At 61.0% G+C, this 46916-nt stretch carries 46 protein-coding genes and 5 pseudogenes (1 of these 51 only partly in view); 28 read left to right on the top strand and 23 right to left on the bottom strand.

Annotation, left to right across the window (positions count from 1 at the left end):
- Positions 1 to 173: 173 nt before the first annotated feature.
- Positions 174 to 893 (bottom strand): hypothetical protein, encoded by a 720-nt coding sequence (locus tag IVA81_RS36935; RefSeq protein WP_247327373.1) that lies wholly within the window; start codon positions 891 to 893, stop codon positions 174 to 176.
- A 93-nt stretch (positions 894 to 986) separates the two neighbouring features.
- A complete protein-coding gene (locus tag IVA81_RS36930) occupies positions 987 to 1961 on the bottom strand; it encodes a zinc-dependent alcohol dehydrogenase family protein (RefSeq protein ID WP_247327371.1) in 975 nt (324 codons plus the stop codon).
- 101 nt (positions 1962 to 2062) lie between these two features.
- Here IVA81_RS36930 and IVA81_RS36925 point away from each other — a divergent pair, with 101 nt between their 5' ends.
- Both IVA81_RS36925 and IVA81_RS36920 read left to right on the top strand, forming a co-directional pair.
- On the top strand, positions 2063 to 2536 hold the full coding sequence (locus IVA81_RS36925) for a helix-turn-helix domain-containing protein (protein ID WP_247327368.1): 474 nt from the start codon (positions 2063 to 2065) through the stop codon (positions 2534 to 2536).
- A gap of 624 nt (positions 2537 to 3160) precedes the next feature.
- A complete protein-coding gene (locus tag IVA81_RS36920) occupies positions 3161 to 3352 on the top strand; it encodes a hypothetical protein (RefSeq protein ID WP_247327366.1) in 192 nt (63 codons plus the stop codon).
- A gap of 907 nt (positions 3353 to 4259) precedes the next feature.
- Here the strand turns inward: IVA81_RS36920 and IVA81_RS36915 are convergent.
- Both IVA81_RS36915 and aceE read right to left on the bottom strand, forming a co-directional pair.
- On the bottom strand, positions 4260 to 4481 hold the full coding sequence (locus IVA81_RS36915; protein ID WP_247327364.1) for a hypothetical protein: 222 nt from the start codon (positions 4479 to 4481) through the stop codon (positions 4260 to 4262).
- A 20-nt stretch (positions 4482 to 4501) separates the two neighbouring features.
- Positions 4502 to 5830, bottom strand: a pseudogene (gene aceE / locus IVA81_RS36910) (pyruvate dehydrogenase (acetyl-transferring), homodimeric type); the annotation flags it as partial.
- Between the two features lie 564 nt (positions 5831 to 6394).
- Between aceE and lipA the strand changes: the two are divergent.
- Positions 6395 to 7363 (top strand): lipoyl synthase, encoded by a 969-nt coding sequence (gene lipA / locus IVA81_RS36905; protein WP_247327363.1) that lies wholly within the window; start codon positions 6395 to 6397, stop codon positions 7361 to 7363.
- A gap of 627 nt (positions 7364 to 7990) precedes the next feature.
- Positions 7991 to 9307 carry an integrase family protein gene (locus IVA81_RS36900; protein ID WP_346659433.1) on the top strand — a complete coding sequence of 439 codons (1317 nt, stop codon included), beginning with the start codon at positions 7991 to 7993 and terminating at the stop codon, positions 9305 to 9307.
- 144 nt (positions 9308 to 9451) lie between these two features.
- Here IVA81_RS36900 and IVA81_RS36895 read toward each other — a convergent pair whose 3' ends face one another.
- A complete protein-coding gene (locus IVA81_RS36895; RefSeq protein ID WP_247327362.1) occupies positions 9452 to 11542 on the bottom strand; it encodes an adenylate/guanylate cyclase domain-containing protein in 2091 nt (696 codons plus the stop codon).
- Between the two features lie 297 nt (positions 11543 to 11839).
- Here IVA81_RS36895 and IVA81_RS36890 point away from each other — a divergent pair, with 297 nt between their 5' ends.
- The 5 genes and pseudogenes from IVA81_RS36890 (at position 11840) to IVA81_RS36870 (ending at position 15503) form a co-directional block, all read left to right on the top strand.
- Positions 11840 to 12145, top strand: a complete 306-nt coding sequence (locus IVA81_RS36890; protein ID WP_071911278.1) for a DUF2282 domain-containing protein — start codon at positions 11840 to 11842, stop codon at positions 12143 to 12145.
- 41 nt (positions 12146 to 12186) lie between these two features.
- Positions 12187 to 13092: pseudogene (locus IVA81_RS36885) on the top strand (DUF692 domain-containing protein).
- Entirely contained in the window at positions 13082 to 13864 is a 783-nt protein-coding gene (locus IVA81_RS36880; protein WP_247327361.1) for a DNA-binding domain-containing protein, read from the top strand. The pseudogene IVA81_RS36885 and the gene IVA81_RS36880 overlap by 11 nt, the downstream one beginning before the upstream one ends.
- Positions 13861 to 14373: a DoxX family protein gene (locus tag IVA81_RS36875; protein WP_247327360.1), complete on the top strand. Its 513-nt coding sequence runs from the start codon at positions 13861 to 13863 to the stop codon at positions 14371 to 14373. The genes IVA81_RS36880 and IVA81_RS36875 overlap by 4 nt, the downstream gene beginning before the upstream one ends.
- 71 nt (positions 14374 to 14444) lie before the next feature.
- Positions 14445 to 15503: pseudogene (locus IVA81_RS36870) on the top strand (methyltransferase domain-containing protein).
- A gap of 6 nt (positions 15504 to 15509) precedes the next feature.
- On the opposite strand, the gene IVA81_RS36865 reads toward IVA81_RS36870, so the two are convergent.
- The 3 genes from IVA81_RS36865 to IVA81_RS36855 form a co-directional block, all read right to left on the bottom strand.
- Positions 15510 to 15794: a DUF2798 domain-containing protein gene (locus IVA81_RS36865; protein ID WP_247327359.1), complete on the bottom strand. Its 285-nt coding sequence runs from the start codon at positions 15792 to 15794 to the stop codon at positions 15510 to 15512.
- Between the two features lie 88 nt (positions 15795 to 15882).
- A complete protein-coding gene (locus IVA81_RS36860) occupies positions 15883 to 17034 on the bottom strand; it encodes a patatin-like phospholipase family protein (RefSeq protein WP_247327358.1) in 1152 nt (383 codons plus the stop codon).
- Positions 17035 to 17104: 70 nt separating this feature from the next.
- Positions 17105 to 17929: a 3-hydroxybutyrate dehydrogenase gene (locus IVA81_RS36855; RefSeq protein WP_247327356.1), complete on the bottom strand. Its 825-nt coding sequence runs from the start codon at positions 17927 to 17929 to the stop codon at positions 17105 to 17107.
- 191 nt (positions 17930 to 18120) lie between these two features.
- On the opposite strand from IVA81_RS36855, the gene IVA81_RS36850 reads away from it, so the two are divergent.
- Both IVA81_RS36850 and nhaA read left to right on the top strand, forming a co-directional pair.
- Positions 18121 to 19008 (top strand): LysR family transcriptional regulator, encoded by an 888-nt coding sequence (locus IVA81_RS36850; protein WP_247327354.1) that lies wholly within the window; start codon positions 18121 to 18123, stop codon positions 19006 to 19008.
- 148 nt (positions 19009 to 19156) lie between these two features.
- Positions 19157 to 20498: pseudogene (gene nhaA, locus IVA81_RS40790) on the top strand (Na+/H+ antiporter NhaA).
- Between the two features lie 377 nt (positions 20499 to 20875).
- Here the strand turns inward: nhaA and IVA81_RS36835 are convergent.
- Positions 20876 to 21592 carry a peroxiredoxin-like family protein gene (locus IVA81_RS36835; RefSeq protein ID WP_247327351.1) on the bottom strand — a complete coding sequence of 239 codons (717 nt, stop codon included), beginning with the start codon at positions 21590 to 21592 and terminating at the stop codon, positions 20876 to 20878.
- 272 nt (positions 21593 to 21864) lie between these two features.
- Between IVA81_RS36835 and IVA81_RS36830 the strand changes: the two genes are divergently transcribed.
- From IVA81_RS36830 to IVA81_RS36800, 7 genes are all read left to right on the top strand, one after another.
- Positions 21865 to 22080, top strand: a complete 216-nt coding sequence (locus tag IVA81_RS36830; protein ID WP_247327349.1) for a hypothetical protein — start codon at positions 21865 to 21867, stop codon at positions 22078 to 22080.
- A 285-nt stretch (positions 22081 to 22365) separates the two neighbouring features.
- Positions 22366 to 22773: an FAD-dependent oxidoreductase gene (locus IVA81_RS40430; protein WP_253075493.1), complete on the top strand. Its 408-nt coding sequence runs from the start codon at positions 22366 to 22368 to the stop codon at positions 22771 to 22773.
- On the top strand, positions 22731 to 23105 hold the full coding sequence (locus IVA81_RS40425) for an FAD-dependent oxidoreductase (protein WP_346659434.1): 375 nt from the start codon (positions 22731 to 22733) through the stop codon (positions 23103 to 23105). The genes IVA81_RS40430 and IVA81_RS40425 overlap by 43 nt, the downstream gene beginning before the upstream one ends.
- 29 nt (positions 23106 to 23134) lie before the next feature.
- On the top strand, positions 23135 to 23710 hold the full coding sequence (locus IVA81_RS40785; protein WP_247327347.1) for a hypothetical protein: 576 nt from the start codon (positions 23135 to 23137) through the stop codon (positions 23708 to 23710).
- Between the two features lie 112 nt (positions 23711 to 23822).
- On the top strand, positions 23823 to 24305 hold the full coding sequence (locus tag IVA81_RS36810; protein ID WP_247327345.1) for a cupin domain-containing protein: 483 nt from the start codon (positions 23823 to 23825) through the stop codon (positions 24303 to 24305).
- Between the two features lie 114 nt (positions 24306 to 24419).
- Positions 24420 to 25622 carry an MFS transporter gene (locus IVA81_RS36805; protein ID WP_247327343.1) on the top strand — a complete coding sequence of 401 codons (1203 nt, stop codon included), beginning with the start codon at positions 24420 to 24422 and terminating at the stop codon, positions 25620 to 25622.
- 500 nt (positions 25623 to 26122) lie between these two features.
- The gene (locus IVA81_RS36800; RefSeq protein ID WP_247327340.1) at positions 26123 to 27478 is read left to right on the top strand and encodes an integrase family protein; all 1356 of its coding nucleotides are present in this window, start codon (positions 26123 to 26125) and stop codon (positions 27476 to 27478) included.
- 335 nt (positions 27479 to 27813) lie between these two features.
- On the opposite strand, the gene IVA81_RS36795 is transcribed toward IVA81_RS36800, so the two are convergent.
- Together IVA81_RS36795 and IVA81_RS36790 are read right to left on the bottom strand one after the other, a co-directional pair.
- The gene (locus tag IVA81_RS36795; RefSeq protein WP_247327338.1) at positions 27814 to 28266 is read right to left on the bottom strand and encodes a hypothetical protein; all 453 of its coding nucleotides are present in this window, start codon (positions 28264 to 28266) and stop codon (positions 27814 to 27816) included.
- 16 nt (positions 28267 to 28282) lie between these two features.
- Positions 28283 to 28483: a hypothetical protein gene (locus IVA81_RS36790; protein WP_247327336.1), complete on the bottom strand. Its 201-nt coding sequence runs from the start codon at positions 28481 to 28483 to the stop codon at positions 28283 to 28285.
- Positions 28484 to 28909: 426 nt separating this feature from the next.
- Here IVA81_RS36790 and IVA81_RS36785 point away from each other — a divergent pair, with 426 nt between their 5' ends.
- The 6 genes from IVA81_RS36785 to IVA81_RS36760 all read left to right on the top strand — a co-directional run bounded on the left by IVA81_RS36785 (position 28910) and on the right by IVA81_RS36760 (position 34683).
- Positions 28910 to 29401 carry a (2Fe-2S)-binding protein gene (locus tag IVA81_RS36785; RefSeq protein ID WP_247327334.1) on the top strand — a complete coding sequence of 164 codons (492 nt, stop codon included), beginning with the start codon at positions 28910 to 28912 and terminating at the stop codon, positions 29399 to 29401.
- On the top strand, positions 29398 to 30414 hold the full coding sequence (locus IVA81_RS36780) for a xanthine dehydrogenase family protein subunit M (RefSeq protein ID WP_247327332.1): 1017 nt from the start codon (positions 29398 to 29400) through the stop codon (positions 30412 to 30414). The genes IVA81_RS36785 and IVA81_RS36780 overlap by 4 nt, the downstream gene beginning before the upstream one ends.
- A gap of 7 nt (positions 30415 to 30421) precedes the next feature.
- Entirely contained in the window at positions 30422 to 32629 is a 2208-nt protein-coding gene (locus tag IVA81_RS36775; protein WP_247327329.1) for a xanthine dehydrogenase family protein molybdopterin-binding subunit, read from the top strand.
- 625 nt (positions 32630 to 33254) lie between these two features.
- A complete protein-coding gene (locus tag IVA81_RS36770; protein WP_247327327.1) occupies positions 33255 to 33710 on the top strand; it encodes an Hsp20 family protein in 456 nt (151 codons plus the stop codon).
- A gap of 81 nt (positions 33711 to 33791) precedes the next feature.
- Complete coding sequence (locus tag IVA81_RS36765; protein ID WP_247327324.1) at positions 33792 to 34283, top strand: Hsp20/alpha crystallin family protein; 492 nt, start codon at positions 33792 to 33794, stop codon at positions 34281 to 34283.
- A gap of 79 nt (positions 34284 to 34362) precedes the next feature.
- Positions 34363 to 34683, top strand: coding sequence for a hypothetical protein (locus IVA81_RS36760; protein WP_247327319.1), 321 nt, complete (start codon positions 34363 to 34365; stop codon positions 34681 to 34683).
- Positions 34684 to 35013: 330 nt separating this feature from the next.
- On the opposite strand, the gene IVA81_RS36750 is transcribed toward IVA81_RS36760, so the two are convergent.
- Both IVA81_RS36750 and IVA81_RS36745 read right to left on the bottom strand, forming a co-directional pair.
- Positions 35014 to 35247: a hypothetical protein gene (locus IVA81_RS36750; RefSeq protein WP_247327314.1), complete on the bottom strand. Its 234-nt coding sequence runs from the start codon at positions 35245 to 35247 to the stop codon at positions 35014 to 35016.
- A 10-nt stretch (positions 35248 to 35257) separates the two neighbouring features.
- Positions 35258 to 35560: a plasmid stabilization protein gene (locus tag IVA81_RS36745; RefSeq protein WP_247327310.1), complete on the bottom strand. Its 303-nt coding sequence runs from the start codon at positions 35558 to 35560 to the stop codon at positions 35258 to 35260.
- A gap of 506 nt (positions 35561 to 36066) precedes the next feature.
- Between IVA81_RS36745 and IVA81_RS36740 the strand changes: the two genes are divergently transcribed.
- Entirely contained in the window at positions 36067 to 36228 is a 162-nt protein-coding gene (locus tag IVA81_RS36740; RefSeq protein WP_212472953.1) for a DUF2934 domain-containing protein, read from the top strand.
- A 154-nt stretch (positions 36229 to 36382) separates the two neighbouring features.
- Here the strand turns inward: IVA81_RS36740 and IVA81_RS36735 are convergent, their stop codons facing one another.
- Positions 36383 to 36790, bottom strand: a complete 408-nt coding sequence (locus IVA81_RS36735) for a hypothetical protein (RefSeq protein ID WP_247327307.1) — start codon at positions 36788 to 36790, stop codon at positions 36383 to 36385.
- 23 nt (positions 36791 to 36813) lie between these two features.
- On the opposite strand from IVA81_RS36735, the gene IVA81_RS36730 reads away from it, so the two are divergent.
- Together IVA81_RS36730 and IVA81_RS36725 are read left to right on the top strand one after the other, a co-directional pair.
- Entirely contained in the window at positions 36814 to 37035 is a 222-nt protein-coding gene (locus tag IVA81_RS36730) for a hypothetical protein (RefSeq protein ID WP_247327303.1), read from the top strand.
- 54 nt (positions 37036 to 37089) lie between these two features.
- Positions 37090 to 37470: a hypothetical protein gene (locus tag IVA81_RS36725; protein ID WP_247327300.1), complete on the top strand. Its 381-nt coding sequence runs from the start codon at positions 37090 to 37092 to the stop codon at positions 37468 to 37470.
- 639 nt (positions 37471 to 38109) lie between these two features.
- On the opposite strand, the gene IVA81_RS36720 is transcribed toward IVA81_RS36725, so the two are convergent.
- The 3 genes from IVA81_RS36720 to IVA81_RS36710 form a co-directional block, all read right to left on the bottom strand.
- Positions 38110 to 38490 carry a PRC-barrel domain-containing protein gene (locus IVA81_RS36720; RefSeq protein WP_247327298.1) on the bottom strand — a complete coding sequence of 127 codons (381 nt, stop codon included), beginning with the start codon at positions 38488 to 38490 and terminating at the stop codon, positions 38110 to 38112.
- Positions 38491 to 38862: 372 nt separating this feature from the next.
- Positions 38863 to 39720, bottom strand: a complete 858-nt coding sequence (locus IVA81_RS36715; protein ID WP_247327296.1) for an SDR family oxidoreductase — start codon at positions 39718 to 39720, stop codon at positions 38863 to 38865.
- A gap of 239 nt (positions 39721 to 39959) precedes the next feature.
- Positions 39960 to 41030 carry an ROK family protein gene (locus IVA81_RS36710; protein WP_247327294.1) on the bottom strand — a complete coding sequence of 357 codons (1071 nt, stop codon included), beginning with the start codon at positions 41028 to 41030 and terminating at the stop codon, positions 39960 to 39962.
- Positions 41031 to 41318: 288 nt separating this feature from the next.
- On the opposite strand from IVA81_RS36710, the gene IVA81_RS36705 reads away from it, so the two are divergent.
- Entirely contained in the window at positions 41319 to 41834 is a 516-nt protein-coding gene (locus IVA81_RS36705; protein WP_247327292.1) for a ferritin-like domain-containing protein, read from the top strand.
- 20 nt (positions 41835 to 41854) lie between these two features.
- Here the strand turns inward: IVA81_RS36705 and IVA81_RS36700 are convergent.
- The 6 genes and pseudogenes from IVA81_RS36700 to IVA81_RS36675 all read right to left on the bottom strand — a co-directional run.
- Positions 41855 to 42335: pseudogene (locus tag IVA81_RS36700) on the bottom strand (hypothetical protein).
- Positions 42332 to 42679, bottom strand: a complete 348-nt coding sequence (locus IVA81_RS36695; protein WP_247327290.1) for a DUF3147 family protein — start codon at positions 42677 to 42679, stop codon at positions 42332 to 42334. Before IVA81_RS36695 ends, IVA81_RS36700 begins: the two are co-directional and overlap by 4 nt.
- A complete protein-coding gene (locus IVA81_RS36690) occupies positions 42676 to 43281 on the bottom strand; it encodes a cupin domain-containing protein (protein ID WP_247327288.1) in 606 nt (201 codons plus the stop codon). Before IVA81_RS36690 ends, IVA81_RS36695 begins: the two co-directional genes overlap by 4 nt.
- Positions 43268 to 43912: a phosphatase PAP2 family protein gene (locus tag IVA81_RS36685; RefSeq protein WP_247327286.1), complete on the bottom strand. Its 645-nt coding sequence runs from the start codon at positions 43910 to 43912 to the stop codon at positions 43268 to 43270. Before IVA81_RS36685 ends, IVA81_RS36690 begins: the two co-directional genes overlap by 14 nt.
- A gap of 203 nt (positions 43913 to 44115) precedes the next feature.
- Positions 44116 to 45660: an FAD-dependent oxidoreductase gene (locus IVA81_RS36680; RefSeq protein WP_247327285.1), complete on the bottom strand. Its 1545-nt coding sequence runs from the start codon at positions 45658 to 45660 to the stop codon at positions 44116 to 44118.
- Between the two features lie 304 nt (positions 45661 to 45964).
- Positions 45965 to 46916, bottom strand: the 3' portion of a protein-coding gene (locus IVA81_RS36675; RefSeq protein WP_247327388.1) for a peptidoglycan-binding domain-containing protein. 674 nt of this gene lie beyond the right edge of the window; the window shows 952 of its 1626 coding nt (coding positions 675-1626); its start codon lies off the right edge, out of view; it ends in the stop codon at positions 45965 to 45967.

Below are 46916 nucleotides of genomic sequence, written 5' to 3'. Positions count from 1 at the left end.
ATGGACCAAGTCAGCCGATCAGATTTTGGCTTCCGTCAAACGCTTCTGCCACAAAGCTCAACAGACTTTATGTGGCGAACTTTAGATTCACGTGACTAGCTAAGACAGGCCGCTGTTGCTTAACAATGACGATATCCTTTGCTTGCGTGCTCCTGTCGTCTCAATGCTTTTTCTTACGTCAAAGTAATTGTAGAGATATCAATACCGACGAGGACAGGTTCAGTATTTAAAGTTCCGTCCGGGTTTCTCCTGAACGCGCGCCGTTTGGTTGGCATCATTATCCCTTGAATGTTCTTGTACTCGGACATGTAGTGCGCGGCTGGAGCGCCACCGGCCACAAACGTGGTATAATCCAAACGAGCGATGAGTCCGTTTTCATCGACGTGGAATATCTGTTCCGGAGAGTGGGTTCCAACCTTTTCGGGAAAAGTGATCTTCAGCCGCCGACGTACCGTGCCTTGATCGGACACAGGATCTATTTCCTCCGCTTTGGCACTCTCAGTGACAAACATAAATGGAGTATTCAGATAATTCCAAAGTGCATACCCGGAAAAGTAAGCCAGATGCAGCCTATCCCACGTAGTTTGAAGGGTGTGTCCTTCAAACGCCTTTCTTGGATGTACACGCTCCTCAATAAGCTTCCCGTCGATTGTCTCTAGCCGAACACGATCCGGCTCGTAGATGCTTTGCACGCCTTCTTCGGTAAAATGCGTATAGCAAGCTCGCTGTTCTTTCGTTTGCACCTTCAATTGAACATTTTTGAAGACACCGTCCCATCCCTTTCTTTTCCAGTGCTCACCATGCATCGAAAGGTTGACATCGATCGCGATGAATTTTCGCCATCGTTCAAGAGTTCCGTGAGACTCGAGCACCAGATCTAAAAGTGCAGTCATGCTTCCTCCGGTTCGCCCTATGGCTTTCCATATCGGACTGGTTGCGGTTTCAGGCGGCCCTAGAGTTCAGGGCGCCTGACCGTTGATTATCCATTAGTTGGGTTTCAGAAGGACTTTCCCGCCTTTTTGCACATGCGCAATAGCCTGAGTTGCCTGCTCGAGCGAATAAACGCCGGCGACCGGAACGTGCAGTTTGCCTTCGGTGATCAGTCGCTCGGCTGTCCGCGTATGAGCCGCAAGCTTTTCGTGTGCATCTCGAAAGCGCGGATAGAACAGCCAAAACCCTTCCAGCGTCACCTGCTTGAAAATGATGTTCAGGGGACTCACGGCCGCGGGCTTTCCGCTGACGCCGCCATAGGCGACCATCTTGGCGTTCGACGTTAGGCAAGACGCAACCCAGTGCGCGGAGTCGCCACCCACGCCGTCAAGTCCCAGCTTGATTTTAGCCTTCCCGGTAGCCGCTGCGACTTGCTTCACGACGTCGGGTCCATCGACAAGGACGACGTCAGCTCCGGCTGACTTCAGCTCATCCACAAGTTCGGGTCTGCGCACGAGGCTTACCGAGCGCAGTCCGAACTCCCGTGCAAACGCAATGACGCTGCGTCCCACACCGGAATTGCCGGCGTTCTGGATGACCCAGTCGTCCTTGCCGAGTTCGACATACTCGGTTAAGAGCAATGCCGCTGTCAGCGGATTGATCCGAAGCATTGACAGCTGTTGGGGATCGGCTTGCGCAGACAAGACGATGAGATCGGCGGCCGCGACCGTTATGGCCTGCCTCCACACGGGAAGTCCGATCGGAATGGCGACACGATCGCCAGTCTTTACGCTTTTGACCGAGGCTCCAACGGCGACAACGCGTCCAATAGCTTCGTTCCCAAGCGGCGCCGGCGGCTGTGGCCTGATCCCATACATGCCACGGATCATCAGAAGTTCAGCGGGACCGATCGGTGAGTATTCGACTTCGACCGTGGCTTCATTTGCTGCCGGCGGTGGGGGTGGATCGCCTTCTACAACTTCAACCACCTCAGTGGGATTGCCAAACTTAGTCATTTGCAAAAACTTCATTGTCCCTCCGCGAGAATCTTATCGGTTCGCTGACCGCTCGACACTAAACCATGCTAAGTTCGTATAATGAACTTTAATCAACGTCAACCTGTGTATGAACAATGAACTCAGAAAAAGCGCATTCGCCCGAACTGGATCTTCGCTGGATTTTCGAGCAAAAGAACAACTGCTCCATCAAGCGAACGCTCGACATTGTTGGTGAAACCTGGACCTTATTGATCTTGCGCGAGGCCTCATGGGGCGTTCGCCGATTCCAGGACTTTCATAAGTTTCTGGGCGCGCCAAGGGCGGTGCTGTCCGATCGCCTAGAGAAGCTTGTTGAGCACGGCATCTTTGAAAAAACACCTTACAAGGAGGCGGGCGCGCGAAAGCGATACCAATACGAGCCCACTAAGGCCGGCATCAAATTGTTCACGGTGCTGATGGCATTGAACCAGTGGGGAGATGAGCATCTCGGCAAGGGATCTTCCCGCATGATCGACAAAGCGACTAAGGAAGAAGTGTTTCTGAAGGTCGTCAGTAAAAATGGCGACCATGTCCCAGTAGAGCAGGTGCGACCTGTAGTGCGGAGGTAATCACACGTGCTGTGAATCGAATTAGTATCGGCTGCTGCGAACGCGAGCAACGTCCAGACACAACGGATCATAGCTACCCTTGACGAGCTTCTCCTCGTGCTGTCAGAGTGACCCACGACGATGCTGTAAGCCGCAGCTTGTTGGCGGGTCGATGCCCTCCTTTCAGTACCCAGTATAGTGGCAGACGCGGCGTGAATTTACCGTCCGTGTTCGATTTCTGCGCTAAAACCGGAATCATCGTTATCTTCCGCGTCATCTCCCGTTTGACCTGCAACCTGCAGACGGTGTGACCAATGTGCAACGAGCGTTTAGCTTCACCACGGCTATGTCGGCCACCGAACAATCAGGGCTCACGAGGTACGCGGTACGATCCGAGCGGCCAAATACTGAGGGCCTGCGGATGAACTTTTCAAGCTCGAAAGATCAGACCTTATTGTCTCTCTGGGAAAGTGTGCGGCGGCAAGTGTTGGCTGATCGCGCGAATGACGGCCGCTCCCGCATTGTTGGTGACAATTTTCGTGACTATGCTGAGTTGCTCCGTTCGGAAATGGATCGGCGGGCGCTCAAGTATACCTCCATCAATTCAACTGAATGAATAGAGGATGCTGCCGGGGGCAATCTAAGATGAGAGACATGCATGAGCAGTTGGAGAAGCTCCGCAACGATGCCGCCGATTGCAAATCGATCAGCGATCTAGTCACCGATCCGCGAAAACGAGAGTTGTTCGCGAGGCTTGCCGATCATCTGAGCGTGTTGGCTACAGAGGTAGAGCGTGCCATTGGTCCGACAGTGTCTAGCACCCAACCGGAGCGATAAAGGTGCGCTGGCATCCATGATCGAGGATGCAATGGGCGGAAAGGGGCACATCGCGACCGGGGGCCTATGGCTCGCGTCGCAACTATATTCCTTGAGGCACGCCGTTCGTACCGGCGGCCTCCCGCACGCGGGTGTGATGAGCATGCAGGGACCCGAGTGAAGTAGTTCTCAATCGGTAGGTAACGAAAGGGATAGCCTGCGCGCTTCAACTGGAGGAAGCGCCATGCAGGTTAATTGGACAACCTCTCGAATGCTCGTTCTGGCGGCCGTTCTTCTGCTCGAAGCTGGTACCACTATTGCACTCGGCACTCCTCGCGCACTCTTTGAACCAATGCTGGGACCCGATTGGCAATGCAACCGAACCGTGCTGGTCGTGACGACTTTGTTCTCACTCGATCCCTTAAATGGCTAATCGAATCTTGAGCAAGCGGTGATCAACCGCACTAGCCCGGACGAAGCCGCACGCGGGAACTTCTCTCTCCCGAGCGACGACTACCGCGTAGGCGCCACCCGATCGGCCCCGGAAAACTGTTGGCGATGCTCAAGGCGCGCTTCTCGTCCTTTTCAAGAGCTAACTTTTGAGCAAAGCATGACGTCCCCCTGGGCCAAGCCACCCAATGGGACGAAACACCACCCGGTTCCTAGCCGCCCGTGTTCGTCGATCTCGTTGACGTTGAGACGTTCCTCGGCGAATGCGTAGCGCGTTCCGGTATCGCACCCTATGACGTCGAAGTATCCCTTTGTGTCGAATTCGACCCTTTGCTGAGGCGAAAGCCAATACCGCAGAAGCCGCATTGACCGTGCATGTAGGGTTTTCTCGTCCTTAGCTGCTTGGTACAGCTCGGTAACCGCCAGGCCTCGAAGGCTCCAGCGGCCGAGAGGACCATATTTGTTCTTCACCTGATGATCACCCGCCAACAAGGCGCGGGAAGAACAATGTTTCTTCGGCGGCCGGATCGAAGGAGGTGATCTTGACTACCTCACCTGGCCCCTTCCGGACCGTTGCGGTGTATCCTTTGCCGGTAAATTCCGAAAACAGCCTCTCCGCTTCTGCCAAGGCGTCTGCACTAGAATTATCGAAGAAGTGCCGGCTGTCGCCGCTGTGATCCATCACGATTAGCGTTGCCATGCTGAGACTCCTGATTGCTCTTCCGCCGGACGGATGAAGGGCACCTTGGCCAGCTCATCGTCGCTGACCGGCACCTGGAAGCGGTCGCGGAATCCGCGCAGCGCGTCCTGCGTCATCTTCTTGGCCTGATGCGCGATCATCTGGCCTTCGCCGGACTCGCCCATGCCGTAGCCTTTGACGGTCTTGGGCAGAATGACGGTCGGCTGTCCCTTGTGGTTCACCGCCGCGGTATAGGCCGCGAACACCTTCTCCGGATCGTGACCGCCCCGCGCAAGTTTCCAGATCTCGTCGTCGCTCATGTCGGCGACGAGTTGCTTCAGCTCGTCGTACTTGCCGAAGAAATGCTCGCGGATATAAGCGCCGCTCTTGCTCTTGAAATCCTGGTACTCGCCGTCGACGCATTCCTCCATGCGCTTCAGCAGCAACCCGCTCTTGTCGTTCGCCAACAGCCGATCCCAGCCCGATCCCCACAGCACCTTGATGACGTTCCAGCCGGCGCCGCGGAAAACGCTTTCGAGCTCCTGAACGATCTTGCCGTTGCCGCGCACCGGTCCGTCGAGCCGCTGCAGGTTGCAGTTGATGACGAAGATCAGATTGTCGAGGTTCTCGCGGCCGGCCAGCGAGATCGCGCCGAGCGACTCCGGCTCGTCGGTTTCGCCGTCACCCATGAAGGCCCAGACCTTGCGGTTCGCGGTCTCAGCCAGCTTGTGGTTCTCCAGATATTTCAGGAACCGGGCCTGATAGATCGCCATCAGCGGTCCCAGCCCCATCGACACCGTCGGGAACTGCCAGAAATCGGGCATCAGCCAGGGATGCGGATAGCTCGACAGACCCTTGCCACCGGTCTCCTGCCGGAAGCCGAGCAGCTGATCCTCGCTCAATCGCCCTTCGAGAAATGCGCGCGCATAGATGCCGGGCGAACAGTGTCCCTGGACGAAGATCAGATCGCCGCCGTGTTTTTCCGTCGGCGCATGCCAGAAATGCCCGAAGCCGATGTCATAGAGCGTGGCGGCGGATTGGAAGCTCGCGATGTGTCCACCGAGCTCCGAGCTTTCCTTGTTGGCGCGCAGAACGATGGCGAGAGCATTCCACCGGATGATGGACCGCAGCTTGTGCTCGATGGCGCGATCGCCCGGCAGAGCCGGCTGCTGATCCAGCGGAATCGTGTTGCAATAGGGCGTCGTCAGCGTCTGCTGAATAGCGAGGCCGCCACCGCGCGCGGCGGCAATGACGGCGTTGACGACGAATTCGGCGCGCTCGCTGCCGCGGTGACCTCGGATCGCCAACAGGGCATCGAGCCACTCCCGGGTCTCCTGCGGATCCAAATCGTGCGCGTCCGCGACTGTCATTACTCTCTCCCTTGCATGCCAAGCAGAAGTCAGGCGTCATCGTTCATTGCACCGCCTCGGGGTGGAGGCGCGCGATGCCACGCAGGCGATATGCCCGTCGCTCTAGGTTAAAGATGGAGTGTTGGCTGGCATTTGAACGTTCCCCTCGCCGTGCTTGTTTCAGATCTGCTTATTCTTTTGCAGCCGTCTAAGCAGCATTCGTGCCAGACCTCGAAGAGGCCTCGCGATCGCGCACATGCCCTTCATTTTGCTCAGAATTGTCGGTCAGCCGCCCGACCGCGCCGATATGATCGGCCGGCATTCGTCTGAAGCTCCGGAAAACGGGCTGCTGGTTCCGCCCGAAAGATCGGACCCGTCGAGCCGTCCAACAAATGCGGGCGTTGCCGGTATGAGCGGACGCGAGCCATGGGGCGGGACAACAGCCGGCGCGTGGGTGCATGACGATTTGACTAACGCGGCACGAACAAAGAATGTCTGCGGCCGGACAGTCTTTGCGTTTTCGCGCACGTCAATTCGCCAGCGATGAATACTCCGCGCCTTCTTGCGCAACACGAGGTTGCCCAGATGACCGTCGTACTCGATCTCCTCAACAAGGACCCGCGCGCGAAGCTGCGACCGGACGCGCCACGCCATCCCGAGAAGGTGAACCGCCCGGAGACGCCCCTGCAGAGCAAGCCGGCGTGGATCCGCGTGAAGGCGCCGGGTTCAGACGCCTGGGCCGAGACCAGACGCATCGTGCGCGAGAACAAGCTCGTCACCGTGTGCGAGGAAGCGTCCTGCCCCAATATCGGCGAGTGCTGGTCGAAGAAGCATGCGACCTTCATGATCATGGGCGATACTTGCACGCGCGCCTGCGCGTTCTGCAATGTGCGCACCGGCCTGCCCGGCCCGCTCGAGGCCGATGAACCCGCCAAGGTCGCCGAAGCCGTTGCCAAGCTTGGGCTCGAGCACGTCGTCGTCACGTCGGTCGATCGCGACGATCTTGCCGATGGCGGGGCGGCACACTTCGCTGCGACCATCGCCGCGATCCGCGCGGCGAGCCCGGCGACGTCGATCGAGATCCTGACGCCGGATTTTCTGCGCAAGCACGGCGCGCTCAAGACGGTCGTGGCGGCGAAGCCGGACGTGTTTAATCACAATCTGGAAACGGTCCCGTCAAGATATCTGGCGGTGCGCCCTGGAGCGCGCTACTTCCACTCGGTCCGACTGCTGCAACGCGTGAAGGAGCTCGATCCGCAGATCTTCACCAAGTCCGGCATCATGGTTGGCCTCGGTGAGATCAGGAACGAGGTGCTGCAATTGATGGACGATTTGCGCTCCGCAGACGTCGACTTCCTGACCATCGGCCAGTATCTGCAACCCACGCGAAAGCATCACCCCGTGGTCAGCTTTGTGACGCCCGACGAATTCGATGCCTATGAGAAGACCGCCTATGCCAAGGGCTTTTTGCTCGTATCTGCCTCGCCGTTGACGCGCTCTTCCCATCACGCCGGCGATCATTTCCGCAAACTGCGCGCGCGCAGGCGCGACTAAGGGCCGACGCGCGGCTACCCCACTTGCGGCGACTGCGCAATCGCGGGAGTCAAATCCTCGATAACTGATCATTCCGCGCCGAACAGATGACCACCGCCCGCAAGCATTGTCCCGCCTCCTGCCCTCCGAAACTCAGATCGTGCCATGCGCCACGGGCCTGCTCACGTCACCTGTGCTGAGATTTCGTTTGATCTCCCGATGCACACGTTGTGCACACGCCGCCTTCTATCCAATTGAAGAATTTGAACTCTCGCTCCAATCCATCATTGGAGAAAATCGCATTCGCCGGTTGCGGCACCCGCGAGCCGTCTTGACAGCAACTTTGCAGCGAGGTTCCGCCACAGCAAAATCACCGCTTGAAAATCAGATGCTCAAACGATTTCTCTGGCTAAGGCATTGATTTGGTGGGCGCACCAGGGCTCGAACCTGGGACCCGCTGATTAAGAGTTCAAGATCATCCCTTCGCTGCAATTTCCAAACGCACGCCGCGCTACGACGAGTCTTCGGAAGCCCCTTTGTTTGTGGGTTTTCCTCGCATAGTTTCGCGCTCCGTCGAACTCAAACCTTCCAACTGCTCAATCCGCCAACACCGTTTGAAAACCGTTTTGGCGGCCGTGGACTCTCGTCATGACCGATATTCGAATTTCTCTCACTGACAAGGTAATCGCTCAACTGCCCGCTCCGAAGGAAGGCTGGTACCTAGCGCGTGATACAGAATTGAAGGGCTTTTTCGTAGTCATTGGAAAGCGAAGGAGGACTTTTACCGTCCAAGGGGACCTCAGGCGGGGCGGCAAGCGGGCTTCATCCATTAGGGTTTCCATCGGCGACGCCGGCGAGATGTCGACCCGAGCTGCGCGCGCCACCGCCAAGGAGTATTTGGCCCAGATCAGCCGGGGACGGCACCCGAAGGACGAGAAACAAGCCGAAAGAGTGCATGCCGTTCCGGCGATGACAACTGGTGGAACAGTCGCGAGCATCACTCTCAGGCAGGCCTGGGAACGTTACCTCGAGGCGCATCTGATCCGGAAGAACCGCAGTGAAACGACCATCGAGGGCTATCGTGATCACATCGAACGAATTTTTGCGGAATGGCTCGACGCCACCCTCGATGAGCTCGCAACCGACCCGGCTCGGGTGGCCAAGAAGCACGATGAAGTCACAAGGGAGAACGGTCCGTACATGGCCAATGGCAGCATGCGGACCCTGCGGGCCATCTACAATCATGCTCGGAAGACGAATAGGTCCCTGCCGTCAGATAATCCAGCCGATGCGATCGACTGGAATGTCGAGGAGCGCCGCAATACCGGCATGGGATCGGCTGACTTGAAGGGCTGGTTTGCGCAGCTCGCCGCTTTCGACAATCCGATCCGCAGAGAGTTCCACCTCTTCACTCTCCTATGCGGTTCGAGGCCTACTGCTCTCCAGGAGGCCAAGCCGGAACACATCGACTTTCGGCGCCGCACGCTGCACATCGCGAAACCGAAGGGTGGCAAGAAGAAGGCCTTCGATATTCCGTTGTCGCGACAGATGATCCTTTGCCTCGTCCGCGCAATCCGATTTGGTCGGCACATGTATCCTCCAAGCACAAGAGTGGGTGTTTCCTGCCGACAGCGCGTCGGGGCATTTGGCGGAAACAAAAGAGGACCGGGAAATGCTATCGAAGTGGGGCAACGACCTCCGTCAGACCTTCCGTACGCTCGCAACCGCAGCCGGCGTATCCGAAGTCGACGCCAAGCTCTTGATGAACCACGCCATTCCCGGGGTAAACGCGGGCTACATTACGCGGCACAAGCTTCTCGAAGATCATCTGCGCAGCCAGCAGCAGGCGATCAGCAGCGCGGTATTTGCCGCGTTGAGCACATCCATCGCCCGAAATCATGCGCTGCAGGGTTGGCTCGGGAGAGGCGCGTACCGGCGCGCGATCCAGAACGTCACTTCCGCTGACAAGCAGGGAGGCGAACGGTTGCGCAAATTGAGTAAAGGTCAATCTGAGGCTCGGCTCATTGAACAAATCGGAGACAAAGAATCGATCCAGTCCTAGCGCTCCTAACCCAACTTGCACACTTCATCTCGAGAGCGCCGTTAGCACTATTTTGACTTCAAGACTGCAACGGGGCGCCACTCGTTGGGTGTTTGACCTTGCAACTCCCGGCAGCGCTCTAGTAGCACGTTGGCCGGCTGATCTTGTGGCCGCTCTCGCAGCACAGCCTCGAACTCAACTATGGCGCCGATCGGGTCCCGATCTCGATATTTCGCAAGCCCTTGCTCATAGCGCACTACCCAAGACGGGCAGTGCCTTGCGTCATGCTTCTCGGCAAGATCGATCAGTTCGTATGTCGAAAGCCCCTCTTCCCGTCCATAGACTGCGATCCGGTCAACCTCACGGGTGATGATCGTGCCCCGCGCCAAGTGGTAGGTCTCTTCACCGATAAGGACCTGCGTCCCATAGATCTTGTTGGCGCTTTCAAGGCGGCTCGCGACATTCACGGCGTCGCCGATTACGGTGTAGTTCAAGCGCAGTTCCGAGCCGATATTGCCGACCAGCATTTGGCCGGAATTGATGCCGATCCGGATATGGAGAGGGCGGCCGAGATCGTCGGAGAGGCCGGACTCCTCGATGGCCTTGCAGCAGGCGAGCGCCGCACGGCAACATAACAGCGCATGATCCGTTTGAGGTTGTGGTGCTCCCCAAAACGCCATGACCGCATCGCCGATGAACTTATCGATGGTGCCGCCGTTAGCGACGATGACTTCCGAAGCGACGTCCAGATAGCGCGACAGGAGCGGTACGACGCGATCACCCATGCGTTCGGAGAGACCGGTGAAGCCGGCGATGTCGATGAACATCACGCTTAGCTCCTGAACGGCTCCCCCGGGTTTTGCCTCCACGCCCTGACGCAGAAGCGCGCGGACGAGGTCAGCCGGGATGAATTTTCGGAAGGCCGAAAGGCCGGCGGCCATCTCGGCGATCGCGCCCGACAGGCTCGCGATCTCCTTAAGCCGCGAGGGATGGCGGCGCACCAGCTCCAGCGCAAAAGTTTCGACATGACGGATCTCGCCGACGACGCGGGACAGCGGTGCTGCGATCACGGTACGCGCGAGCAAGGCCGAGGCCAAAGCCGCGAGCACCGCACCAACGGCGAGGCCCAGGATCAGGCGTCGCAGCGTGGTCTCGACCGGGCCTAGAAACTCAGCCTCGGGAATGACGGTTGCAAGCCGCCAGCCGGGAAACGGCAGCGGCGTGAGCGCAACCTCATAGGCCTCGCCGCCGGAAGTGAGCCGGCTGCGCCAAGCGTCCTTGTCGGCACCGGCTTTGGCCAGCGCCGTCTGCGCCAATGGCAACAATTTCTGCTCGCCGCGCGCGGCATGTAGTTCATCGGCCTCCTTGTCGGGTGCGGCGACGAGCTCCCCGCTTCCGTCGAAGATGAAGGCAGTTCCGGTTCGTCCGACCTCGAGCTGTGCAAGGAAGCGTGCAAGACGGGTGTATTCGATCATGATAGCCAGGACCCCCTGGCGCTCCTGATAGACGTCGATCGGACCCGCAAAGGCGATCGACGGGCGTTCCCCGGTCGGATGATCCGTGACCTTGAACCATTCGGGCTCTTCGGCTTTGAGGCCGGTCTTGAACCAGGTGCGATCAGCAACGCGGAAATCGGTCGGCTCGAAACGGCGGTTAGCGAATTCGATGTCGCCGGGCACTACATCATACTCGTCGACCCGGCGCTGCCCGGCATGGTCGGTAAGCGAGATTTCCATCATCTCGAGGCGGCCGTCGCCGAGCTTGTGGGCCGCAAAGAACGCGCCGTCGGGCCATCCGAACGCGACCCAGGAAATCGTCGCCTGCGATTGCAGTTGCGACAGGAATACGAATTCGCGCTTGTCGGCTTCGCGGGTATCGAGCACGTTCTGCAGAAATAGTGTGCGGATCGCGGTGTGCGCTGCGCGTGCTTCGTCGACGATCGCGCCGACTTCCTTCCGGACAGCGGCGACGATCTGCTCATTGATGGTCGAGGCGAGCTGCCGGCTGGTTGCCTCTGCCGTGCGCCACCACAGAAGGCTGGACAAAGCCGCGGTCAAAAGGATCGCAGTCAGGACCAGCGCCGATACGGCGAGACGGATGCTGACCGTCAGCCGCCGCGGTGCCGGGCCTGATGTCACGCGTCCGGGGCTGGCGTTCATGGCTTGATCCGACGGGTTCGTGAGGCCGACTGGTAACCTTCTTCGCAGGCCCACAGCCGTTCGTTACATGTCGCAAATGCCCGCAGTCCCGGCCAATGCCCGCCGGCTAACGTCTCCATAGAGAGTAGGCATTGGAGTAATCCCCCCGCCCGCCCCTAATTCGCCGCCAAGCGCACGACGTCGTGCGCGTCACCCAGCGGTCTCACCAACTCGTGAGCGGTTTTTCCGGTAACGGCGGCTGCGGCGAGGACGAATGAGACAATGGGCCCATTTGCCCCACCCCAGAGGAGAGATCTCATGTCTGCCAAGACCACCATCAGCTCGCTCGTACTCGCCGGCGCCATCTCAACCGCGCTCGCGACCCTCGCTACCGCCGCTCCGCTGACCAAGGCCGAGGCCGATGCCGCCATCGCGGCCAAGAAGGAAAAGTGCTTCGGCGTCGCGCTGAAGGGCCAGAATGACTGCGCCGCCGGACCAGGAACGACCTGCCAGGGTACTTCGACCGTCGATTTCCAGGGTAACGCATGGAAGTTCGTGCAGGGTGGCACTTGCGCCAGCATCGAGCTGCCCGGTGGCAAGAAAGGCTCGCTCAAGCCGGTTTGAGGCAAACGCAGCATCAAGGCAAACAAGCGCGGAGGAGCGACATGGACGCAACGATCAGGCCCCGGACGTCTGCGGCCATTCCCCTCCGCTTTCCGCTTCCCGTCGGCGGCATCGCCGGGACCAGCTTCAAGCCCGAGCACCTCACCGCAATTCTTGACGAAGGTCCGCGGCGTGGTTTCTTTGAGGTCCATGCCGAGAACTACATGGGCGCGGGCGGACCGCCCCATCGGATGCTGGAACGGTTGCGCCGCGATCATCCGCTCTCGCTGCACGGCGTCTGAATGTCGATCGGGGGACCTGCCCCGCTCGACCGCGCGCATCTGGCGCGTTTCCGCGGCCTCGTCGCGCGCTACCAGCCGGCTCTGGTGTCCGAGCATCTGGCATGGTCGACACACGAGACCAGCTTCTTCAACGATCTCCTGCCGTTGCCCTATAACAAGGCGACGCTCGCTCGCGTCTGCGACCACATCGACGAGGTGCAGGACGCGATCCGGCGGCCCATCATGCTGGAAAACCCTTCGACGTATGTGGCATTTCGCAACTCGACAATGTGCGAAACCGATTTCATCCGCACCGTCGCCGAGCGTACCGGCTGCGGCCTGTTGCTCGACGTCAACAACGTCTTCGTCTCCGCGGCCAACCACTGTTTCTCCGCGTTACAATATCTCGCCGACTTCCCTTTGGCGCGCGTCGGCGAAATTCACCTCGCCGGCCACACCGCGCAGAGCGACGACGAAGGCGAGCGGTTGCTGATCGACAGCCATGACGGTCCGGTCGCGGACGCGGTGTGGAAGCTGTTCGAGATCGTGATCGCACGCCGTGGCCCCGTTCCGACGCTGATTGAATGGGACAGCAACATTCCGGATTGGCTGGTCCTGAAGGCCGAGGCGGCCGCCGCACAGGCGATCCTGGATCGTCATGTCGGGAGGATTCGTCATGCAGCCTGAACTGCACACCTCCTACGCGGCAGCGTTCGCTCCGGCCTTGCTCGATCCTGTCGACCAGGTTCCCAGCATCGTGACCGGGCCGTGCGGCAAATCGGCAGTCAAGTGCTACAACGTCTATCGCAACAACGTCACGGTGAGCCTGATCGACGCGCTCGCTTCGATCTACCCGGCAGTGCGGCGTCTGACGGGGGCAGATTTTTTCCGAGCCGTGGCGCGTTTCCATGTCCGCGAAACTCCGCCGACGTCCCCGCTACTGTTCGACTACGGCCGCGATTTTCCGGCCTTCATTGAAGGCTATGAACATGCTCAATCGCTGCCCTGGCTCGCCGACGTCGCACGGATTGAGCGGGCGTGGCTTGACGCCTATCACGCTGCCGACAGCACGCCTCTATTGCCGTCCGCTCTTGCCACGATAACGCCGGATCGTCTGGCCAGCCTCGTCTTCACGTTGCATCCAGCGACGCGCGTGGTGCGATCGTCCTTCGCGGCGGTGACGATCTTTGCAGCCAACCGGGGCGCAGACTCTGCCGGCACCATCGACGCATCGGGACCGGAAGATGCCCTGATAACGCGGCCGGACGTCGACGTCGCAGTGCAACTGTTACCGCCGGGCGGCGCGGTCTTCCTGACCTGCCTGATGTCAGGATGCATGCTGGCAGAGGCTACCGCAGCGGCGCTGGAAGACGCACCCGACTTCGATCTCGCCACCAACATCGCCGGCCTGTTCGAGGCGGGCGCCTTCGCCTCGCTGACGTCTGGAGACGCAAGATGATTTCGGAACAACGCATCGTGCCCGCAACTACTCTGCCCTCTTTCGGCGTGCTCGTCGACAAAGCCAATGGTCTTGTCCAGGCGATCGCAACTCCGTCCATGGTGCAGCTTGTGCTGCGCCTGGCATTGGCGGACCCATTTTGGCGTTCCGGCATCCTCAAATGGAGCGGCTTCCTCAAGCTGAGCGACGTGGCCGTGACGCTGTTCACCGACGAGTTCATGCTGCATCTGCCCGGCGGCCCCTATCACTACCCGATTCCGACGGCGATGGCTTTCCTGTCCGGCTGCGGCGAGATCATGTTTCCTATTCTGCTGGTGCTCGGCCTCGGCACGCGCTTTGCCGCGCTCGGCCTTCTCGTCATGACCGTCATCGTCGAGCTCACCGTGCCCGACGGCTGGCCGGTCCACATCACCTGGGCCGCAATGGCGCTCGGCATCATGGCTTATGGGCCGGGTCGCATCTCGCTCGATCATTTGCTTTGCAAGTTTGTGATGCATCCCGACAGATAGCGCGTGGTTAGCTGCGGCCGTCCCTGCGCGAAGTCCCTCAAGTCCCAACCCGAACGCAATGGAGGAACGTCATGGAAGTCAACGAAGACCGCCTGAATTCGTTCATGGGAAAGATGATCGGCGACGTGGGTGCAGCCATGAGCGCGTCGCTCATGCTGCTCGGCGACAAACTCGGCCTCTACAAGGCGCTCGCTAAAGGTGGCCCGATGGATTCGGCCGCCCTGGCCAAGGCGACCGGCACTGCCGAGCGGTACGTTCGTGAATGGCTGTCGGCGTAGGCCGCATCGGGCTATGTCGAATACGACAGCACGTCCGGCAAGTTCTCGATGCTGCCCGAGCAGATCTTGGCGCTGGCCGACGAGGACAGCCCGGTTTTCCTCGGCGCCGTCGGCAGCTTGGTTTCGGCAACATTCCTCGACGAGCCCAAAATCTCGGATGCCTTCAAGACCGGCAAGGGGGTAGGCTGGAACAAGCGCAGCGAGTGCTTGTTCTGCGGAACAGCGCGCTTCTTCCGCACCAGCTACAAGCACTATCTGGTCCAGGACTGGCTGCCGGCGCTCGCTGGCGTCGTCGACAAGCTCAAGCGTGGCGCCAAGGTAGCCGACGTCGGCTGCGGACACGGCGTCTCGACGCGGTTGATGGCCGAGGCGTTCCCCAATTCGACGTTCTACGGGTTCGACTACCACGACGGCTCGATCGAAACTGCCCGCAAGGCAGCAAGCGAGGCTGGCCTGTCAGGCCGGTTGCAATTCGAGGTTCATTCCGCCAAGACCTTCCCGGCGCATGCTTATGACCTCGTGTGCTTCTTCGATTGTCTCCATGACATGGGCGATCCCATCGGCGCGCTTCATCACACCCGCTCGACTCTGGCCGATGACGGCACCTGCCTTCTGATCGAACCGTTCGCGAAGGACCGTCTCGAGGACAATTTGAACCCGGTCGGACGTGTCTACTACGCCGCATCGACGATGGTCTGCACGCCGGCGTCGCTGGATCAGGAAGTGGGATTGGCGCTGGGTGCCCAGGCCGGTGAAGCAAGATTGCGCGAGGTCGCCCTCCAGGGCGGCTTCACGCGCTTCCGCCGTGCCGCGGAGACACCGTTCAACCTCATCCTGGAGGCGCGTCCATAGGTGGCTTCAGACGTCCGGGTATATTATCCCCGGACGTCCGCTGCTCTCTCCTGAGAGCACGGCTTCATCGCGCGTGAGGGCAAGCGCCAGCGATCGGATGGCCGGCGCGGCCAATAGAACTACCGGCGCCATCGCAACCCACGACACCAGCCAGGACACCATCCAATTCCAAAGAAAATGTCCCGGCACGGCGGCAGAATAGCTCGCGATTCCCGCTGCGATAAAGGACGTCAGGCCCGACTGGATGACGCTAAACACAAAGTGACTGTAGCGACGTGGGATTGCGAACATTGGCACCAACCCATCTCGATGAAGCTACACTACTGGTGCGAACTCCGATTTCAATGCGCGGGAATGACGAAGTGTGCTCATAGTCTGATCACTCTGCCGCAATCGGCATCATCTCCTGCTGCTCGTGCAAAATGACGCCGGAGAGCGGATCGAACTCGCCCTCCCACGGCCTCCGCGCCAGCACGGACCGCGTGTGCGCGTAGCCGGCGTCCCAGCGCTGCATAATGCCGGAGGGGCTGAAGTCGATGTCCTTGGTGTGGGTCTCGTGGCCGAGTTGCGGGGCGAGCAGCCGCACCACGTGCATGCGCGTCGGGCAGCCATAGCTTGTCAACTCGCGCACCGCAGGATCGCGGCGCTCGCTCTCGGGTAGGCGCGCGGCGAGCTGATTGATGACGTGACGCAGGCGATGCGCCTGCTGCTGGCGCGCGATCTGGCTGGCGATGCGGCTAGAATACTGCACGTCCTTGTGACGATTGAGCACCTCCGCCACCGTGGTCGGCTCGGCGCCTAAGGGATTCCAGAGATGCACCGCGAAGATCAGCGAATTCTTGCGCGGATTGTCGTCGAACACAGCCTCTGTCGGCGTGTTGGAGAGAATGCCCCCGTCCCAATAAAGCTCGCCGTCGATGCGCACGGCCGGAAACGCCGGCGGCAGCGCGCCTGACGCCATCACATGCTTCACCGTCAATTCGCCGTCACTGCTGTCGAAATAGCGCATCTGGCTGGAACGCACATGGGCGGCGCCCACCGTGAGCCGTGGGCTGCAGCGGTTGACCAGGCTGAAGTCGACGAGATCGTTCAGCGTCTTTTCCAGCGGCGCGGTGGAATAGAAGCCCGCGTGATCGGCGCCGAGCGGATAGGAATCACCAGCATGCGCCAAGGGATTGGGCCGGAAGAAGCCGGGAATGCCGTTGGTGACGGTCGACCAGTAGCTGAGCTTTTCGTTGAAGCCGGGGAATGCGGTGCGGAAGCTCCAGACCGGATTCTGCTCCATCCGCTTCCAAAACTCCTTCAGGTGAGCAAGCCGGTGCTGCGGCTCATTGCCTGCGATCAGGCTGGCATTGATGGCGCCGATCGAGGTACCGATGATCCAGTCCGGCTCGATGCCGGCCTCGTGCAGCGCCTGGTAGACACCGGCCTGGTACGAGCCCAGCGCGCCCCCGCCCTGGAGCACCAGCACGATCTGGCCCGGCAGGTCTCCTGACCTGATACTCTGGGTATTGCCCTGCATGCCGTTCATGTCTCGCTCCTGATGAGCTTGCACTGGTTGGATATTCGTCACTCGCCGCGATTTGTTGCGCCGGCCCATGTCAATGCGCGGTCCAGCCACCGTCGACCGGCAGCGCGATGCCGGTGATCGAGCCCGCCGCCTCGGTCGACAGAAACACCGTGAGCGCGCCGAGTTCTTCCACCGTGGTGAAGCGCTTGTTGGGCTGCTGCGCCAGCAGCACGTCACGGATCACCTGGTCGCGGGAAATGCCATGCGCCTTGGCCTGGCCGTCGATCTGCGCCTCGACCAGCGGCGTGTAGACATAGCCGGGGCAGATCGCGTTGCAGGTGATGCCCGCTTCCGCAGTCTCCAGCGCCGTTACCTTGGTCAGGCCGACAATGCCGTGCTTGGCCGCCACATAGGCCGCCTTGAACGGAGACGCGATGAGACCATGCGTCGAGGAAACGTTGATGATGCGGCCGAACCCGTTCTGGCGCATCGCAGGCAGCGCGAGCCGCGTGGTGTGGAAGGCCGACGACAGGTTGATCGCAAGGATCTGGTCCCATTTCTCGACCGGAAACTGCTCGAGCGGCGCCACATGCTGGATGCCGGCGTTGTTGACGAGAATGTCTAGGCGGCCGGATTGCGCGACGGTGGCCGCGATCATCTCCGCGATCGATTTCGGCCTGGTCATATCGGCCGGCGAAAAGCTCGCCTTGACACCGAACTCGGCGGCGATCTGCTCGCGCGTCCTGCCAATCTCGTCGGCGACGCCAAGTCCATTCAGCACAATGTCGGCACCGGCTGCGGCGAGCGCCCGGGCGATCCCGAGCCCAATGCCGCTGGTTGAGCCCGTGATCAGCGCAACCTTCCCGACCAGCGTCCGTGCGGGCGCGGCTGTCTGCGATTTGACTGGAATATTCATGGCTCAGACCCTCCGTTGGCGATTGTCGGCCTCGTGACCGAGCCGCGGCTTTCGCGAACTCTGAGGGATGGCCTGGGCTGACGGAAATGCCGGTTGGCTTCCGAAACCATACGCCCGCGCTATAGCGGTTGGGATGTCATTCGCGGACCCAATCGGGTAGATTCCGGATCGATTTTGCTGGGAGCCGATCCATGGAGATGCACCAGGTCCGCTATTTCCTCGCTGTGGCGCAGGTGTTGAACTTCACCCGCGCGGCCGATGAGTGCAATGTGACGCAACCCTCGCTGACCCGCGCCATCAAGCAGCTCGAGGCCGAACTCGGCGGCGATCTGTTCCGGCGCGAGCGGCCGGCAGCGCAGCTCACCGAGCTCGGGCAGCGCATGCATCCGCTCCTGAAGCAGTGTTACGAGGCCGCGGCCGGCGCGCGCTCGCTCGCCTCGTCCTTCAAAAGCGGCGAGATCGGCGCGCTGCGCGTCGCGCTCACGCACTCGATCGATCTCGCCCTGCTCATTCCCCATCTCAACCAGATCAGGCGACAGTTCAACCGGCTCGAATTCCGCTTCCTGCGCGGCTCGAGCCGCGAGGTCGGCGAATTCCTGAAGAAGGGTGAGGCCGAGCTCGGGATCGCCGCCGAGATCGATGAAGCCTGGGAGCGGCTCGACGTCTGGCCGCTGTTCACCGAGGACTTCGACCTTGTCGTCAGCAAGGATCATCCGCTTGCCGAGCGCAGCAGCATCGAGTTCGACGACCTTCGTTCGGAGCAGTTGCTGAGCCGAAATTATTGCGAGCATGCAAGGCGCATCTCGGCGAGCCTGCGGGAGCACGGCATCGACGTTGGCCACAGCCACGAGATTTCGAGTGAGCGCGACCTGATCGAGCTAGTTGAAGCCGATATTGGCGTTGCCATGGTGCCGCATACCTCCCCCGTGCCGGCGAGCCTTAAACGCACCGCCGTCGCAGGCCTCGACGCCCGCCGCACCGTCAACCTCTACGGCGTCGCCGGCCGCCAGCGCACCGCCGTGGCCAACGCCGTGATGCGCATGCTGCGTGGCGCCGATTGGCGGGAGATTGCGGGCTAGTTCCCACACCTTCTGACGCGGACGACGGCTCTCCATTTCAAGGTTGAATTGTCGCCATCGCGAAGTATAGCGGCGCTCGGGTGCTCGCTGCTTCGAGTAGCGACAGGTCAAGCGTTGGTCGGGCCGCCACGCGGAAAGCGTGCGCCCCATGAACGACAGCCCTTCATTTAACGATCTGCCGAGAGCCCAGCGGCTGGCCGAGCAGGCCCTCAGCACACTTCATCGGTTCCTGTATGTCGAGGCCGTCAGCGGCGCCGCGCTTGTCGTCGCCGCCGCCGCTGCATTGATCTGGGCCAATTCTCCGTTCGCCGACAGCTATCACGCCTTTTGGAATCTTCCGCTCACAATCGGTGTCGGGGAACACGTCATTTCCCGGTCGCTGCATTTCTGGGTCAACGACGCGCTGATGACAGTCTTCTTCCTCGTCGTGGGCATGGAGATTCGGCGCGAGGTTCATGAAGGCGCACTGAGCAAAGTCGACCAAGCCATTTTGCCGCTGGTCGCGGCGACTGGTGGCGTCTTCGTCCCGGCGCTCATCTATCTGAGCCTCAACAGCGATCCGGGTAGAGGGCAGGGCTGGGCCGTGCCAACCGCGACAGACATCGCCTTTGCCGTTGGGGTGCTCGCGCTGCTTGGACGAACGATCCCGGTCAATGTGCGGGTCTTCCTGCTCGCTCTGGCGATCATTGACGACATCATTGCGGTCGTGATCATTGCCCTCTTCTACACTGCCAGTCTTCAGCTTGGCGGTTTCATCATCGCGTCAATTGGCGTTCTCGCGGTTTTGGGATGTCAGCGGATTGGGATCGGCTCTGCGCCCTTTTACGTGCTGCCCAGTTCTTTGGTTTGGATTGGGCTCATGATAGCCGGGATCCAATCCAACCCTTGCAGGTGTGGTGCTCGGGCTGATAACTCCGGCACGCGCCATGCCAATGCAGGAGGCGCCGCTGGAAGTCGTGTCGCGAGTGCTCAAGCAGTTGCGAAGCAGCGATGCGGTGAACGCAAGGGATCCGCACCTGTTGGAGCAACCGCTGCGAGACCTTCGCGTAGCTCACCGCGAGATATTGCCGCCGGTGTCGCGGGTGCAGATGGCAATGCATCCGTGGGTGGCTTACGGCGTCATGCCGATCTTCGCGCTGGCGAATGCCGGCGTCAGCCTAACGGGCGCTGATCTCTCCGCTGGGGCCATCTGGTGATGATGGGCACTGCGCTTGCCTTGGTCGCTGGGAAACCGCTTTGGCGTCGTCGGCGCGACTTGGATCGCGGTACGATTGGGGTGGTGCCGCCTTGCTCCTGACGTTTCGTGGGGTGGCGTCTGTCTGGTCGGCCTGCTGGCTGGGATCGGCTTTACCATGTCGATCTTCATCTCGATGCTCGCCTTCTCCGATCAGGGATTATTGAGGGCGGCGAAACTGGGCGTACTCTTCGGTTCGCTTGTCGCCGCCACACTCGGCCTTGGCTGGGGCGCGGTCTACATTCGACGTCGGTGAAAGCGGCTCAAATGCCTTTCAAAGCTCCGCACGTATCCTTCGTGTCGTTCGCCGTTGAGATTCTACCCTCCGGGATTACCCAGGTGATGATCGTCGAAACTGGCTTACACCTGAATCCGAAGCATCCCTCATACAATCAAACCGCCGTAGAAACTCTCATTTCGGCCGCGCAAAAATATGTTAGCACCAACGGAAGGCCCTGCCTCCATTCGGCTTGTTTCGACCCGAAGCGGGGAGATATGACTGTCTACTCGCTGTCGTTTTGTCGGCAATGGTGCCTTCCGGGAGGGCATCTGCTAATGCGCCGCAACGCGTAGAAGCGGACGTCGGGCGTGCCGGACCCAAGCACGCGGATTTATCGGCACGGGGGCTGAACGTCAGTGCTCCCTGGTCGCTAGTTCCAGCGCATCTAGGAGGTCGTCGATCTCCATGCGCTTGCGAAAATCAGGGTCGACGAAGCGGGCCTTGACGAGACCGTCTCGGCCGATGACGAATACGGCGGGGATAGGCAGCATCCAGCCGTCGTTGCCGTGGAACTTTGCCATGTCCTGGTAGGACAACAGCCGCTGGATCTCGGTGCCGAGCCAGATCGCCAGGTTGAGAGACAGCGCATAGCCGTTGTCGAGATCGGTCAACACCGGGAACGGCGCGCCGGAATCGGCCTTGAATCTCTCGGTGTATTCCTGCATCTCCGGCATGATCGCGACGATCTGCGCGCCCATCGCATTGATCCGGTCCTGCGCCTGGATCACCGCACGGACGTTCAACCGGCAGTAGGGACACCAGTGCCCGCGAAAGAACATCACCGCGACCGGGCCGCGCGCGAGCAGCGACGGCAGTGCAACGAGCCGTCCCCGATCGTCGGGCAGCACAAAGGGCGGCATCGCCTCGCCCGGACGCGGCGCATTCTCGCCCCCACCGTTCTGGCTCAGCCGCTCCACCAGGCGGTCGACCGCATCACCATAGGCAGGAAAAATCTCGCGGCCGGCATCCGCATAGGCACGGAGCTGCTCGTTCAGCGTGCCCTCCATGTCGCGGCAGCGCTGAAAGGCTGATTTGAGCCGTTCGGCATCGGCTGGGGTCAACAACGTCATCTTCCGCTCCGGCACCATGATGAGAGGGACATTATTTTGCGTTCGGGCCACCCTGCAAGGACAACCGTGAACGCCCGCCAGTTGGGCGCCCTACCATCGAACGCCGGATCCCCCGGAAGCGGAAATGCCGATCCCCAATCGGTTCGATAGCTGTCGCCTATCGCCGCCCGATAGCAAGAGGCTATCGCGTCGAGAGCCAGTTCGCATTTCACCTCTTTCGGTGCGGCGTCCATCCTGAAGACAGTTCAAGCTGCAACCGACAGGAGCTGGTCATGAACCGCCAAATCGCCTTGCGTCTCTCCCATTTCGCCACCTTGCTGGCGCTGCTGTTCCTCCTGCTACCGGCGGCCGCCACGGTGGCCCGCGCCGACAGCGATGATGGCGTCATTCGCGTGAAAAGCGCCGTCCCGATGCCGGAGGCGATCAGCCGCATCAAGGCCGCCATCGCCGCCAAGGGCATCAAATTCTTCATCGAGGTCGACCAGTGAAAGCTTGCCGCGGACGCCGGCATCAAGCTGCGGCCTTCGACCCTCCTCATTTTCGGCAATCCGCCGCTGGGCACGCCGTTCATCACCGCCAATCCAATGCCGGGCTCGACTGGCCGGTGCGCCTGCTGCTGACGCAGGACATGGCGAGATCTGGGCGGTGTGGACCGATTTTGACTGGATCGCAAAGCGCCACAACATCACGAGCCGTGAAGCGCAGTTCAAGATGGCAACGACGGTCGTCAGATCGATCACGTCCACCATCACCAGCAAATAACGGCTGCCCCGATGGCGCGCGAGACATTCGACGTGGTGATCCTGGGCGGCGGCAACGCCGGCATCGGCGTGACCGGCGCGGTCCGACGTGCCGGTCAGTCCGTCGCGATGATCGAAGCGTCCGATCTCGGCGGCACCTGCCCCAACCGGGGTTGCACGCCGAAAAAGGTCCTGGTCGCCGCAGGGCAGGCCCTGCACGACATCGAGCGCGCCGCGGTCCACCACATCGCGGTCGGCAAGCCCCGGCTCAACTGGGCCGCCCTGATCGACCGCGAGAAGGATCTGATCAAGGACATTCCTGCCAATCTCGCCCGCGCCATGGCGCGCCGTGAGGTCGAGGTGATCAAGGTTTTGGCACCTTCGTCGCGCCCGATACCATCCGCGTCGGCGACCGTCTGCTGGAAGCCCGTCACATCGTGATCGCAACGGGATCAAAGCCGCGGCCGTTGCCGATTCCCGGGGCCGAGCACCTGATCACCTCGGACGATATGCTACGCGACCTTGATCTGCCTGCCTCCGTCATTTTCGTCGGCGGTGGCGTGATTTCGTTGGAATTCAGCCACGTCTATGCGCGGGCCGGCGCGGACGTAACCATTCTCGATGTACTTCCGCAACTCCTGCCCGCCATGGACACCGACGCGGTCGCCCGCTTGCAGACCGAGAGCGAGCGCAGGGATCAAGATCAGTACCGGTGTCAGCGTCCGACGCATCGAGCCCGCAGGCGAACAGTTTCGCGTGATCTTCACCCATGACGGCGTCGAACAGGCCGCGATGGCCGATCGTGTCGTCAACGGTGAATATTGACAATCTCGATCTCGCCGCCGGTCGCGTCACGCATGCCAATGGACGTGTCGCGTCGATCAGTACCTGCGCTCGACATCCAACCCCCCGGGTTTATGTCTGCGGTGACGCTGTCCCGATCTCGCCGCAACTGTCGCCGATCGCGACCTATGAAGGCGACATCGTCGGACGCAACATCGTCGCCGGGGCGAAATACATGCCCGACTATGAGGGCATGGCGACGCCGGTCTACACCGTACCGGCGCTCGCCGCCGTCGGCCTGACTGAGATCGCGGCACGGCGAACCGGCGCCACCATCGACGTTCATGTCAACGACATGCGCGACTGGTTCTCAGCCCGCTCCTATGCCGAGACCGTGGCCTGGTCGAAGGTGATCGTGGACCGCGTCTCGGACTGTATCCTCGGTGCGCATTTCGTCGGACACGGCGGCCAGGAGCTAATTAACATCTTCGGGCTTGCAATCAAATTCGGAATTGCGGCCGGCGAGATCCGAGACCACGTCTACATCTATCCGACGTTTTCGGCCGACATCAAGCACATGCTCGGACGCGCATAGCGACACGCTATCGTCTCAAGAGCGAGAGGGCATTTCATCACGCACGCCATTTCGACGATGCTGAGGCCATAGCCGGTGACCGGAGGTCGCGGCCAACAGAGGAGACACATAGATGACCACGAACACCAAACTCTTGCGCGCGATCGGGCCTGCCCTCGCTCTGGCCGGCGCCGTCACTCTCATCGCGCAACCCGCGTCCGCCGGCGAATGCCCGGCCGACAAGATGAAGCCGAATGCGCGGCAGATGGTCGACTATAAGCCGGTCGGCGTCACCGACGTCACGCTCGGCTCGATCAACCTCGAGAAACAGCCTGCCAATATCAAGGACCGCGAGCTGCGCTTCCGCAAATTGACCATCGAACCCGGCGGCATCGTGCCCTGGCACAGCCATGACGATCGCCCGGCGCTGATCTACGTGCAGCAGGGCGAGATCGTCGAATATGCCTCCAACTGCATCGACCCGATCGTGCACAAGGCGGGTGATCTCCGGCCCGAGGTGTTCGGCACCTCGCACTGGTGGAAGAACCTCGGCAAGGAGGCCGTCATTCTCTATGTCGGCGACGTCCGCAAGGACCCGCACGACCACAATATGTAACGAGCGCCTCCGGCCCCCCAGCCGCACTCGTTACCGGATGTGATGACCCGGAATCCCCGTGCCAGCCCCGCGCCGGGCGTCACATCCTCCCTTCTATGCAGGAGACGTCATGTCATGACCGACCTGACCACACATATAAGACCGGCAGCAATGGAGATGCATGGACATTCTCCAGGCGTCCAGCTCCGTTCATTCGTCATCGGCTTGACCGCCTTCCTGACCGTGGTCGACCTGTTCGCCACTCAAGCGATCCTGCCGTCGCTGACCCGCCACTACGGCGTCACCCCAGCGGCAATGGGCTTTGCCGTGAATGCCAGCACCTTCGGCATGGCGACGGCGAGCCTCGTCGTCGGCTTTTTCAGTCCACGGATCGACCGGCGGTTGGGCATCCTGATCAGCCTCACCTTGCTCGCGATCCCCACAAGCCTGCTCGCGGTCGCCCCCAACCTTACCGTCTTCACGGTTCTGCGCGTCGCTCAGGGCTTATGCATGGCCTCGGCCTTTGCGCTAACGCTCGCCTACCTCGGAGAGCAATGCAGCGCGATGGACGCCGGCGGCGCTTTTGCCGCCTACATCACGGGCAATGTCGCGAGCAATCTGGTCGGCCGGCTGATTTCGGCGGCACTTGCCGATAATCTCGGGCTGTCCTGGAACTTCTATTTCTTTGCCGTACTCAATCTGACTGGTGCGGTCCTGGTCTATTTCACGATCAGGCGCGTCCAGCCGATGCATGCAACAATGATCACGGAATCCCCGCTTACCGCGATCATAGCGCATTGGCGGAATCCGCAGCTACGTGCGGCGTATGCTCTCGGCTTCTGCATCCTGTTTGCGTTCATAGGCACGTTCACTTTCGTGAACTTTGTACTGGTGCGGCCGCCACTGTCGCTCGGCATGATGGAGATCGGCTTTGTTTACTTCGTGTTCGCGCCATCGATCGTCACGACTTTGCTGGCCGGTACCGTCGCAACGCGCGTCGGTACCCGGCCAACGATCTGGAGTGCGCTGGGTTTTGCCGCGCTCGGTCTTCCCCTGATGCTTAGCTCACATCTGCCCGAGGTGCTAACAGGCATGGTCCTCGTCGGAGTAGGCACCTTTCTTGCGCAAGCCGCTGCAACCACCTTTGTCGGGCACGCCGCGACGGAGAACCGGGGCGTTGCCAGCGGCACCTATCTGGCATGCTACTTTTTCGGCGGCCTTGTCGGCACTGAAGTTCTTGGCCAGCTATTTGATCATTTTGGATGGACCGCGTGCGTCATTGGCGTCGCAGTTTCGCTTGTGTCGGCGGCGCTGCTGACTTCGTCACTAAGAAGCTAACGATTATTTCGCCGAGTCCGCTTTGGCCGAGGCTTGCCATCCGCGATGTCGCATTTTGCTCCGGGATCGCACTTCCTGATCGGCGAGAAAATAGTCAGCACTCAGTGCCGCAATAGTTTTCAGCGAATCCCTCGATTGCTCGATGACGTTCTCCGTTTCCGACGTCTGATGTCGGCGCATCCGCCGTCGGACGCCTCTTCGCGCCGTCAAGGGAAATAGGGAAGACCGTTTGAAAAATCAGCTGCTCAAACGGTATTTCTCGCTAAGGCATTGATCTGGTGGGCGCACCAGGGCTCGAACCTGGGACCCGCTGATTAAGAGTTCAACACCATCCCTTCTCTGCAGTTTCCAAATACACGCCGCGCTACGACATGCATTCAGAAGCCCTTTGTTTATAGGCTCTTCTCGCATAATTTCGCGCTCCGTCGAACCCAAACCTTCCAACTGCTCAATCCGCCAACACCGTTTGAAAACCGTTTTGGCGGCCGTGGACTCTCGTCATGACCGATATTCGAATTTCTCTCACCGACAAGACAATCGCTCAATTACCCGCTCCGAAGGAAGGCTGGTACCTAGCGCGTGATACCGAATTGAAGGGCTTTTTCGTGGTCATTGGAAAGCGGCGAAGAACGTTTACCGTCCAAGGTGACCTCAGGCGGGGCGGCAAGCGGGCTTCATCCATTAGGGTTTCCATTGGCGATGCTAGTGAGATGTCGACCCGAGCCGCCCGCGCCACTGCCAAGGAATACTTGGCGCAGATCAGCCGGGGACGGCATCCGAAGGAGAACAAGCCAGCCGAAGAGACGAGCCCGACTCCGGCGATGGAAAGTGGCGGCACAACCGCGAGCATCACTCTCAGGCAGGCCTGGGAGCGGTACCTCGAGGCGCATCTAATCCGGAAGAACCGCAGCGAAAAGACCGTCGAGGGCTACCGCGACCACGTCGAACGAATCTTTGCAGAATGGCTCGACACCACCCTCCATGAGCTCGCAACCGATCCAGCTCGTGTGGCCAAGAAACACGATGAAGTCACAAACGAGAATGGGCCGTACATGGCCAATGGCAGCATGCGCACCCTGCGGGCCATCTACAATCATGCTCGGAAGACGAACAGGTCGTTGCCGTCAGATAATCCGGCCGATGCGGTCGACTGGAATGTGGAGGAGCGCCGCAACACCGGGATGGGATCAGCCGATCTTAAAGGTTGGTTTGCGCAGCTCGCTGCCATCGACAACCCCGTCCGTAGAGAGTTCCACCTCTTCACTCTCCTTTGCGGTTCTCGGCCTACCGCGCTCCAGGAAGCCAAGCCGGAACACATCGATTTTCGGCGACGCGCGCTACATATTCCCAAACCAAAGGGCGGAAAGAAGAAAGCCTTCGACATTCTCTTGTCGCGTCAGATGATCCTTTGCCTCATCCGCGCAATCCGGTGCGGTAGACAGATGTACCCTGTGCAAGCACGAGAGTGGGTTTTTCCGGCCGATAGCACGTCAGGCCATTTGGCGGAAACGAAAGAGGACCGTGAGATGCTATCGAAGTGGGGAAACGACCTCCGTCAAACCTTCCGTACGATCGCAACGGCAGCGGGTGTCTCGGAGATCGACGCCAAGCTCTTGATGAACCATGCCATTCCGGGTGTAAACGGAGGCTACATTACGCGGCACAAGCTTCTCGAAGACCACCTACGTAGCCAGCAGCAGGCAATCAGCAGCGCCGTATTTGCTGCGTTGGGAGCATCGATGACCCAAGAGATTTCGCTTCACGATTGGCTTGGAAGAGGTGGTAACCGACGAGCAACTCAATGGATCGCTTCCGATCGAAAGCAAGATGTACCCCAGGCCGATTGCTCAAATTGAACAAGGATCTGAGGCGTGGAAAATTCCGCTCCTTTATGCAGGCTCATGGATCGATCCAATCCATCATGGACCAATTTGAGTTAACTGCAACCAAGGAGACGAATACTAAGCGCATCAGCGCTGGGACGAAGACTTCGAAATATGCGTTCTCAGGGTCACATCCTGGATGAGCATCAAGTTCGTCGCTCGTCGCCACAAACGTGGGGGCAGCCAAAGGAAGGCGCCGCGCATTTCGTCGACGAACATCTGTTTAACTGAGCCATGACTAAGATCGCCCTCGGCTTAACTCCGGCAGAAGAAAGCAGACGGAGCGACGTGCCAGCTTACGCTGTTCTTCATCGCTGACGAGACGAACCTATCGCACCTTCGACATCGCCTCCCTTAGGAAGCGTTCGACAGTACTCCTCCCCGGCGGCGCGTCGACGCTGACGGTGTCCGCTCCGACACCGCCCCCTCTCAAGCGGTAGCGACAACGAAGGCGTTGCGGGTTTGGAGCGGCCGACCAAGCGTTCTCCGACCGTCGGATCTGCAGCGGCCGGCCGCGCTTCCATGAGTTCAAGCGCGGCGCGTCCGTTGTCAGTTATTCGCCAGCCACCGCCTGTTCGCTCAATGAGCCCTTGGGAAAAAATGTCCAAGTTAGGCATGCGCGATGCCAGCCGTTTGGTGCGCTCTGTCCATTCCGGCCCGCTCGTTGCCAATATCGCCATATCACGTTTGAGCTCCGCCATGAGAGCGAAGCCATCGGGATAGCTCACTAGGATCTTCAGGACAGTGACCTGGAGATTCACCCCGACCCCTCCACGACTACCGCCACATTGTCGGCGCTTCGGAGAGGGCTTTGCGGCCAACCTGCCTCAAGTCATCCGGTGAGGTGTCGCCTCTCGTGGCAGCCTCCAAAATCTTTGAGGCCACGTGGGTGCGGGTGCCGGTCTGGTCTCGCGAAACGCTTTCACAGACCTCATCAAGAACCGCACGTAAAAGCGCGGTGGTAACGGAGTCGAACATAAGAGACCCCCAGCGAAGAACAATCTTAAAGTTTTAGAGAGCGTCCAACGCTCGCGAATTCACGAATGCTAACAATTCAAAGAAACTGCCGAGATTTTACATCCGCGCCCGCTCTTCGCAAGGGCTTCTGTTGCTGCCGACAATGCACCTGCCGAAGTCACATCGGCTGGTTGCTATCAAAGCCCTCGGTGGTTGCGGGCGGCTCGATGCTCGACCTGCGGGTATCATGGTTGCCCAAGCAGCCACCCCACGTTTGCCGTCGGGGTTTTCGGCGGGGCGAAGCGCTGGCGGCGTCATTGGAAGGGATTCCCGGCATGGAACCAAGCGGCTGGCCGTCCGTTGGGCGCTATTGGCCAGCGGAGACGACGCGCACCCGCGTCAGCATATGCAACCACTCGGCTGGGCCTCCATCTCAGGGGAAGAGACATGGCCGATGCCGCAAATCAAATTCCCGACCGCATTCCGATCAACCTTATCGTCAATGGTAACAGGCGCACGCTTGACCTCGTGCCCTGGACCACACTCCTCGACGCTCTGCGCGAACATCTCGCGCTGACTGGGACCAAGAAAGGTTGTGATCACGGCCAATGCGGCGCCTGCACCGTTCTGGTCGACGGCCGACGGGTCAATTCCTGCCTGACGCTCGCCGTCATGAAGGACGGCGCGGAGATCACGACAATCGAGGGACTTGCCCGGGATGGCGCGCTGCATCCCCTGCAACAGGCCTTCATCGATCACGACGCCTTCCAGTGCGGCTATTGCACGCCCGGACAGATTTGTTCCGCGACCGGACTCCTGGCCGAAGGCCGCGCCAAAGATTCTGACGAGATCCGGGAGCTGATGAGCGGCAATCTCTGCCGCTGCGGTGCCTATCCGAACATCATCGCTGCCATCCAGCAGGCAATGGGGCGGCCATGATCAATTTCCAATATTCCCGCGCCAGCGACGTCGCCGATGCGATCCTCCTGCTCACCGCCCATCCCGGCGCCAAGCTCATCGCCGGCGGCACGAACCTGATCGACCTGATGAAGGAGAATGTCGAAGTGCCGTCCCGGCTGATCGACGTTTCGCGCCTGCCGCTCCGCAAGATCGAGGAGACACCCGACGGTGGCCTGCGCATCGGCGCCTTGGTGCCGAACTCGGACCTTGCCTACCATCCGCTGATCGAGCAGCGCTACCCGTTGCTCGCCAGCGCCATCCTGGCCGGCGCCTCGGCACAACTGCGCAACATGGCCTCCGTCGGCGGCAATCTGATGCAGAGAACGCGTTGCGCCTACTTCTATGACACGGCGACGCCCTGCAACAAGCGAGCTCCCGGCAGCGGCTGCTCGGCGATCGACGGCCTAAACCGCAACCATGCGATCCTCGGCACAAGCGTCTCCTGCATCGCCACCAATCCGTCGGACATGAGCGTGGCGTTGGCCGCGCTCGGCGCGCTCGTGCACATCGCAGGTCCATCCGGCGAACGCACTATGGCGCTGACCGATTTCCATCGGCTCCCTGGCGACACGCCGCATGTCGATACCAATCTCGAGGTCGGCGAGATCATCACGGCGATCGAACTGCCGCCGCGCGGCTTTGGCCGCAACTACAGCTACCTGAAGATCCGCGACCGGCTGTCCTATGCCTTCGCCCTGGTCTCGGTCGCGGCTGCGCTCGAACTGGACGGCAACGCGATCAGAGAGGCGCGTGTCGCGCTCGGCGGCGTGGCCCACAAACCCTGGCGCAGCCTTGAGGCCGAAACGGCATTGCGCGGCCATGCGGCAACGCTGGAACATTTCTCTCGCGCTGCGGACCTCCTGCTGCAGGGGGCAAGAGCCCATGCGCATAATGGCTTCAAAATCGAGCTCGCGCGCCGCGCCATCGTCCGGACGTTGACGCAGGCCGCAAGCGCCACACCGCAATCGCAGGCCCACAAGAAGATCGCGTGAGGGACCGATGAACGCCTATGTCGGAACATCAACGTCCCGGGTCGACGGCCGGGCCAAGGTCACCGGGGCTGCCAAATACGCCGGCGAATTCGCGGCTGACCGGCTCCTCCATGGTTTCGTCGTTGAGGCTACCATTCCGCGCGGGCGCATCGCTCGCCTCGACACCAGCCAGGCGCTCAAGGTGAAGGGGGTGCTCGACGTGCTCACGCATGCGCATCGCCCGCCGCTCGCTGGCAAGGACGAAGCCTGGAAGGACGAAGTGGCCCCGGAAGAGGGATCTCCATTCCGGCCGCTCTACGACGACGGCGTCAAGTTCAACGGCCAGCCGATCGCTCTGGTCGTGGCAGAGGATTGGGAAACCGCAAAGTTCGCCGCGACGCTGGTGCGTGTCGGATATCAGGAAGAGCAAGCCTTTGCGACCGACCTCGAAGCTGAGCGCGGGAAGGCCGCCGAGGTGAAGCAGCCGCACAAGCCGCGCGGTGACGCCGCAGGCGCGCTTGCAGCATCGGCCGTGCGGCACGAGGCAGACTACTTCATTCCGACCGAGCATCACAATCCGATGGAGCTCTATGCCACCACGGTCGTCTGGGACGGCAACGGCCGGCTCACAGTCTACGACAAGACGCAAGGCGTTCAGAACGTCCACAGATATCTATGCAACGTGTTCGGCAAGAAGCCTGATGACATTCGCGTGCTCTCGCCCTATGTCGGCGGTGCGTTCGGCTCCGGCCTGCGGCCGCAATACCAGGTGGTGCTGGCAACGCTTGGCGCCCTGGCTCTGAAGCGGTCCGTTCGCGTCGTGCTGACGCGACAGCAGATGTACGGGCTCGGTCACCGGCCAGCGACGATCGAACACCTCGGACTCGGCGCGAAGCCTGACGGCACGTTAGATGCGGTCACACACGAGGCTACGGCTATCACCTCGTGCTACGAGGATTTCGCGCGCAACGACACCGGCTGGGCGGAACAGCTCTACAAGAGCCCAAACAGCCGCTATTCCCATAAGCTCGTCCGCCTCGACGTTTCAACGCCCTCCGACATGCGCGCGCCCGGCGCGGCTTCCGGCGTCTGCGCGCTCGAATGCGCCATGGACGAGCTGGCCGTCGCGCTCAAGCTCGACCCGATCGAACTGCGCCTGAAGTGCTACTCGGATAGCGACCAGAGCGAAGACCTGCCCTACACCAGCAAGCAGTTGCGCGCATGCTATGCTCGCGGCGCGGAAGCCTTCGGCTGGAACAGACGCAATCCCACGCCACGCGCGATGCGTGATGGCAAGGAGCTGGTCGGTTGGAGCATGGCGACAGGCGTCTGGGAGGCGTTGCAGATGCCGGTCGCAGTCCGCATCGTGCTGTCCGCCAATGGTCATGCCGAGGTATCCTGCGCGGCGTCTGACATCGGTACCGGCACCTATACCATCGTCGCGCAGGTGGCGGCCGATGCACTTGGGCTACCAATCGAGAACATCGACGTGAGGCTTGCCGACTCAACCTTGCCGCAAGCTCCCGTCGAAGGCGGCTCCTGGATGGCTGCTTCGAGCGCGCATGCGGTGCTGGAAGCGGCCGAGGACATTCGCCGGGAGCTCGCGCTTCTCGCCAGTACGATGCCCTCTTCGCCCCTCGCCGGCGTCGATGCAGCCGATGTCGTCCTGGTCGACGGCACGATCGCAAAAGATGGCGAGAAGAGCCGCGCGGTTTCGATCACCGATGCCATGCGTCACGGCAAGCTCGAGCGGCTGGAGAAGCAGAAGCTCAATCACTTCGCGGAGGACAAGTCGCACGCCCGCAACACCCATTCGGCCGTGTTTGCCGAGGTGAGGGTCGACGAGCAACTCGGCGTTATCCGCGTCACGCGGATCGTAAGCGCTGTCGCCGCCGGACGGATCCTGAACACCAAGACCGGCCGCAGCCAGATCATGGGCGGCGTAGTCTGGGGGATCGGGATGGCGCTGCACGAGGAAACGGCGATGGACCACCGCTTCGGCCGGATCATGAACGCCAATATCGCCGAGTACCACATCCCCGCGAATGCCGACATTCACGACATCGATGTGATCTTCGTCGACGAGCGAGACCATCATATCAACCGGCTTGGCGTCAAAGGCCTCGGCGAAATCGGCATCGTTGGCGTCCCTGCAGCGATCGCGAACGCCGTCTATCACGCAACCGGCAAGCGCATCCGCCGCTTCCCGATCACGCTCGATAAGCTACTCGCTTGATGCGCCCGACCTCACCATGCGCCGGACCGTCATCGGCGAGCAAACCTCACCGGAGGAGTACATCGTCCTCTGGGATGGGCTGTCGATCAGCCGGATCTTCCGCTGCAACATCGCTGCCACGGCCGCTTGTGGCCCTGGCAGAGACGCCGTTCGATGAACTGGCTCGAGGTCCGAGAGCCTCGTCTTCAGCAGGCGTCGATAGCGGTGGATGTTGCTGCGGTGTGCGCGGATACGGGCAAGATCTTCATCGAACATCGTCGTTGCTTCAGACGGTCGTCTTTGTCCTTTTCGATTTCGAGAAACGGGAAACGGTTTCACCGGTGGGGAAAATTTATTCGGAGCGCTCCTGCTGTCAAGCGCACCGCCTCACGAGGATGCCGGCCAATCCTTGGAGCCTCGTACCGCAACGCGTCAAGCAGCGTCGCGCGGTCCGGGCGTTGAAAAATTTTTTCGTTTCCCCTCTTGAATCGGCTTGTTGTTCTTCTAGGTCATTTTTCGCCGCGAGAGCGGTGTGCCGGGCGCCTTCACGGGTCCGGCGCGGGGCGCCGGGCCGGTGTCGTCGGACCCGTCTGAACCCCCGTCCCGCGCTCCTTCGTACCCATCTTGCTCTATGGAGGACTTGGTTATGAGGACGACCTTCGACTTCGCGCCCCTGTGGCGCTCTACCATCGGCTTCGACCATCTGGCCGACCTCGTCGACAGCACGATGCGCCAGGCTACCGAAGATCACTACCCGCCGTACAACATCGAACGCTCCGGCGAGGACCACTACCGGATCTCGCTCGCCATCGCCGGCTTCGGAGCCGACGACATCACCGTGACGGCCGAACAGAATGCGCTCACCATCGAAGGCAGGAAACCTGAGAAGGCGCCCGGCGAGTATCTCTACCAGGGCATCGCCGCACGTCCCTTCAGGCGCGTGTTCAATTTGGCCGACTACGTCCAGGTGAGAGAGGCCGCTTTCCGCGACGGATTGCTGATCATCGACCTCGTCCGCGAGGTGCCCGAAGCGATGAAGCCCCGCCGGATCCAGATCGCAGGCAGTGCTTCTCCGTCGCAGATCGAGCGGAAGGCAGCCTGACGCCAGTCAAGATTCGATGGCGGAACGCGGCGCGCGTAAGCGCAGCCGCGCTCCCAGCCGCATGCAACGAAGGAGAACATCATGGCAATTCGTGATCTCATTCCCCGGTCGCGGAATCAGGAGCTTGCTCCGACGCGCGGCAACTACGACCCCTTCATGGCGCTTCATCGCGAGATGAACCGCCTCTTCGACGATGTCTTTCGCGGCTTCGGCGGCATGGGCCTGGCGCCGCTGATGGAAGGGCAATTCGGCTGGCCCAAGATCGAGCCCAGCGAGACCGACAAGGCGCTGACGATCTCGGCCGAACTGCCCGGCATGACGGAGAAAGACGTCCAGATCGAAATCGCCGGTGGCTTCCTGACGATCCGCGGCGAGAAGAAGGCCGAACGCAGCGACGAAGGCAGGTACTTCACCGAGCGCGCCTACGGCGCCTTTGAGCGGCGGATCCCGCTCGAGGACGTCGACGAAGACAAGGCCGAGGCGTCGTTCAAGGACGGCGTCCTGACCGTATCGCTGCCGAAGTCGGAAAATCCGCGTGCGGGTGTCAAGCGCGTCGCGATCAACACGCAGTAGCAATCCGGACGGCGGCCACACCGCCGTCCCGCACCAAGTCGAACCCATCCCGAAGAAAGGAGCGTAAGGGAGGCAACCGATGACCAACGCCAACACAATCACCGGCAATCTCGATCCCCTCTTCCATCCGGCCGCGCACTATGCGTCTCCGGACGACGTCCTGAACGACAATGAGCTCTCCGTACCGGAAAAGCGGATCATCCTGTCGTCTTGGGCGTCCGACATGTTTGCGGTGGAATCCTGTCCCGCCCTGCGGGACATTCCCGGAATGGGCCATACCATTCGGCTGGCCGACATCCTGGCTGCACTGCGGCGGCTGGATGGCGACGACGAACCGCCGCGACCCGGCGGCCTCCCCATGCGATTGCGGCGGCCTTGGGCCTGCGGGGGGCGGTTTTGAGTCATCTTTAGCAGCTCGAGGAGCACGCCATGGGAGAGCGGCGCCGCAGAGTTAAACAAACCCGTTCCCTTGAAGAACGATTGGCCGAACAGGCCGCTAAACTCAAAGAACGTGCTGCCCATCTCCCGGCTGGCACGGAGCGCGAGAGCCTTCTTCGGAAGGCCCGTCTAGCCGAGACTGGCGCGCACTTGACCAACTGGATCACCTCTCCCGAACGTCAACGGCCGAGGTGAGATGTCGGGTGCGGTTGCGATGGCTCGCGAAGTAACTGAGGGCGTTGAGCGAGAACGGGTCCGCGCGTGAGTGGCGCGTCCGCTCCCGGCGGAGTTCCTACACGCGATCACGGAGGTCGGTCACACCTTCCTTATGGGCGCAGTGGTCGCAACAATAAAAGGTGCCGCTCTTTTCCAGGCCGTGTCCCACGATGCGCGTTCCGCAATGCTTGCACGTTGGCGCCAAGGCATGTATCGCGCACTCAAAGCTGTCGAACGTGTGCGCCTGGCCGTTCATCACCAGTTGAAAGGCCTTGTCATAGTCATTGCCGCAGGTTTCGCATGTCGACATTGTGCCTCCTTCACGCCGCCCGGCGTTTGCGAGTTTGAGCAGCCTTCTTGGCTGACTTGGAACGTTCAACTGCCGGTCGGCTCGCGGACGCTTTTCCGCCAAGCTTGCCGCCCTTCCGCGACGGTGAAGGGTCTTCTTCGGTGCCTCTGCCGGATCCGCTCTTTTTGCCGCCATGGGTCTCTTTGTTCACGGTCGCCCAGGCTCGCCGTTCAGCTTCCTTGTCGGGAACGCCGCGGGCTTCATAGCCTTCCTCAATGTGTTCGGCCTGTCGTTTCTGCTTGTCGGTGTAGCTTCGTTTGTCTCCGCGTGGCATGACGACCTCCTTTGACAGTATCGCGTCCCCCTGCTCCTATTCGATGCCGCCCTCTTGCGCAGGCCGTCAATGAACTTGGATGCTTCTGCCTTGGTAAGGTCGTCCTCCAGCGCAAGAAGTGCTGGTGTGTTGTTCTGACAGGGTTACAGGCAGGACGCCTGGGCGTGATCGTTAGCTCGTCTCGCCAACATCCAATTTTCGGGTCATTCCGAATTCCTTTCCTTTTGGGCCTCCTCGCGCAAGGAACGATAGAATTTACCAATTGTTCCTGTTCCAGCCTCGGTACTGTCTGGGCGGCTACCGCCGTCGTTCTGGACGTCTTTGAGTTCATCCGTGCCTTCCTTGCGACTCCGAGCAATCTTTCGCAATCGCTCCGGCCCGGTGATCGAACTGGGGCGCGGCTTGCCGGGACTTGCGGTCGGTCGCAAAAACGCAGCCATCGGAACAAATGAAGTGCATCCGGTATTTGGGCTGCATCAACAGGGAGGCCGAAATGGCAAAAGCATATGGCTGAACCGACTGAGGACGAGATTCGAACCTGCGCCCATCAGCTCTGGGAAAAGGCTGGCCGGCCGGAAGGCCGCGAGAAGGAGTTTTGGGAACTAGCCGAACAAGAACTGCGGAATAAGGACAAATCGTCCCCTGTGCGCACGCCCGATAATCTGTAGTGAACTGGCATTGACCAATCTGGTTCGGCATTGGCCGGCGCGGATGCCAAGTAACTGTTAGCGCGGGGGTGCGTGGAAAAGCGGCGTTGGCGAAAAGCGAGGCTGGATGAGGAGCCCGGCGTCTGCGAGGCCATTGAGACGCCGGGTCGGTTTCTTAGCGCCGCCTAGTCGCGCGCCGTTTATATGGTGATTGATTCACGGGCTTCAGCGAAATCCCTTCGCGGTGCGCCTTGCTGCGGATAGCTGCCACGGGACGTTGAAGTTTGACGGTCATGACCCCGGTCGGCGTGTTGCCCTTCGCGAGCTGTTTGAGCATTTTCACATCCGCGCTCGACCACGGTTCACGCGTACGACGCTTGTATGAGGGATTTGCCTTGCGCGGGCTCTTCTTGCCGATCGGCGAGCCGGGTCGTTTCCATCCTGCTCGTACCATTAAGGTCCTCCTGTAAGTCCATGCTTGAACGAAGGAATGAACAATTCGGTTCCGGATGAAACGCGACGACATCTTCTTCGCTTGAAACTCCGCGACTTCGGCCGGATACTGGATCAGGTCCTTGGCCATCAGCATTCCGAAGGAGAACGATCATGGCAATCCAGATCGTGATGGACCGTACCGGCGACAGCCGTCACCTTTTCAACCCGGACGACAAACGAGAGCTCGCGAAGGCGGAGCAGCGGTTCTGCGAGCTCACCAATGCCGGCTTCACCGCGGCGGTCCGAACGGGTCCAGGTCAGGCCTCGCAGATCCGGTCGTTTGACCCGAACGCGGAGGAAACCGTGTTCTTCCCCCGGCTGGTCGGCGGATAATCGGTCCGTGCCATGTTGGGCTTCAAGCCGTCTCGCCATGGTGAACGCTCGCGCATGAGAGCCATCAGGGCTCTGCTCATACGACACGGCGCCGAGAGAACGCCGGAGGGCCGTTCGCTGCGGCTCTTGCGAGAGTGGCTATCGCCAGTGCAGTCGGCGCAGTTCGCGGCAAAGGGTTATTTCGAGGTCGTCGGCGGCGACACGGGCAAGCAATACAGGATCTACCCGGGCGCCATGACGAACGTCTGCGAGATCGACGAAAAGAACCGTCCGACGATCGGGCTGTGTTTCCTGCCGACGGGCGAGCTGCCGATCGGAGACGTCATGCTCTCCCAGAAGATTGCGCTGGAAAGCTGCGAGAGCCGCGCGCTCGAGGTGGCCAGAAGGTTCACTCCGACCGGTTTCATGTTCCGGCGAAACCGGCTTCTTGGCTGAGGCGCGCACGAGCTCCGGAAGGTGCGTGCCGACACCTGATCCGGCAATCGAAATCTGGAGTGGTCCTAGACACGCAGTGGGATGGAGAAAGAGCCAGCTCGAAGAGCGCTTGAGCAATCAGCCGCGGAGCACTTGCAGACAACTTGGTCGTCCCGGCGCAACGCTAATACTGCGATGCAATGTACCACAAGTTAGTGCGTATTCCGGCGCGCGAGTGCAAGATGTTTATCCCAACAATGGGAGCTTTTTTTCAAACGGTCATTGTGCGATGCACTCGATTCGCAATGGCCCTTCCTAAGCATCACGAGCAATGCACGGCTAGCTGTCGGCCGCAGCCAATCGGTAATCCGAACAACACGCGATCGAACACGGCTCTCGCTGCATGAATGTTCTCGCTTGTGGCCGGTTGAATTTGATGTTCCCCTGTAGCTCGCGCTCGCCTTACCGGATGGCCTTACCGGATGGCGTCCGGTTCTTGATCTTGATCCAGTGCTTGCAACGCCCAGCGACATAGTCCCGGTGCTTTGTCACAAGGCCCATCTGACAGGGTCCCGCGCGGCTAGCGTTGGCCTCCGCACACCAACGCGGGATCAATGCTGGCACTCACGATTAGGAGTTTCCAAAGTGCGCTGCCGAGGGTTACAGTCCACCTGGACGCGCCTCCCAGTACGTCGGCGTCCCGTAGTACTGGTGCGTTCGCGTTTCCCAGGCTCGATCCTGCCACGAGTCATCGCTGAACTCAGGCGCGTCCCTCAGTTGTTGCTCGGTGATATTGGTTCGAAAACCACCACGCGAGGTGTCATATGTCAGAGCGCCCCAAGGAATGGGGTAATGGCTGTGACCCAATCCAACAAAGCCGCCAAAACTCATCACGGCATAGGCCACGCGGCCTGACGCCTTGTCGATAATGAGGTGATCAATCTCACCAATATTCTTTCCATCTGCTCCATAAACCTCGGTTCCCTGAATGTCTTCGCTCGAGATGCATTGATGATCCGGATGGGCTGTTGCGCGGGCCATGGCTTCGTCTCCTCAAAGGTAGGTTTTGTCGGCTTAACTCGGCCGCTACCGGGACGTTCCTGACTTCGGAGAACATGTCGCAGCGCCGACCATCAATCTATCGTCGCCGACATTGGATCCAACAACCTCCAGCTCCGAGGACTCATGCCGAAAAGCCTTGCATCACGGCCGCGCGTGTCCATGGCCTGCGCAGCTTTCGGCTCTGGCGAGCAAAGAACTTCGTGTCCGGTAGCCGCCGCGAAAGGGTCTCGTGAGCCGCTAGAGAACCAATCCGGAAGGATTGCCGATTTCAGTGGCTCAGAACGACAACCGCAAACCATAGCAATGGCATGCGCGCTCGGCGCTACTGCTTCAGTCTCGTCGCTCTCGCGCTCAGATGAAGGGTTTCCCGCCCGTTACTGCGAGGGTCGCACCGGACGTATAGCTTGAGAGCGGATCGGCCAGCATGACATAGGCGGTTGCGAGCTCAGCCGGCTGCCCGGCTCGTTTCATCGGCACCTGCTTGCCGAAGTTCTTGACCGTGTCCGACGGCATGGTGGACGGGATCAGCGGAGTCCAGATCGGGCCCGGCGCGACGGCGTTAACCCGTATGCCCTTTTCGGCAAGCATCTGGGCAAGACCGCCAGTGAAGTTCTGGATGGCACCCTTGGTGGTCGCATAGGCCAGCAGGATGGGGTTTGGCATGTCCGCGTTCACGGAAGCGGTGTTAATGATGGCGGACCCCGACTTCATATGCACAACGGCCGCCTTGGAGAGATAGAACATCGCATGGATGTTGACCTCGAACGTGCTCTGCCATTCGTCATCGCTGATATCCGCGATATTCTTGAACGTGGCCTGATGGGCCGCATTGTTGACGAGGATATCGATCCCGCCTAGCTCATCGACGGCTCGCTTAATGACGGCGCGGCAGTAATCTGGCTTTCGCAGGTCTCCGGGAAACAAGACAGCTTTGCGGCCCTCCTTCTCGACGAGAGCTTTCACCTCCGCGGCATCTTGATGTTCGTCAAGATAAGAAATGAGCACGTCGGCTCCCTCGCGGGCATATGCGATTGCCACCGCTCGCCCGATCCCGCTGTCTCCTCCAGTAATGACGGCCTTCTTGCCTGCAAGACGGTCCGATCCCTTGTAGCTTTCCTCGCCATGGTCCGGACGTGGCTTCATCGCCGACGTCGAACCGGGCATCGGTTGCTGTTGGTTTGGATAAGGCGGGCGCGGATCATCGAGCATGGCATTCTCCCTACGACTAACGATTAAACGGCGTCTGTGGCGGAAACCCGTTCGCGACGGGCCGGCGTTCTCGTTAGTTTCGAGCGCAATCTTCTGCGCCAGCATCACGTCGTCGGGCAAACAAAACACCGACAAGGTGTCCCCACTCCGCGATAATTAAGCAAACAACTGGCGGGACGCGACGTTCCTCCGCTCACCGATATCCTTGCTGTGTCGCTTGCAGCAAAACCGGGTTAGGCTCAGCGTTCGCCCTTGCCGTTGCGGTTGGTGAAGCGGGCGTTTCCGAGGCCCGTGCCGATCGTCAGCACGCCCCAACGTTTCACGTCCTGCATGAACGGCACCTCTGACAGGCCCTGCACCACGCCGTCGTTATGCATAACGATCGCTGTGTCGTGTTCTCCGATGTGAGGGATGGCTTCGACCAGAGCCGCTGGCAGGTTAAACTTGCTGCTCTCCCAATTGCCGGGCAGGTTCTGCGCGCCCTTGGCGATCGAGCCGTCGCTCTCGATGACGCCAGGACACGCGATGCCGATGAACGGCGCGAGCTTGAATTCTTCGTTCTCCGCTTTCGTGATCAGGTCCTTGAGCATTTTGACGAGACGCTTAACTGCTTCCTCGCGGCTCGGTTCGTCGTCGGCATGACGCCATAGTTCGGACTTCCACACGCACGCCTTGCTGAGGTCCGGCGCCTTTTTCCGACGCGTTTCCACGACGCCACAGCGGATGTTCGAGCCTCCGATGTCGACGGCAAGGATGGAATCGTGAGCTTCGAATATCCAGGAGGGAGCAAGATGGAGCGCGCCGATCAGACCTGCGTCGTCCGGGTGGCGATGGATCGGTAGCATCTCGATCTTGAAGTTCTCGGCCTTCAGTAGGATTTCGGCGCGCGCGATGGCGAGTTCGCCGAGCCGGCTATTGCTCAGGCCGCCGCCCACGACGATGCGCTCGGTCTTGTCCCAAGCCTTGGTCTTGAGGAAGCGTCGCGCAACGTGGGCGAGCTCCTGTGCGTAGTCCTCGATCGCGCTCTGCACGACTGCCCAAGCGTCTGTATCGTCGCCGGCCAGGATGGCGTCGAGTTCTTTCTTGCTGATATCTTCGGAAAGCTCCTTGCCGAACGGGTCTTCGCCGGACTTGCGCAGCGGCTTCCGCCATTTTTCGAGAGTTTCCCGAAATGCGCCCTTGCTGGCACGATCCCCAAGAAATCCATCCTCATCCTTCAGTTCAATGTTGAAGCTGTCGACCTCCACTGACGGGAGGCGGGAGGCGCCGTGAGCGGCGATGCCGGTGGTCGTGGTCGTTTCGTCAGCCATCTTGAGCCCTAGACAAGCCGCCAATAAACTGCGGTTTGCGTCAACGATGCTTGAGGTTACCCGTTCCTCGCCTGGCTAGACCGGTCTCGCCGGGTGCAGGATTCGGGGCATGGGCGAGAAACAGGAGTCGCGCCCCTTCGGCTGCCTCCGGGCTGTCGCGCGGCATATCGCCCCTCTCCCAGAGAGGCGCGAGGCGTTTCATATCGAGCCTCCGAGTGCCCTCCTTATGGACAGGAACGGTAGCCGGTCAGCGGCGTTCCATTGCCATTATTCCAAAGGAGCCGTGAAATGGGACTCTTCACCAAGGACATAAAATCGATGGAAGACCTGCTGATCCATGGTCTGCAGGACATCTACTACGCTGAGCAGCAGATTATCAAATCGCTGCCCAAGATGATCGACAAATCGACCAATCGCGACCTCGTCGCCGGGCTGAAGAACCATCTAGAGGAAACCAACAAGCAGGTCGAACGCCTTCAGAAGGTGTTCGAGAAGCTCGACAAGCAGCCCAGCGGGACACAGTGTCCGGCGATCGACGGGATCATCAAGGAGGCCGACGAGATCGCCAGCGAAGTTGAGGACAAGGCCGTACTCGATGCCGCCATCGTCGCTGCCGCTCAGGCCGTAGAGCACTATGAGATCTGCCGCTATGGGACACTGATCGCCTGGGCCGAGCAGCTCGGCCACGACGAGATCGTGCGCTTCCTCACGACCAACTTGAACGAGGAAAAGGCGGCCAACACCAAGCTCAACACGGTGGCGCTGCGCAAGGGTGTCAATGCAAAGGCTTCGACCGCAGCCTAATACGCGTCGTACGACCACCCTCAGTGGCTTCGCGGAATCGCGGAACCGCCGCCTTTTTGTTCGGTCCGCACCCTCCGCACAGGCCGCATCTTGCGGCGCACGTACCAGGCCGCCACGGAGATGATCAACCAGGCGAGCGACGCGCCCATGAAGGCGGCCGCGATGCTGCTGTCCGCCATCAACGAAAAGACGACCGCAAAGGCCAACATACCACGCGCCGAGTGTGGCGCCGGCGGCGTCGACCGCGGCCGCCATTTGCCCCCGGCGCTCGCCGGCGAGGCCCGCCTCGCGCTTGCGGCGGATTTCGTGCTTCTCGATCAACGTGGCGCTGGCGCAGAAGATCGCCGGAAGAGCAAGGAAAAGGCCGCCGATGAAGGCTCCATAGCCGCTGCTGACGAGACCGGTGAAGACGGTCGCGGCGCCGCCGAGCGCAAAGCGTATTACGTATTCGTACCAGCGGCCCTCCCTGAGAGCTGACGGCGAAAAGCGGACCGGCGTCATGTCTGCCCCCCGGCGAGGATCAGCACGCCGAACGCTACGATCAGCCAGACGACGAGGGATAGCAAAGTGGCGGGCATCGCTCGCAGCCGCGCGCGAGCGAGAATCTGACAAACGACGACGCTGTACGCGGCGAGCGCGACCGCTCCTGCGATCATCGCCTGAGTTTGCTGGGTCGCATAGTGGGCCCCGTGCTGGTAGACCGCGATTCCGAGCGTGGCGAGCGCGACCGAGGGTGCCGCTGCGAAAAGACCGGCGAAGCTCTTGGGACGCAGAAGGTCTCCGAGCATCGCGAAGGCCGATACCACGGCGCCCCCGACGAGGAACCGGATGACGTACTCGGTCATTTCGCTCTCTTCCAGAGTTTCAAGAGCGGCCCGCCGGCGCCGTAGACCGGATCGTTGCGCGGCGGCGACACCTTCGGAATGCTCTTGAGGGCGCGTGGGCGGTCCTCCACCGTGGTGCATTCGTCGTAGGTGCCCGCCGGCGGATAGGCGCCGACGACGAGGAAGTCATCGTCTGCCCCCAGACACTGGTGCCCCGTACCGGCCGGCAGAACGGCGATATCACCGGCCTTCAAGGTGAAGATCCTGCCTTTCTTACCACCGAACCGAACGCGCCCCTTTCCGCGTGCAATGCCGAGCACCTCATGGATCCGGGAATGGTAGTGCACGTAGTCGTAGATGCTGTCGCGCCAAGTGTCGCCCCAGCCGTTTGCCTCAAACAGGTCCTCGATAACTGCGGCCGCGTCGTGTGGCTCATCGAGATTGACTGCGCCGCGATAGAGGACCAGCGGCCATCGCGGATGATTGGGAACGAGACCGTCATCCTTGAAGCGGACAGTGTGGGGCTTTCGCACCTGCGCGAGGTCCATGGCCTTGCGCCTGCCAGGGCGCCGCAGTCCAGTCGCACGCTCCGCATATCCCTTCAGGTCTTCAAGTATTGGCATGATCGTTCTCCATTGAAGTATCGCCGGGATAGCCGGTCCAAACTCGGAGGCTCCGTTCGAGAACCGCCCCGAGGACAAAACCCGCGACGACATCGCTCGCCCAGTGCGCCAGAACAACGACGCGCGTCAACGAGAGCCCAACCGCGAGCGCGCGGATCGCTCGGCGCGGGCCGGCTGGCAACGCGCCGGCCGCCGATGCCAAGGCTCCCATGTGCAGTGCGTGGCCGGAGGGAAAGGCATCTTCACGTTTGCCTGAAAATGGGACGCCATGGAGGTGCCCGACCACAGTTCTGCGGTCCGGACGGGTCTGGTCGAACAGACGCTTCAAACCATGGGGCAGCAGCGATGCCGCGACCGTGACCAGCAGAGCATGGTTGCCGGCGCGCCGCAGCGGCTTTCCCCGCCCGCGCGACGCAAGCCAACAAGCCGCCGCCAGGACCAGAAGGACCTTCTCGTCGGCGCCCCAAGTCAGGGCGCGGGCTACCATCTCCGGAGCCGGCGCAGTGTTGCGGGCGATGAAGCGTGCGGCCACGACATCCGCTCTGGTCGGCCGGACCGTGACCGGAAAGCTTGGCCCTCTAAGGCGACTTGCTGAAACTCTAGCAATTTTTGGCTCAAGCGATCGCACCATAAAGACCTCAGATCGTGCTCCGCCGCTTGTCAATCATTCTTCCGCTGTACGATCCTCGCCAACGTAAGCGATGCTTGGCGGGTAGATCACATCGAACTCCGTCGAGGATCCGTCGGACGCGAGCCGATGTCAGGCCGCGTGAACGGGAAGCCGCCGAAGCAGACGATGTGGCAGGCCTCTTCCTCCGCGGCTGTCACCTGTCGCTATTCCGCGGCCTGGACGTTCGGCGGAAATTCCACCGGCGCGAGCGGAGATACGGCGGGACCATTGAGCGCAGTGCCGTCCGGCGCGAATTGAGACCCGTGGCATGGGCAATCCCAGCACTGCTCCAGCGAGTTCCAATGCACGACGCAACCAAGATGGGTGCAGCTTGCCGACAACAGATGCAATTCGCCATCACGGTCGCGGCAAGCGGCAACCTTCTTCAATCCGCTGCGAACGAGCCGGCCCTCGCCCATGCGAAGCCGCTCCACCGAGGCAACTGCATCGGCACCGAGATATTCTGCAAAGTTCTTCAGCGGAGTGATGTTCTCGCTGATGAAGGTGGTGATGTTTTTGGAGATCTTGCGCTCGGGCAAATAGACGGCCTCCCAGCTATTGCCGCCGATCGTAATCAGATCCGCAATCAGGAGACCCGCCACCAGGCCATTGGTCATGCCTTGTCCGGAATCGCCGCTGACGAGGTAAACATGATCTTCGTCCGGGCTGCGTCCGACGATGCCAGTGAAGTCCATGGGTTCGAGCACTTGGCCGGACCAGCGATGGGTGGTCTCGCCGATCATCGGCAACCGCGCCCGCGTCCACCGTTCGAGCGCAGCAAAGCGTGCCTGACCATCGTCGGCCTCGCCGGACTTGTGATCCTCACCACCGACGATCACGATGTCCTCGTCCGCCGAATGCGGTTGCAGGCGGACATAGTGATAGGGATCGAGCGTGTCCCAATACAGCGCATCCGGCACGGAGCCGGCCGGGACGTTGGCCGCAATCACATAGGTACGATAGGGCGCCTGCTTGGTATGGATCGTGACCTGCAGATTGACAGGCGAGTTCGTCGCGACGACGACGTCCGTGACCCGCACCTCACCACCTGACGTCTTTAGAACGATTTCTCCGGGGCCGTGCTCGATCGTCTCGACGCAGGTGTCACCGTAGAGCCTGGCGCCGCGCCGATGCAGTGCTTTCGCCAGTCCGGCAAGGTATTTGGTCGGATGAAAGCGGGCCTGCCGGGGGAAACGAAGCGAGCGCGCAACACCGCCGTGATGGATGGGAGTCGGATCGCTGCAAAGCTCAACGGGGATTCCCAGCCTCCTGCAGCTTTCGAATTCCTCGTCAAGGTGCGATTGCGGCGTCTCCGGCACCAACACCCAATAGCCATCGACGCGGCGGAAATCGCAGTCAATGCCCTCGGCGGACTGGATCGCCTGCGCGCGGTTGATCGCAGCGACGACGCTCTGGTAGTACAGCCGGGCGCAGTCCTCACCGCGGATCCTGATCAACTCCTTGTAGTCGTCGTCCAGAGCCGTTGCCAAATGGGCGGTGGTGCGCGCCGTCATTCCGCTTCCGATTCTGCCGCGATCGAGCACGATGACCGAGCGCCCGCGCGCGGCCAGTTCGTAAGCAACCGACAGACCGGCGATGCCCGCCCCGACCACGCCGACATCGGCACGTTCCTGACCCGAAAAGCGTGAAGCCGCCGGGATGAATGTCTCCATCCAAAGCGACTTGGTGTCCTCATCCAGCACGTTCATGGCATTTGTCCTCTCGCGTACAAACGAAGGGCAAAGCGCAACCGTTCCTTTTAAATAGAGGCCTCCGCGTTCGAGCCCATGTGCCGGCGAGGCCCGAATGGACTATCGTGGTGCAGCCTTGGCATTTGAGGAAGTCGCGGCAGTCGAACGCGAGCTGTCGCTCGAATGGCCTCTCGCCACGGACACCTTCGGCTGCGGCCGCGGTCGATCGTATTGATGCGATTTGACCGGCCTGGATTTGCAACGCTCCGCTGTACCGCGGCGCAAAATGAGCCCCGCCGAAGCGGGGCTCAGCATCACGTCCTCAGTACTTCTTGCCCTGAGGATTGTCGGCCGGCTGGCTCGATGCCGCAGGATTGCTCTGGTTGGGCTGTCCGGACGGCATATTCTGGTTGGCGGCCGGTGGATTGTTGCCTTGGGCCGGAGGGGCCGATTGTCCGGTCGTTTGACCGGAAGGCTGTTGCGTTCCGCCCTGTCCGGTCGTTGCCGGCTGGTTCTGCTGGGCCTGTCCAGTCGTTGCCGGTTGGTTCGGCTGAGCCTGGCCGATTGTCGCGGGCTGGTTCTGCTGCACTTGGCCAGTTGTCGGCTGGTTCTGCTGCGCCGGGGCGTTGGCCTGACCACTATTCTGTCCGGTCGTGCCCTGTTGCGCCGGCTGCTGCTGGTTCGCCTGTCCTTGACCAGTGGTCTGGCTCTGGATGGCACTGATCTTGTTGGACACGCCAAGCGCCGAGACCGTGCGGGTATCGATCGAGCCGCTGGCCTGGATGCCTTGCTGCCGCTGGAAGGTGATCAACGCCTCGCGCGTCCGCGTGCCGAGCACGCCGTCCGCTCCACCGGTCAGTAATCCGCGCTCGATCAGCACCTGCTGCACGACGCGGATCTCGTCGGGGCTCAGATTGAGCGCTGCGACGCTGCCACCGCCACCGCCCATGCTGCCGGCGCGGCTGAACCGCGTCCGCGGCCCTGCCGGAAGGACATCCACAATCTGGTGACTGCGATCAAGGACCACGATCTCGTCGTCGACGACGAAGAAGCTGTCGTCGCGGAAGTCCGGGAAAACGTCGATCAGCGCCGGGAAGGCCGAGACGGACACCACATTGATGTTTCTCGGCACCACCACGCCCGTATTGATCTGGAAGTTGATCGAGCTGGCGTCAACCCGCGCCACGTTGCGCGAGCTGAGCACCGACTGCTGTAGCGTTGTCTGCTGTTGCGCATTCAGCGATACGCGGCCCGACATGCTCTGGCTAGTCGTA

The sequence above is a fragment of the Bradyrhizobium sp. 141 genome (genome assembly GCF_023074055.1).
Classification (GTDB): Bacteria; Pseudomonadota; Alphaproteobacteria; order Rhizobiales; family Xanthobacteraceae; genus Bradyrhizobium.
This window is presented reverse-complemented; position numbering and strand designations above follow the sequence as displayed.

Excerpts from the sequence above, each read along its gene's own strand:
- IVA81_RS36935 (WP_247327373.1), bottom strand. The coding sequence starts at position 893 with ATGACTGCACTTTTAGATCTGGTGCTCGAGTCTCACGGAACTCTTGAA.
- IVA81_RS36930 (WP_247327371.1), bottom strand. The coding sequence starts at position 1,961 with ATGAAGTTTTTGCAAATGACTAAGTTTGGCAATCCCACTGAGGTGGTT.
- IVA81_RS36925 (WP_247327368.1), top strand. The coding sequence starts at position 2,063 with ATGAACTCAGAAAAAGCGCATTCGCCCGAACTGGATCTTCGCTGGATT.
- IVA81_RS36920 (WP_247327366.1), top strand. The coding sequence starts at position 3,161 with ATGAGAGACATGCATGAGCAGTTGGAGAAGCTCCGCAACGATGCCGCC.
- IVA81_RS36915 (WP_247327364.1), bottom strand. The coding sequence starts at position 4,481 with ATGGCAACGCTAATCGTGATGGATCACAGCGGCGACAGCCGGCACTTC.
- lipA (WP_247327363.1), top strand. The coding sequence starts at position 6,395 with ATGACCGTCGTACTCGATCTCCTCAACAAGGACCCGCGCGCGAAGCTG.
- IVA81_RS36900 (WP_346659433.1), top strand. The coding sequence starts at position 7,991 with ATGACCGATATTCGAATTTCTCTCACTGACAAGGTAATCGCTCAACTG.
- IVA81_RS36895 (WP_247327362.1), bottom strand. The coding sequence starts at position 11,542 with ATGAACGCCAGCCCCGGACGCGTGACATCAGGCCCGGCACCGCGGCGG.
- IVA81_RS36890 (WP_071911278.1), top strand. The coding sequence starts at position 11,840 with ATGTCTGCCAAGACCACCATCAGCTCGCTCGTACTCGCCGGCGCCATC.
- IVA81_RS36880 (WP_247327361.1), top strand. The coding sequence starts at position 13,082 with ATGCAGCCTGAACTGCACACCTCCTACGCGGCAGCGTTCGCTCCGGCC.
- IVA81_RS36875 (WP_247327360.1), top strand. The coding sequence starts at position 13,861 with ATGATTTCGGAACAACGCATCGTGCCCGCAACTACTCTGCCCTCTTTC.
- IVA81_RS36865 (WP_247327359.1), bottom strand. The coding sequence starts at position 15,794 with ATGTTCGCAATCCCACGTCGCTACAGTCACTTTGTGTTTAGCGTCATC.
- IVA81_RS36860 (WP_247327358.1), bottom strand. The coding sequence starts at position 17,034 with ATGAACGGCATGCAGGGCAATACCCAGAGTATCAGGTCAGGAGACCTG.
- IVA81_RS36855 (WP_247327356.1), bottom strand. The coding sequence starts at position 17,929 with ATGAATATTCCAGTCAAATCGCAGACAGCCGCGCCCGCACGGACGCTG.
- IVA81_RS36850 (WP_247327354.1), top strand. The coding sequence starts at position 18,121 with ATGGAGATGCACCAGGTCCGCTATTTCCTCGCTGTGGCGCAGGTGTTG.
- IVA81_RS36835 (WP_247327351.1), bottom strand. The coding sequence starts at position 21,592 with ATGACGTTGTTGACCCCAGCCGATGCCGAACGGCTCAAATCAGCCTTT.
- IVA81_RS36830 (WP_247327349.1), top strand. The coding sequence starts at position 21,865 with ATGAACCGCCAAATCGCCTTGCGTCTCTCCCATTTCGCCACCTTGCTG.
- IVA81_RS40430 (WP_253075493.1), top strand. The coding sequence starts at position 22,366 with ATGGCGCGCGAGACATTCGACGTGGTGATCCTGGGCGGCGGCAACGCC.
- IVA81_RS36810 (WP_247327345.1), top strand. The coding sequence starts at position 23,823 with ATGACCACGAACACCAAACTCTTGCGCGCGATCGGGCCTGCCCTCGCT.
- IVA81_RS36805 (WP_247327343.1), top strand. The coding sequence starts at position 24,420 with ATGACCGACCTGACCACACATATAAGACCGGCAGCAATGGAGATGCAT.
- IVA81_RS36800 (WP_247327340.1), top strand. The coding sequence starts at position 26,123 with ATGACCGATATTCGAATTTCTCTCACCGACAAGACAATCGCTCAATTA.
- IVA81_RS36790 (WP_247327336.1), bottom strand. The coding sequence starts at position 28,483 with ATGTTCGACTCCGTTACCACCGCGCTTTTACGTGCGGTTCTTGATGAG.
- IVA81_RS36785 (WP_247327334.1), top strand. The coding sequence starts at position 28,910 with ATGGCCGATGCCGCAAATCAAATTCCCGACCGCATTCCGATCAACCTT.
- IVA81_RS36780 (WP_247327332.1), top strand. The coding sequence starts at position 29,398 with ATGATCAATTTCCAATATTCCCGCGCCAGCGACGTCGCCGATGCGATC.
- IVA81_RS36775 (WP_247327329.1), top strand. The coding sequence starts at position 30,422 with ATGAACGCCTATGTCGGAACATCAACGTCCCGGGTCGACGGCCGGGCC.
- IVA81_RS36770 (WP_247327327.1), top strand. The coding sequence starts at position 33,255 with ATGAGGACGACCTTCGACTTCGCGCCCCTGTGGCGCTCTACCATCGGC.
- IVA81_RS36765 (WP_247327324.1), top strand. The coding sequence starts at position 33,792 with ATGGCAATTCGTGATCTCATTCCCCGGTCGCGGAATCAGGAGCTTGCT.
- IVA81_RS36760 (WP_247327319.1), top strand. The coding sequence starts at position 34,363 with ATGACCAACGCCAACACAATCACCGGCAATCTCGATCCCCTCTTCCAT.
- IVA81_RS36750 (WP_247327314.1), bottom strand. The coding sequence starts at position 35,247 with ATGTCGACATGCGAAACCTGCGGCAATGACTATGACAAGGCCTTTCAA.
- IVA81_RS36745 (WP_247327310.1), bottom strand. The coding sequence starts at position 35,560 with ATGCCACGCGGAGACAAACGAAGCTACACCGACAAGCAGAAACGACAG.
- IVA81_RS36740 (WP_212472953.1), top strand. The coding sequence starts at position 36,067 with ATGGCTGAACCGACTGAGGACGAGATTCGAACCTGCGCCCATCAGCTC.
- IVA81_RS36735 (WP_247327307.1), bottom strand. The coding sequence starts at position 36,790 with ATGGCCAAGGACCTGATCCAGTATCCGGCCGAAGTCGCGGAGTTTCAA.
- IVA81_RS36730 (WP_247327303.1), top strand. The coding sequence starts at position 36,814 with ATGGCAATCCAGATCGTGATGGACCGTACCGGCGACAGCCGTCACCTT.
- IVA81_RS36725 (WP_247327300.1), top strand. The coding sequence starts at position 37,090 with ATGAGAGCCATCAGGGCTCTGCTCATACGACACGGCGCCGAGAGAACG.
- IVA81_RS36720 (WP_247327298.1), bottom strand. The coding sequence starts at position 38,490 with ATGGCCCGCGCAACAGCCCATCCGGATCATCAATGCATCTCGAGCGAA.
- IVA81_RS36715 (WP_247327296.1), bottom strand. The coding sequence starts at position 39,720 with ATGCTCGATGATCCGCGCCCGCCTTATCCAAACCAACAGCAACCGATG.
- IVA81_RS36710 (WP_247327294.1), bottom strand. The coding sequence starts at position 41,030 with ATGGCTGACGAAACGACCACGACCACCGGCATCGCCGCTCACGGCGCC.
- IVA81_RS36705 (WP_247327292.1), top strand. The coding sequence starts at position 41,319 with ATGGGACTCTTCACCAAGGACATAAAATCGATGGAAGACCTGCTGATC.
- IVA81_RS36695 (WP_247327290.1), bottom strand. The coding sequence starts at position 42,679 with ATGACCGAGTACGTCATCCGGTTCCTCGTCGGGGGCGCCGTGGTATCG.
- IVA81_RS36690 (WP_247327288.1), bottom strand. The coding sequence starts at position 43,281 with ATGCCAATACTTGAAGACCTGAAGGGATATGCGGAGCGTGCGACTGGA.
- IVA81_RS36685 (WP_247327286.1), bottom strand. The coding sequence starts at position 43,912 with ATGGTGCGATCGCTTGAGCCAAAAATTGCTAGAGTTTCAGCAAGTCGC.
- IVA81_RS36680 (WP_247327285.1), bottom strand. The coding sequence starts at position 45,660 with ATGAACGTGCTGGATGAGGACACCAAGTCGCTTTGGATGGAGACATTC.